The organism is Sphingomonas sp. (genome assembly GCF_017745215.1).
GTDB lineage: Bacteria > Pseudomonadota > Alphaproteobacteria > Sphingomonadales > Sphingomonadaceae > Sphingomonas.
In genome coordinates this window covers 1-54,676 of sequence record NZ_JAGHZV010000002.1, presented here as the reverse complement: position 1 = coordinate 54,676, position 54,676 = coordinate 1, and the positions used below count along the sequence as shown (strand labels likewise).

Annotated in this window: 55 protein-coding genes (1 of these 55 cut by a window edge); 24 read left to right on the top strand and 31 right to left on the bottom strand. The window is 68.8% G+C overall.

Annotation, left to right across the window (positions count from 1 at the left end; genetic code table 11):
* The 5 genes in view from J7495_RS02835 to J7495_RS02815 are tightly spaced (at most 39 nt apart) and all read right to left on the bottom strand, a layout consistent with a single transcriptional unit that may run on beyond the window.
* A protein-coding gene (locus J7495_RS02835) for an adenosylmethionine--8-amino-7-oxononanoate transaminase (RefSeq protein ID WP_294054563.1) crosses the window boundary here: on the bottom strand, positions 1-1,215 show its 5' portion. It extends 30 nt beyond the left edge of the window; the window shows 1,215 of its 1,245 coding nt (coding positions 1-1,215); it begins with the start codon at positions 1,213-1,215; its stop codon lies beyond the left edge, outside the window.
* Positions 1,212-1,829, bottom strand: a complete 618-nt coding sequence (gene bioD / locus J7495_RS02830) for a dethiobiotin synthase (protein WP_294054562.1) — start codon at positions 1,827-1,829, stop codon at positions 1,212-1,214. Before bioD ends, J7495_RS02835 begins: the two co-directional genes overlap by 4 nt.
* A complete protein-coding gene (locus J7495_RS02825) occupies positions 1,826-2,941 on the bottom strand; it encodes an 8-amino-7-oxononanoate synthase (protein ID WP_294054561.1) in 1,116 nt (371 codons plus the stop codon). Before J7495_RS02825 ends, bioD begins: the two co-directional genes overlap by 4 nt.
* Before the next feature lie 39 nt (positions 2,942-2,980).
* Positions 2,981-3,382, bottom strand: a complete 402-nt coding sequence (locus J7495_RS02820; protein WP_294054560.1) for a hypothetical protein — start codon at positions 3,380-3,382, stop codon at positions 2,981-2,983.
* Entirely contained in the window at positions 3,383-4,210 is an 828-nt protein-coding gene (locus J7495_RS02815) for a CoA ester lyase (protein ID WP_294054559.1), read from the bottom strand.
* A gap of 78 nt (positions 4,211-4,288) precedes the next feature.
* Here J7495_RS02815 and J7495_RS02810 point away from each other — a divergent pair, with 78 nt between their 5' ends.
* Genes J7495_RS02810 through J7495_RS02800 form a run of 3 tightly spaced genes read left to right on the top strand, consistent with a single transcriptional unit; the run spans position 4,289 to position 7,579 of the window.
* Entirely contained in the window at positions 4,289-5,269 is a 981-nt protein-coding gene (locus J7495_RS02810) for an SPFH domain-containing protein (RefSeq protein WP_294054558.1), read from the top strand.
* 1 nt (position 5,270) lies between these two features.
* Positions 5,271-5,717 (top strand): NfeD family protein, encoded by a 447-nt coding sequence (locus J7495_RS02805; protein ID WP_294054557.1) that lies wholly within the window; start codon positions 5,271-5,273, stop codon positions 5,715-5,717.
* A 35-nt stretch (positions 5,718-5,752) separates the two neighbouring features.
* On the top strand, positions 5,753-7,579 hold the full coding sequence (locus J7495_RS02800; protein ID WP_294054556.1) for a DUF885 family protein: 1,827 nt from the start codon (positions 5,753-5,755) through the stop codon (positions 7,577-7,579).
* A gap of 496 nt (positions 7,580-8,075) precedes the next feature.
* Here the strand turns inward: J7495_RS02800 and J7495_RS02795 are convergent, their stop codons facing one another.
* Genes J7495_RS02795 through J7495_RS02785 form a run of 3 tightly spaced genes read right to left on the bottom strand, consistent with a single transcriptional unit; the run spans position 8,076 to position 10,526 of the window.
* Complete coding sequence (locus tag J7495_RS02795; protein WP_294054555.1) at positions 8,076-8,378, bottom strand: hypothetical protein; 303 nt, start codon at positions 8,376-8,378, stop codon at positions 8,076-8,078.
* Positions 8,379-8,409: 31 nt separating this feature from the next.
* Positions 8,410-8,862, bottom strand: coding sequence for a hypothetical protein (locus J7495_RS02790; protein WP_294054554.1), 453 nt, complete (start codon positions 8,860-8,862; stop codon positions 8,410-8,412).
* 50 nt (positions 8,863-8,912) lie between these two features.
* Entirely contained in the window at positions 8,913-10,526 is a 1,614-nt protein-coding gene (locus J7495_RS02785) for a phosphoenolpyruvate carboxykinase (RefSeq protein ID WP_294054553.1), read from the bottom strand.
* 420 nt (positions 10,527-10,946) lie between these two features.
* Here J7495_RS02785 and J7495_RS02780 point away from each other — a divergent pair, with 420 nt between their 5' ends.
* The 11 genes from J7495_RS02780 to J7495_RS02730 all read left to right on the top strand — a co-directional run bounded on the left by J7495_RS02780 (position 10,947) and on the right by J7495_RS02730 (position 18,637).
* The gene (locus J7495_RS02780; protein ID WP_294054552.1) at positions 10,947-11,654 is read left to right on the top strand and encodes a response regulator transcription factor; all 708 of its coding nucleotides are present in this window, start codon (positions 10,947-10,949) and stop codon (positions 11,652-11,654) included.
* Positions 11,623-13,227, top strand: coding sequence for a stimulus-sensing domain-containing protein (locus J7495_RS02775; RefSeq protein WP_294054551.1), 1,605 nt, complete (start codon positions 11,623-11,625; stop codon positions 13,225-13,227). The genes J7495_RS02780 and J7495_RS02775 overlap by 32 nt, the downstream gene beginning before the upstream one ends.
* On the top strand, positions 13,224-13,667 hold the full coding sequence (locus J7495_RS02770) for an HPr kinase/phosphorylase (protein ID WP_294054550.1): 444 nt from the start codon (positions 13,224-13,226) through the stop codon (positions 13,665-13,667). The genes J7495_RS02775 and J7495_RS02770 overlap by 4 nt, the downstream gene beginning before the upstream one ends.
* Positions 13,664-14,587: an RNase adapter RapZ gene (gene rapZ, locus J7495_RS02765; protein WP_294054549.1), complete on the top strand. Its 924-nt coding sequence runs from the start codon at positions 13,664-13,666 to the stop codon at positions 14,585-14,587. The genes J7495_RS02770 and rapZ overlap by 4 nt, the downstream gene beginning before the upstream one ends.
* Before the next feature lie 17 nt (positions 14,588-14,604).
* The gene (locus J7495_RS02760; RefSeq protein WP_294054548.1) at positions 14,605-15,012 is read left to right on the top strand and encodes a PTS sugar transporter subunit IIA; all 408 of its coding nucleotides are present in this window, start codon (positions 14,605-14,607) and stop codon (positions 15,010-15,012) included.
* On the top strand, positions 15,009-15,281 hold the full coding sequence (locus J7495_RS02755) for an HPr family phosphocarrier protein (protein WP_294054547.1): 273 nt from the start codon (positions 15,009-15,011) through the stop codon (positions 15,279-15,281). Before J7495_RS02760 ends, J7495_RS02755 begins: the two co-directional genes overlap by 4 nt.
* 64 nt (positions 15,282-15,345) lie before the next feature.
* Entirely contained in the window at positions 15,346-15,540 is a 195-nt protein-coding gene (locus J7495_RS02750; protein WP_294054546.1) for a type II toxin-antitoxin system VapB family antitoxin, read from the top strand.
* Entirely contained in the window at positions 15,537-15,935 is a 399-nt protein-coding gene (locus tag J7495_RS02745) for a PIN domain nuclease (RefSeq protein ID WP_294054545.1), read from the top strand. The genes J7495_RS02750 and J7495_RS02745 overlap by 4 nt, the downstream gene beginning before the upstream one ends.
* The gene (locus J7495_RS02740) at positions 15,920-16,723 is read left to right on the top strand and encodes an RNA methyltransferase (RefSeq protein WP_294054544.1); all 804 of its coding nucleotides are present in this window, start codon (positions 15,920-15,922) and stop codon (positions 16,721-16,723) included. Before J7495_RS02745 ends, J7495_RS02740 begins: the two co-directional genes overlap by 16 nt.
* Positions 16,720-17,727 (top strand): proline iminopeptidase-family hydrolase, encoded by a 1,008-nt coding sequence (locus tag J7495_RS02735; RefSeq protein ID WP_294054543.1) that lies wholly within the window; start codon positions 16,720-16,722, stop codon positions 17,725-17,727. Before J7495_RS02740 ends, J7495_RS02735 begins: the two co-directional genes overlap by 4 nt.
* A 193-nt stretch (positions 17,728-17,920) precedes the next feature.
* Positions 17,921-18,637: an META domain-containing protein gene (locus J7495_RS02730; protein WP_294054542.1), complete on the top strand. Its 717-nt coding sequence runs from the start codon at positions 17,921-17,923 to the stop codon at positions 18,635-18,637.
* Between the two features lie 8 nt (positions 18,638-18,645).
* Here the strand turns inward: J7495_RS02730 and J7495_RS02725 are convergent, their stop codons facing one another.
* Together J7495_RS02725 and J7495_RS02720 are read right to left on the bottom strand one after the other, a co-directional pair.
* Complete coding sequence (locus J7495_RS02725) at positions 18,646-19,332, bottom strand: tetratricopeptide repeat protein (RefSeq protein ID WP_294054541.1); 687 nt, start codon at positions 19,330-19,332, stop codon at positions 18,646-18,648.
* Between the two features lie 43 nt (positions 19,333-19,375).
* The gene (locus tag J7495_RS02720; protein WP_294054540.1) at positions 19,376-20,653 is read right to left on the bottom strand and encodes a DNA recombination protein RmuC; all 1,278 of its coding nucleotides are present in this window, start codon (positions 20,651-20,653) and stop codon (positions 19,376-19,378) included.
* Between the two features lie 216 nt (positions 20,654-20,869).
* On the opposite strand from J7495_RS02720, the gene J7495_RS02715 reads away from it, so the two are divergent.
* The gene (locus tag J7495_RS02715) at positions 20,870-21,523 is read left to right on the top strand and encodes a class I SAM-dependent methyltransferase (RefSeq protein WP_294054539.1); all 654 of its coding nucleotides are present in this window, start codon (positions 20,870-20,872) and stop codon (positions 21,521-21,523) included.
* Between the two features lie 144 nt (positions 21,524-21,667).
* Here J7495_RS02715 and def read toward each other — a convergent pair whose 3' ends face one another.
* Together def and recR are read right to left on the bottom strand one after the other, a co-directional pair.
* Positions 21,668-22,195, bottom strand: coding sequence for a peptide deformylase (gene def / locus J7495_RS02710; protein ID WP_294054538.1), 528 nt, complete (start codon positions 22,193-22,195; stop codon positions 21,668-21,670).
* Between the two features lie 58 nt (positions 22,196-22,253).
* Positions 22,254-22,850: a recombination mediator RecR gene (gene recR, locus J7495_RS02705; protein ID WP_294054537.1), complete on the bottom strand. Its 597-nt coding sequence runs from the start codon at positions 22,848-22,850 to the stop codon at positions 22,254-22,256.
* Between the two features lie 229 nt (positions 22,851-23,079).
* Here recR and fmt point away from each other — a divergent pair, with 229 nt between their 5' ends.
* The gene (gene fmt, locus J7495_RS02700; RefSeq protein WP_294054536.1) at positions 23,080-23,988 is read left to right on the top strand and encodes a methionyl-tRNA formyltransferase; all 909 of its coding nucleotides are present in this window, start codon (positions 23,080-23,082) and stop codon (positions 23,986-23,988) included.
* Complete coding sequence (gene truA, locus J7495_RS02695; RefSeq protein ID WP_294054535.1) at positions 23,985-24,731, top strand: tRNA pseudouridine(38-40) synthase TruA; 747 nt, start codon at positions 23,985-23,987, stop codon at positions 24,729-24,731. Before fmt ends, truA begins: the two co-directional genes overlap by 4 nt.
* Here truA and J7495_RS02690 read toward each other — a convergent pair.
* The 10 genes from J7495_RS02690 to J7495_RS02645 form a co-directional block, all read right to left on the bottom strand.
* Entirely contained in the window at positions 24,721-25,917 is a 1,197-nt protein-coding gene (locus tag J7495_RS02690; protein WP_294054534.1) for a class I SAM-dependent RNA methyltransferase, read from the bottom strand. The two genes, truA and J7495_RS02690, sit on opposite strands and share 11 nt — an antisense overlap.
* Positions 25,908-27,302 carry an NAD(P)H-hydrate dehydratase gene (locus J7495_RS02685; RefSeq protein ID WP_294054533.1) on the bottom strand — a complete coding sequence of 465 codons (1,395 nt, stop codon included), beginning with the start codon at positions 27,300-27,302 and terminating at the stop codon, positions 25,908-25,910. The genes J7495_RS02690 and J7495_RS02685 overlap by 10 nt, the downstream gene beginning before the upstream one ends.
* Entirely contained in the window at positions 27,299-27,712 is a 414-nt protein-coding gene (locus tag J7495_RS02680; RefSeq protein WP_294054532.1) for a hypothetical protein, read from the bottom strand. The genes J7495_RS02685 and J7495_RS02680 overlap by 4 nt, the downstream gene beginning before the upstream one ends.
* Complete coding sequence (gene ilvD, locus J7495_RS02675; RefSeq protein ID WP_294054531.1) at positions 27,693-29,414, bottom strand: dihydroxy-acid dehydratase; 1,722 nt, start codon at positions 29,412-29,414, stop codon at positions 27,693-27,695. The genes J7495_RS02680 and ilvD overlap by 20 nt, the downstream gene beginning before the upstream one ends.
* A gap of 58 nt (positions 29,415-29,472) precedes the next feature.
* Entirely contained in the window at positions 29,473-30,180 is a 708-nt protein-coding gene (locus J7495_RS02670; RefSeq protein WP_294054530.1) for an N-formylglutamate amidohydrolase, read from the bottom strand.
* Positions 30,177-30,917: an enoyl-CoA hydratase-related protein gene (locus J7495_RS02665; protein WP_294054529.1), complete on the bottom strand. Its 741-nt coding sequence runs from the start codon at positions 30,915-30,917 to the stop codon at positions 30,177-30,179. The genes J7495_RS02670 and J7495_RS02665 overlap by 4 nt, the downstream gene beginning before the upstream one ends.
* 157 nt (positions 30,918-31,074) lie before the next feature.
* Positions 31,075-31,305, bottom strand: coding sequence for an excalibur calcium-binding domain-containing protein (locus J7495_RS02660; RefSeq protein WP_294054528.1), 231 nt, complete (start codon positions 31,303-31,305; stop codon positions 31,075-31,077).
* 183 nt (positions 31,306-31,488) lie between these two features.
* Positions 31,489-32,304, bottom strand: a complete 816-nt coding sequence (locus J7495_RS02655) for a 4-(cytidine 5'-diphospho)-2-C-methyl-D-erythritol kinase (protein ID WP_294054527.1) — start codon at positions 32,302-32,304, stop codon at positions 31,489-31,491.
* A gap of 2 nt (positions 32,305-32,306) precedes the next feature.
* A complete protein-coding gene (locus J7495_RS02650) occupies positions 32,307-33,947 on the bottom strand; it encodes a tetratricopeptide repeat protein (protein WP_294054526.1) in 1,641 nt (546 codons plus the stop codon).
* Between the two features lie 10 nt (positions 33,948-33,957).
* Positions 33,958-35,610: an electron transfer flavoprotein-ubiquinone oxidoreductase gene (locus tag J7495_RS02645; RefSeq protein WP_294054525.1), complete on the bottom strand. Its 1,653-nt coding sequence runs from the start codon at positions 35,608-35,610 to the stop codon at positions 33,958-33,960.
* A gap of 128 nt (positions 35,611-35,738) precedes the next feature.
* On the opposite strand from J7495_RS02645, the gene J7495_RS02640 reads away from it, so the two are divergent.
* The 3 genes from J7495_RS02640 to moaB are packed head-to-tail and all read left to right on the top strand — an operon-like array spanning position 35,739 to position 39,455.
* Complete coding sequence (locus tag J7495_RS02640; RefSeq protein ID WP_294054524.1) at positions 35,739-36,476, top strand: uracil-DNA glycosylase family protein; 738 nt, start codon at positions 35,739-35,741, stop codon at positions 36,474-36,476.
* The gene (locus J7495_RS02635; RefSeq protein WP_294054523.1) at positions 36,473-38,941 is read left to right on the top strand and encodes a transglycosylase SLT domain-containing protein; all 2,469 of its coding nucleotides are present in this window, start codon (positions 36,473-36,475) and stop codon (positions 38,939-38,941) included. Before J7495_RS02640 ends, J7495_RS02635 begins: the two co-directional genes overlap by 4 nt.
* Positions 38,931-39,455 carry a molybdenum cofactor biosynthesis protein B gene (gene moaB, locus J7495_RS02630; RefSeq protein ID WP_294054522.1) on the top strand — a complete coding sequence of 175 codons (525 nt, stop codon included), beginning with the start codon at positions 38,931-38,933 and terminating at the stop codon, positions 39,453-39,455. The genes J7495_RS02635 and moaB overlap by 11 nt, the downstream gene beginning before the upstream one ends.
* Here the strand turns inward: moaB and J7495_RS02625 are convergent.
* From J7495_RS02625 to J7495_RS02615, 3 genes are all read right to left on the bottom strand, one after another.
* Positions 39,445-40,281 carry a hypothetical protein gene (locus tag J7495_RS02625; protein ID WP_294054521.1) on the bottom strand — a complete coding sequence of 279 codons (837 nt, stop codon included), beginning with the start codon at positions 40,279-40,281 and terminating at the stop codon, positions 39,445-39,447. The two genes, moaB and J7495_RS02625, sit on opposite strands and share 11 nt — an antisense overlap.
* Positions 40,282-40,612: 331 nt before the next feature.
* Positions 40,613-41,938, bottom strand: coding sequence for an LLM class flavin-dependent oxidoreductase (locus J7495_RS02620; protein ID WP_294054520.1), 1,326 nt, complete (start codon positions 41,936-41,938; stop codon positions 40,613-40,615).
* A gap of 218 nt (positions 41,939-42,156) precedes the next feature.
* Positions 42,157-42,675, bottom strand: coding sequence for a flavin reductase family protein (locus J7495_RS02615; RefSeq protein WP_294054519.1), 519 nt, complete (start codon positions 42,673-42,675; stop codon positions 42,157-42,159).
* Positions 42,676-42,729: 54 nt separating this feature from the next.
* On the opposite strand from J7495_RS02615, the gene J7495_RS02610 reads away from it, so the two are divergent.
* Entirely contained in the window at positions 42,730-43,635 is a 906-nt protein-coding gene (locus J7495_RS02610) for an IclR family transcriptional regulator (RefSeq protein ID WP_366810682.1), read from the top strand.
* 125 nt (positions 43,636-43,760) lie between these two features.
* Here the strand turns inward: J7495_RS02610 and J7495_RS02605 are convergent, their stop codons facing one another.
* The 3 genes from J7495_RS02605 to J7495_RS02595 form a co-directional block, all read right to left on the bottom strand.
* Positions 43,761-44,741, bottom strand: a complete 981-nt coding sequence (locus J7495_RS02605; protein WP_294054517.1) for a VOC family protein — start codon at positions 44,739-44,741, stop codon at positions 43,761-43,763.
* A 346-nt stretch (positions 44,742-45,087) separates the two neighbouring features.
* Positions 45,088-45,609, bottom strand: a complete 522-nt coding sequence (locus J7495_RS02600; RefSeq protein ID WP_294054516.1) for a DUF1993 family protein — start codon at positions 45,607-45,609, stop codon at positions 45,088-45,090.
* A gap of 10 nt (positions 45,610-45,619) precedes the next feature.
* Positions 45,620-46,147 carry a MarR family transcriptional regulator gene (locus tag J7495_RS02595; protein WP_294054515.1) on the bottom strand — a complete coding sequence of 176 codons (528 nt, stop codon included), beginning with the start codon at positions 46,145-46,147 and terminating at the stop codon, positions 45,620-45,622.
* Between the two features lie 163 nt (positions 46,148-46,310).
* Between J7495_RS02595 and J7495_RS02590 the strand changes: the two genes are divergently transcribed.
* From J7495_RS02590 to J7495_RS02580, 3 genes are read left to right on the top strand one after another with little or no spacing between them, the layout of a single operon-like run.
* On the top strand, positions 46,311-47,666 hold the full coding sequence (locus tag J7495_RS02590; RefSeq protein ID WP_294054514.1) for an MFS transporter: 1,356 nt from the start codon (positions 46,311-46,313) through the stop codon (positions 47,664-47,666).
* Positions 47,659-48,459, top strand: a complete 801-nt coding sequence (locus tag J7495_RS02585) for an amidohydrolase family protein (RefSeq protein ID WP_294054513.1) — start codon at positions 47,659-47,661, stop codon at positions 48,457-48,459. The genes J7495_RS02590 and J7495_RS02585 overlap by 8 nt, the downstream gene beginning before the upstream one ends.
* A 10-nt stretch (positions 48,460-48,469) precedes the next feature.
* The gene (locus tag J7495_RS02580; RefSeq protein ID WP_294054512.1) at positions 48,470-48,916 is read left to right on the top strand and encodes a hypothetical protein; all 447 of its coding nucleotides are present in this window, start codon (positions 48,470-48,472) and stop codon (positions 48,914-48,916) included.
* Positions 48,917-49,071: 155 nt separating this feature from the next.
* Here J7495_RS02580 and J7495_RS02575 read toward each other — a convergent pair whose 3' ends face one another.
* From J7495_RS02575 to J7495_RS02565, 3 genes are all read right to left on the bottom strand, one after another.
* Positions 49,072-51,984: a TonB-dependent receptor gene (locus tag J7495_RS02575; RefSeq protein WP_294054511.1), complete on the bottom strand. Its 2,913-nt coding sequence runs from the start codon at positions 51,982-51,984 to the stop codon at positions 49,072-49,074.
* Between the two features lie 298 nt (positions 51,985-52,282).
* The gene (locus J7495_RS02570) at positions 52,283-53,290 is read right to left on the bottom strand and encodes an ABC transporter substrate-binding protein (protein ID WP_294054510.1); all 1,008 of its coding nucleotides are present in this window, start codon (positions 53,288-53,290) and stop codon (positions 52,283-52,285) included.
* Positions 53,291-53,320: 30 nt separating this feature from the next.
* Positions 53,321-54,349, bottom strand: a complete 1,029-nt coding sequence (locus J7495_RS02565; protein WP_294054509.1) for a 5-methyltetrahydropteroyltriglutamate--homocysteine methyltransferase — start codon at positions 54,347-54,349, stop codon at positions 53,321-53,323.
* Positions 54,350-54,676 lie beyond the last annotated feature (327 nt).

Here is a 54,676-nt window from a genome sequence, read left to right as displayed (position 1 = left end):
GCCGATCGCGGCGTAGATCGTGGCGAGATCGGCTTCGTCGATGCAATAGGGCGGCATCACGTAGAGCGTGTTGCCCAAGGGCCGGAGCAGCACATCGCGCTCGCGGAAGAAAGCGAGCAGGCGCGGGGCGAGGTCGGAGAGATAGCCGGGGCGGGCGTCCTCGAGCTCGAAGGCGGCGATGGTGCCGAGCGCGCGGGGGTTGCCGACGCCGCCGAGCGCGGCGACGTGCCGGGCCTGGCGCTCGGCGAGCGTCGCGATGCGCTCGCCGACCGGTTCCTCGCGCCAGACGGCGAGGTTGGCGCAGGCGGCGGCGCAGGCGATCGGATTGGCGGTGTAGCTCGACGAGTGGAAGAACATCCTTGCCCGGTCGTCGCTGCGGTGCGCTTCGAAGAGCGGTTCGCTCGCCAGCGTCACCGCGAGCGGCAGCGACCCACCGGTAAGGCCCTTCGACAGGCAGAGCAGGTCGGGCACAACCCCGGCCTGCTCGCAGGCGAAGCGCGTGCCGGTGCGGCCCCAGCCGGTCATCACTTCGTCGGCGATGAACAGCACGCCGTGCGCCGCGCAGATCCGCCGCATCTCGGCGAGGACGGCCGCGGGGTAGAAGCGCATGCCGCCGGCGCCGAGCACCAGCGGCTCGACGATGAAGGCGGCGGCGCCGTCGCGGCAGGCGGCGTCGAGCGCGTCGAGACAAGCCTGTTCAGCGCCGGGTTCCGGAAAGGGAATCGTACCGACGTCGAACAGCAGCGGCGCGTACTGCCGGTTGAACACCCCGCGCGCACCGACCGACATCGCCCCGATCGTGTCGCCGTGATAGCCGTGCTCGAGCACGAGGATGCGGTGGCGCGGCTCGCCGCGGTTGGCCCAATAGCCGAGTGCCATCTTGAGCGCGACTTCGACGCTGGTCGAGCCCGAGTCGGAGAAGAAGACATGGGCGAGCTCGGGCGGCGTGATCGCGACGAGGTCGCGCGCGAGCGCTTCGGCGGGCTCGTGCGTCCAGCCGGCGAAGATCAGCTGGTCGAGCCGCTGCGCCTGGTCGGCGATCGCCTGCATGATCCGCGGGTGGCAATGGCCGTGTGTGGTCACCCACCAGGACGAGATCGCGTCGATCACCCGGCGCCCGTCGGCGGTAAAGATCGCCGAGCCCTCGGCCCGCGTCACGAGCGGGATCGGCTCGCCGAGGCCGTGCTGGGTGAAGGGGTGCCAGATCGGGCTCATGCGAAGTCCGGGAAGGCATCGGCGAAGGCCGGAGCGAGGCTCGCGGCGTCGAGCGGATCGAGGCGCGGCAGCCGCCCGAGGCGGCGGACGCAGCCGAGCTCGGCGATCGTCGCTTCGCTCTCGGGCTCGGGATCGCCGACGAAGGCGATGCCGTGGACCGGCACGCCGCGGATGCGCAGCGCTTCGAGGCTGAGCAGGCTGTGGTTGATCGTTCCCAGCGCCGTCCTCGCGACGAGGATCACCGGCGCGCGCCAATGCGCGAACAGGTCGGCGTAGAGCAGCTCGCCCGCGAGCGGGACCAGCACGCCCCCTGCCCCCTCTACCACCAGCGCGCCCGACACCTCGGGCAACGCGAGTCGGGCCGGATCGATCGTCAAGCCGTCGATCGCGGCGGCGCGGTGCGGCGAGCAGGGCGTCGCGAGGCGATAGGCTTCGGGGAGGATCCGCTCGGGCGCGACGCCGAGCGCGGCAACGGTGGCGGCATCGGTGCCGTCCTCGGTCCCTGCCTGCACCGGCTTCCAGTAGAAGCCGCACAGCGCCGCGGCGAGGCCCGCGGCGAAGACGGTCTTGCCGACGCCGGTGTCGGTGCCGGTCACCACGAAAATCCGGCTCATCCGAGCACCTCGCCCAATGCTTCGCCGAGCGCGTCGATCGCCGCTTCATCGACGTTGAGCGTGATCGACAGCCGCAGCCGCGAGGTTCCCTCGGGCACCGTCGGCGGGCGGATGCCGCGCACGTCGAACCCGCGCGCCTGAAGCGCCGCCGCCGCCGCCATGGCGCGGACATCGTCGCCCAGGATCAGCGGCAGGATCTGCGATCCCGTCGCTGCCACGCCGAACGGCGCGAGCACCTCGCTCGCATGCGTCACCAGCTGGTGGAGCCGCACCTGCCGCTCCGGCTCCCCGGCAAGGATGCGCAGCGCCTCACGCACCGCCGCGGCCATCAGTGGCGAGGGCGCCGTGGTGAAGATGAAGCTCCGCGCGCGATTGACCAGGAAATCGCGCACCACGCTCGGCCCGCAGACCAACGCGCCCTCGCAGCCCAGCGCCTTGCCGCACGTATGCAGCGTCACGACCTCGCGCCGGGCATGGAGATGCTCCGCCAGCCCCGCGCCGAACGCGCCGGTCGCATGCGCCTCGTCGACAAGCAGCACGCCTTCGTGCCGTGCCGCCACCTCCGCCAGCGCAGCGAGCGGCGCACGGTCGCCATCCATGCTGTAGAGGCTTTCGACGACGATCCACGGCGTCCCCCTGCCCCCGCCCCGCCGCCAGCCGGCGATCGCCGCCTCGAACGCCCCTGGATCGTTGTGCGCCGCGGCCGCTGACGGCGCGCGCGACAGCCGCATCCCGTCGTGCGCGCTCGCATGGATCCAGGCGTCGTGGACGATCAGGTCGCCGGGCTGCGGCAGCGCCGAGAGCAGCGCGAGATTGGCCATATAGCCGTTGGCGAAGAACAGCGCCGCCTCCGCCCCGAAGAAGGCCGCCGCCTCGGCCTCGAGCGCCTCGTGCTCGCCGTCATTGCCGCGCAGCAGCCGCGACCCGCCCGAGCCGATCGCCGCGCCCCGCGCAAGCGCCGCCTCGACCGCCGCCGCCAGCCGCGGGTCGCGCGCGAGCCCGAGATAGTCGTTCGACGAAAAGTCGTGCCCCGCCCGCGGCGCCAGCGCGCGCAGCCGCCCGCGCGCCGAGAGCGCCGCAAGGTCGGCCGCGTGGAAATCGAAGGGAGGCATGCCGCGGCCCTAGGCGTTGCATGGCCCGGCCGCAATCAGTCAGCGCAACAGCGGGTACAGCGTGTCCTGGTCCGCCTTCACCAGCGCGCGGATCGCGGCGCGGACCTGGACCGAGGCGCGGCAATAGCCGGGCCAGTCGGCGGTAATCTGGCGCAGGCCCCAAGCGCCGATATGCTGGCTCGAGGCCTGGATCTGGGCGGCGTTGCGCTCGCGCAGCGCGCGGAGGCTGTCGGCCTCGGCTGAACGCACCGTATCCAGCAACTCCATCGCCGCCAGGTCCGAGAGCTTGCGGCGATGCGCACTCGCGCGGCTGAGGCGCACGCGCGCGGCGGCGACGCGCGGCTCATCAAGGACGGGATCGATCGTCAGTGCCTCGAGCGCGAGCAGCGCGGCTTCGAGCTCGGCATGGGCTTGCTTCAGTTCGGCGAGCGTGACGGGCACCTAGGCTTCGGTCTCCTCCCCCGTCCGCGCCAGCAATGCCCGCGCCTGATCGACGTGCATGACCTCAATCATCCGGTCGCGAAAGCGTTCCGCGCCGCCGGTGAATGCGGCGATCAGCTCGCGCGCCTCGGCCAGCTCCTGCTCGGTCGGGCCGAACTCCTTGGTCGCGATCGCGATCTGGTACGGGTGGATCAGCGACTTGCCGTCGAAGCCCAGCGAGCGGCCGTGGCGGCATTCCTTGGCGAAGCCCTGGCCGTCGTCGAGCGCGTTGAACACCCCGTCGATCGCCCACACCCCGCCGACGCGCGCGGCGAGCACGATCATCTGCAGCGCGAGCGCCAGCCCCGCGCGCCCCGCGACCGGCGGGATGCCGAGCTCGGCGCGCAAGTCGTTCGAGCCGGTGATCAGCCCCGCCACGCCCGGCGTCCGCGCGATATCGGTTGCGGCCACCAGCCCCACGGGAGTCTCGATCATCACGAGCAGCGGCTTGCCCGTCGCCGCGGCGATCCGGCGGGCGTCCTCGGCCGACTCGGTCTTGGGAAGCACCGCATAGTCGCACGCCGACTCGGCAACCGCGGCGACGTCGGCCTGGTGCCATGGCGTGCCGATCGCGTTGAGCCGGATCGCCGACAGGCTCGCACCGAAAGGCTCGGCCACGGCGTCGAGCGCGGCGGCGCGGGCGCTGTCCTTGGCGTCGGCGCGCACGGCGTCCTCCAGGTCGAGGATCACCAGGTCGACGTCGAGGTCGCGCGCCTTTTCGATCGCGCGCGGGTTCGACGCCGGCATGAACAGCGCCGTGCGCGGCGCCAGTCGGTTGAGCGTGCTCATCGCGCGCCTCTATGCTAGCAAGCGAGCCAGAATGCGAGGCCGGAGTATGAATGGCCGGAGTCTGCGAGGGGAATCGAAATGGACGCGTTGACGATCGTGGCTGCACTGGCGGCCGTGGTGGTGTTCCTCTACCTGTTTTCGAGCGTGAAGATCGTCACGCAAGGCTATCAATATACGATCGAACATTTCGGGCGCTTCACCAGCGTCGCCACGCCGGGGTTCAATTTCTTCCCCGCCTTCTTCTATCGCGTCGGCCGCCGCGTGAACATGATGGAGCAGGTGATCGACATCCCCGGCCAGGAGATCATCACCAAGGACAATGCGATGATCTCCACCGACGGGGTGGTGTTCTTCCAGGTGCTCGACGCGGCCAAGGCGGCCTATGAAGTGTCGGACCTCTATGTCGCGCTTCTCCAGCTCACCACGACCAATTTGCGCACCGTGATGGGGTCGATGGACCTCGACGAGACGCTGTCGAAGCGCGACGAGATCAACGCGCGGCTGCTCTCGGTGGTCGACCATGCGACGACGCCCTGGGGGGTGAAGATCACCCGCGTCGAGATCAAGGACATCCGCCCGCCCGCCGACATCGTCAACGCGATGGGCCGGCAGATGAAGGCGGAGCGCGAGAAGCGCGCCAACATCCTCGAGGCCGAAGGCACGCGCGCCAGCGAGATCCTGCGCGCCGAGGGGCAGAAGCAGGCGCGGATCCTCGAGGCCGAGGGCCGCCGCGAGTCGGCCTATCGCGATGCCGAGGCGCGCGAGCGCGCGGCGCAGGCCGAAGCAGAGGCGACGCGACTGGTCTCCGACGCGATCGAGGCGGGCTCGCAGGCCTCGCTCAACTATTTCATCGCGCAGAAATACGTCGAGGCGGTGGGCAAGTTCGCGACCTCGCCCAATGCCAAGACGATCCTCTTCCCGGTCGAGGCGACGCAGCTGATCGGCACGCTGGGCGGGATCGGCGAGCTGGCGAAGGAAGTATTGGGCAAGTCGCCCGAGGCGCCCAAGCCGCCGCAGCCGCCTCGCACTCCGCGCGTGCCGGGGCCGGACTCGCAATAGGATGGACTGGTTCGCCCACGCCTGGGTCGCCTGGCTTGCCGTGGCCGCGGTGCTTGCGGGCGTCGAGTTGATGATCCCCGGCCTCTTCCTGATCTTCATCGCCGGCGCCGCTGCGCTCACCGGCATCCTCGCCCTGCTCTTCCCCGAGCTGGGGATCGCAGGCGAGCTGATGAGCTTCGCTGCCTGGTCGGTGGTGGCAGTGGCGATCGGGCGGCGCTGGTATCATGAATATCCGGTCGACACCGCCGATCCCTTGCTCAACGATCGCACCGCGCGGCTGATCGGCGAAGTCGTCACTGTCGTCGAAGCGATCGAAGCGGGCAGCGGACGGGTCAGGGTCGGCGATGGTGAATGGATCGCCCGCGGCCCTGACACCCCGGTCGGCGCGCGCGTGCGGATCAAGGGCGCGAGCGGGACCTCGCTCGACGTCGAACCTCTTTCTACCTGATTTCCTGGCCACCTGATTTCCTGGAGTTGCCCCGAATGCGTATCAATCGTCGCGAAGTCCTGCTCGGCGCGGGTGCCGGTGCCGCGCTGACGGCCCTGCCTGCGTGCGCGCGCGGCAGCGCCGGCGCGGCCACGCCCGAAGCCGCCGCCCAGGCGCTGATCGACCGCACCGCCGAGGTGCTCCTCGCCGACAACCCCGAGGGCGCGACCGGGCTGGGCATCGACAAGGACAAGCGCGCCAAGCTCAAGGCACGGCTCACCGACAAGTCGCCCGAGGGCCAGGCGAAGATCGCCGCGCACCTCGAGGCGACGATCGCCGAGATCGGCAGGCTCGACACCGCCGCGCTGAGCCCGGTGATGAAGGTCAACGTCGACGTGGTGAAGACCTCGTTCGAATATGCGCTCGGCGGCTTCGCTTTCCCCTATGGCGACGTCGCGGTCGGCGGGTGGCGCAACTCGCCCTATGTCGTCGTCCAGAATGTCGGCGCCTTCCTCGATACGCCCAAGATGCTCGTCACCGATCACAGCGTGAAGACGCGCGATGACGCCGACGCCTATCTCGAACGGATGAAGGCCTATGCCGCGCAGCTCGACGGCGAGACCACCCGTCTCCACGCCGCCGCCGGCCAGGGCGTGATCGCGCCCGATTTCCTGCTCGACAAATGCCTCGCCCAGCTGAAGCTCGCCCGCGGCGGCAACATCGCCGGCTGGGAGATGGTCACCTCGCTCGCCAACCGCACCGCCGGGATGAGCGGCGACTATGGCCAGCGCGCCTATGACATCTGCACCGACCTGATCGCCCCCGCGCTCGACCGGCAACTCACCGAGCTCGAGCTGCACCGCACGCGCGCGACCAGCGACGCCGGCGTGTGGAAGTTCAAGGACGGCGATGCCTATTACGCCTGGGCGCTCGAGGCCGGCACGACGACGACGATGAAGCCCGAGGAAGTCCATCAGATGGGGCTCGACCAGCTCCGCGAGCTGCAGGCGCGAATGGACGTGATCCTCAAGGCCGAGGGCTATTCGCAGGGCAGCGTCGGCGAGCGGATGACCGCGCTCGGCAAGGACCCGCGCTTCATGTTCCCCGACAATGACGCGGGGCGCGCCGAGATCATGAAGCTGCTCAACGACCGCATCGCCGACATCCGCTCGCGCATGCCCCAGGCGTTCCACACGCTGGTGAAGGGCAATGTGGAGGTCAAGCGCATGTCGCCCGCCGAGGAGCCGGGCGCGCCGGGCGCCTATGGCGGCCCGGGCTCGATCGACGGCACCGTGCCGGGCAAGTTCTGGATCAACCTGCGCACCACCGACCTTCACCGCCGCTACAGCCTGCCCGATCTCGCCTATCACGAGTCGATCCCGGGTCATGTCTGGCAGGGCGAGTACACCTTCAAGCTGCCGCTGGTCCGCTCGATCCTGGCGTTCAACGCCTATTCGGAAGGCTGGGCGCTCTATGCGCAGCAGCTGGCCGACGAGCTGGGCGTGTACGACGCCAATCCGGTCGAGCGGCTCGGCTATCTCCAGGGCCTTGCCTTCCGCGCCTGCCGGCTGGTGGTCGACACCGGCCTCCACGCCAAGCGCTGGACCCGCGACCAGGCGATCGACTGGTTCGCCAGCACCAACGGCTCGGGCCGCGAGGAAGTGTCGAGCGAAGTCGACCGCTATTGCTCATGGCCGGGCCAGGCGTGCGGCTACAAGGTCGGCCACAGCGAGATCAACCGCCTGCGCGACAGGACCAAGACGGCGCTCGGCGATCGCTACGACTTCCGCGCGTTCAACGATGCGGTGGTGCTGGGCGGCAATGTGCCGATGACGGTGCTGGGCCGCGTGATCGACCGGCATATTGCGGAGCGGAAGGGGTAGTCCCCTCGGGCCCTGCCCGCTCCTTTCCTCTTTGGTCAGCAAGGATGGTCTCGGCCTGGGGTTGCAAAATAGGAGTTGAGGCGCGAGCTTGCCCCTGCTCTTTCGCATCGTCGATCCGAACCAGCGCTCAATCGAGGTCGTCGCACATCCGCTCATCCCGAACGGCATTTTCTCACATGATTGGTGTCAACCGTGTAAACTGTAGTATCTGGACACCACACCAATTTTCCGATCCGAGCGTCGCTCAACCCCCTGAAACCCCTCAACATTCGACCGCTCCGAACGCGTCGCCTTCCTCGCGGGAAAGGCGCGAAGGCGCCGGCGGTTCGAGGGCCTGCTCGAGAGCGCGGTGCTCGAAGGGGTCGCCGAGGGAGGGCTGGTCCGCATCCTGGAGGATCGGTCCCTGCCCTTCCACGGCTATCCTCTCTATTACCCCGCCGCCAGCATTCCCCGGCGTTCGCCTTGCTCGTCGAGGCGCTGGGCTGGGGGAGGAAGCTCAGCTCTTGCCCAGCAGCCCGCCCAGCGAGCCGAGCACGCCGCCCTGGCCCTGGAGCATGCCCGCGAAATGGGCGAGCGCGCCTTCGCCACCGAGGTGCGAGACGATCTCCTGGATCTTGTCGAGCGGAAGCCCCGTCGCCGCGGCGGCACCCTCGGCGGTGTCGCCGTCGGCGGTGTGGAAGTGCGCCAGCTGCGCGATCGCCTGCTGGACATGCTCGGGCGAGAGGCCGACCTTCGCCGCGAGGTTGTTCACATCGACATGCTCGCCGATCTGGCCGAGCAATCCGTCAAGCATCGACATCACGCACTCCTTCGTTGGGGACGCGTTCCGATTAACAGAGGTCAGGAAGCGGCGCGAGGTCCGGCGGCACGAATCCGCGCCGTGCGGGCACCGAAAAGAGCAACTCTTTGGAGTAATGCCGCAGCGGCCAGTCGCGCCGGCCCATCGGCGACAGCAGCAGCGCGTTCACGCGCGCCGCGAGACCCGTCTCGACGGTCTGGGCGAGGAACAGCCGCACGCCCGTAACGAAGGCATGGGTGATCGTGTCGTGATAGCCGCTCCGGTCGTCGTTCACCCCGCCGACGCTCTCGTTGAAGCGCGAGATGATCCCGGCGATCTCGGCGTCGACGTCGATGTCGGGGCGCTCGGTCAGGAGATAGAGACAGGCGGCGAGATGCGCCTCGTGCGTCCATTCCTCGCGGCGGAGGCGGCGCGCGACAAGGCCTTCGCCGAGGTGGACGACCTCGGCATCGGACGCGAACAGGCGGGGCTCATGGTCGGTCATTCGATCGGGCTTTCCTGGAAGAAGCGCCCGATCGTCTGAACCGGGCTAGGTCATTCGGCGGGGAGGCATTGCGGGGCGGCCTGGCGGACCCCTTCGTCGACATGCTCCGCGAACTGCGCGAAATTCTCATTGAACAGGTCGACGAGCTTCGCGGCGGTCATGTCATAGTCCGCCTTGTCCGCCCAGCTTTGTCGCGGATCGAGCGTCGCCGGATCGACGCCCGCCACGCTCACCGGAACCTTGAAGCCGAAGTTGGGGTCGGTGCGGAACTCGGCCGAATTGAGGCTCCCGTCGAGCGCCGCGTTGAGCAGCGCGCGGGTGAGCTTGATCGGCATGCGCTTGATGCCGGGCATCGTCGCCTTGCCGCCCGACCAGCCGGTGTTGACCAGCCAGCAATCGACTCCGCCCTTGGCGATCCGTTCCTTGAGGAGGTTGCCGTAGACCGAGGGGTGGCGCGGCATGAACGGCGCGCCGAAGCAGGTCGAGAAGGTCGCCTCGGGCTCGGTCACGCCGATCTCGGTGCCCGCGACGCGCGCGGTATAGCCCGAGAGGAAATGGTACATCGCCTGCTCGGGGGTGAGCTTGGCGATCGGCGGCAGCACGCCATAGGCGTCGGCGGTGAGGAAGATGATGTTCTTCGGCACCGGGCCGAGGTTCTTCTCCGACGTGTTCGGGATGAAGTCGATCGGATAGGAGCCGCGGCTGTTCTCGGCGAGGCTCGCATCGTCGAAGTCGAGCGCGCGCGTCACCGGGTCCATCACGACGTTCTCGAGGATCGTGCCGAAGCGCTTCGTCGTCGCGAAAATCTCAGGCTCGGCCTCGGCCGAGAGGCGGATCATCTTGGCGTAGCAGCCTCCCTCGAAGTTGAAGACCGCGGTGTCCGACCAGCCATGCTCGTCGTCGCCGATCAGCGTGCGGCTGGCGTCGGCGGACAGCGTCGTCTTGCCCGTGCCGGAGAGCCCGAAGAACACCGCGGTGTCGCCCGTGGCACCGATGTTCGCCGAACAGTGCATCGGCATGATCCCGTCGAGCGGGAGGAGGTAGTTGAGCAGCCCGAAGACGCTCTTCTTCATCTCGCCGGCATAGGCGGTGCCGCCGATCAGGATCAGCTTCTCCGAGAAGTTGACCGCGATCACCGTCTCGGTGCGCGAGCCATGGCGCGCGGGATCGGCGCGGAAGCTCGGCAGGTCGATGATCGTGTACTCGGGCTCGAAGCCGGCTAGCGCGTCGGCCTCGGGGCGCACCAGCAGCGTGCGGATGAAGGCATTGTGCCAGGCGAGCTCGTTGATCACGCGCACCTTGACGCGATGCTCGGGCTGCGAGCCGCCGTAGAGGTCCTGGACGAACAGATTGTCCCTGTCGGACAATGCAGCCAGGAAATCGGCCTTGAGCGCCGCGAAATGCGCGGGCTCCATCGGCTTGTTGACCTTGCCCCACCAGACGCTGTCCTCGGTCTCGGCGTCGCGAACGATGAACTTGTCCTGCGCCGAGCGGCCGGTGTGCTTGCCGGTCGCGACGACCAGCGGCCCATCGGCGGCGAGATGGCCTTCGCCCCGCTGGACGGCCGCTTCGATCAGCGACGGGGTAAGCAGATTCCAGTGGATGGCGGCGCGCGTCCCGATGCCCATGGCGTCGAGACCGTGGCGCGGAGCACGCTCGGTCAAAGTCCTTCTCCCTCCCGCGCGTGTGGGGATTACCGCTTTTGGCGGCATGCGCGGTCGTCGTCCTCCGCTTTGCACCGGCTGTCCCGGTGGTCAATTGCTGTAAACGTTGTCAGATAGTGGACAATTTTCGAAATCGATTGGCCCGATTCTGGATTCGATGGCCTCGCGCCTGAACAATCGCATCTCAACCATAACCGTCATCCCGGCGAAAGCCGGGACCCAGGGCAGCAAGCCGTATCGCCCGTGGCCCTGGGTCCCGGCTTTCGCCAGGATGACGACGGTGAGGGCGGTCCGCCGGTTGAATCGAGTTGCGGGAGACTCTCAGGTTGCGACGACCCGTTACAATTTGGGCAGCCGCCAACACAATTTGGGCAACCCTCGAAGGTTGAGCAGCCGCGCCCTTTGGATTACGCCCTACCCATGACGGCTACGATTGCGCTCGTCGACGACGACCGGAACATCCTCACCTCGGTCTCGATCGCGCTGCAGACCGAGGGCTTCCTCACCCGTGTCTATTCGGACGGCGAAAGCGCGCTGAAGGCGCTGGTCGAGAATCCGCCCGACCTTGCGGTGCTCGACATCAAGATGCCCAAGATGGACGGGCTCGAGTTGCTCCGGCGCCTGCGCGAGAAGAGCGGCATTCCGGTGATCTTCCTCACCAGCAAGGACGACGAGCTCGACGAGGCGCTGGGCCTCGCGATGGGCGCCGACGACTATATCGCCAAGCCGTTCAGCCAGCGGCTGCTGATCGCACGCATCCGGGCGATCCTGCGCCGCACCGAAGCCAATGTGCCGAGCACCGAGGGCGGCAACGAGGAGCCCGCCCAGCCGCTGGTCCGCGGGCGGCTGGCGATGGACCCGGCGCGCCACCGCGTGACCTGGGACGGCACCAACGTCACGCTCACCGTCACCGAATTCCTGATCCTCGAGACGCTCGCCCAGCGCCCGGGGATCGTGAAGACGCGCAACCAGCTGATGGATGCCGCCTATCAGGACGACATCTATGTCGATGACCGGACCATCGACAGCCACATCAAGCGCGTCCGCCGCAAGTTCCGCCAGGTCGATCCGGAGTTCGATGCGATCGAGACGCTCTATGGCGCCGGATACCGTTTCTCAGACGAGTGAAGAGCGCGAGCTCGCGCTCAAATGGTCCAACCGGCTCTCGCTCACGCCGCGCATCCTCGCGGTGAACATCTTCGCGCTCGCGCTGCTTGCGGGCGGCTTCTCCTACCTCGACTCGTTCCGCAGCCGGATCGTCGACAGCCGCGTCGCCCAGGCGAGCCGCGAGGCGCGGCTGGTCGCGCAGGCGATCGCTTCGGCGGGCACCCAGGCCGGCGCGACAGCGGGGCAGAAGGAGCGCCGCGACCTGCTCGTGCTCAGCCTCGCGCGCGACACCGGCACGCGCATCCGGCTGTTCGACGAGGCCGGCCACCTCATCACCGACAGCCGCGCGATGGGGCTGCACAACGTCATTCTGCGCGATCCGGACAAGGATCCCTACAACCAGACCGTCGCGCGCTTCCTGGACGCGACGATCGACGCGGTCGCGGGCGCCCAGCGCGCACCGCTCTACCGCGAGCGCGACGCCGAGCACGGGCTCGACTGGCCCGACGTCCGCACCGCGCTATCGACCCATGCCTATCCCGCGACGGTGTGGCGCGCGCCCGACCGCACGCCGGTGATCACCGCCGCCGCGCCGATCGCCGAGCTCGGCGCCGTGATGACCACGGTCAACGCGCGCGACATCACCACAACGGTGCGCGCCGAGCGCTACCGGCTGGGGATCGTGCTGCTCGTCGTCGCGCTGACCTCGATCGCGTTGTCGCTGTTCCTCGCGCGCACGATCGTGCGGCCGCTGCGCCGGCTCGCGCGCGCCGCGATCCGCGTTCGCCAGGGCCGCGCGCGCGAAGTGGTGGTGCCGCGCCTTCCGAGCCGGATGGACGAGATCGGCCTGCTCGCCCGCGCGCTCTCGGACATGAGCCAGGCGCTCCGTGCCAGGATCGACGCGACCGAGAGCTTCGCCGCCGACCTGGCGCACGAACTCAAGAACCCCCTCGCCTCGCTCCGCTCCGCGGTCGAGAGCCTGACGAGCGTGCGCAAGAAGGAGCACCGCGACCAGCTGCTCGACATCGTCCGCGAGGACGTCCACCGGCTCGACCGGCTGATCACCGATATCTCCGAGGCGTCGAGGCTCGACGCCCAGCTCAGCCGCACGACCTTCGTGCCGGTGGATTTGAGCGCGATGATCGGGGCGCTGATCGCCCAGCGCAGCGCGCGCGGCCTGCCGAACGACGTCCAGCTCCGCTTCGACCAGCGGCCTGGCGAGCCGCTCGTCGGGCTCGGCGACGGCTCGCGGCTCGAGCGCGTGTTCGAGAACCTGATCGAGAATGCGATCTCCTTCTCGCCGCCGGGTGGGCTGATTACGGTTTCTTCAGGCCGAGACGGCACGATGCTGGTCGTGCGGGTGGAGGACGAAGGACCGGGCGTGCCCGAGAATGCGCGCGAAGCGGTGTTCCGCCGCTTCCATTCGGTGCGCCCCGAGAGCGAGGCCTTCGGCCAGCACAGCGGGCTGGGGCTTGCCATCGCACGGACGATTGTCGAAGGGCATCAGGGGAGCATTTCCGTGGAGTCACGGGAGGACCGGTTGGGCGGCGCTCGCTTCGTGGTGCGGCTGCCGCTGGCTGGAGACGGGCGATGAACGAACTGCGCGTGCCGGATGTGTCGTCGGAAACGATCCATGCCTCATGCGTGGCGATCGGCGGCCGCGCCGTGCTGATCGAGGGCCGCTCGGGCGAAGGCAAGTCGGACCTGGCGCTGCGGCTGATCGATCGCGGCGCCGAGCTCGTCGCCGACGACTATACCATCTGCCAGCGCCAGGCGGGCGTGCTCCAGGCCTGCGCGCCGGCGAACATCGCGGGCAAGATCGAGGTCCGCGGCGTCGGCATCGTCGAGATGCCGCACCGTGCGCGCGCGCCGATCGCGCTGCTGATCGCGATCCTCGAATCGCCGCCGCGCTATCCCGAGGAGTTTCGCGTGCGTCGCATCGCAGGAATCGACGTCCCCGTGCTCCCGCTCGCCGCGCTCGAGCCTTCCGCGCCGATCAAGGTCGAGCTGGCGCTCAAGAAACATGGGCAATGACAAGGCGTAGGCCCAAGAACATCCTGCTCGTCACCGGCATGTCGGGGGCGGGCAAGTCGACGGTGCTGCGCACGCTCGAGGACATGGGCTGGGAGATCGCCGACAACCTGCCCGTCACCTTGCTCAACCGCCTGCTCGAGACCGCGCCGTCGGAAAGTCTCGAGGAGGACGACGACCGCCCCCTCGCCTTCGGCATCGGCAGCCAGACGCGCGGCTTCGACGCCGAGAGCATCGTCCGCCGCATCGCCAAGCTGCGCGAGGAGCGCGGCTACGACATCGGCACCTTGTTCCTCGACTGCGCCGGCTCGGAGCTCGAGCGGCGCTATTCGGAGACGCGCCGGCGCCACCCGCTCGCACAGGACCGCCCCGCCGCCGACGGCATCGCCCGCGAGCGCGAGCTGCTCACGCCGCTCAGGAGCTGGTCCAACCGGCTGATCGACACCACCGACCTCTCCTCGAACGGCCTGGCGCAGCTGATCCGCGACACCTTCGGCGGCCATGGGCTCGGCGAGACGACGCTCTCGGTCCTCTCCTTCGGCTATTCGCGCGGGCTGCCGCGCGGCGCGGACCTCGTCTTCGACATGCGTTTCCTGCGCAATCCGCATTGGGACGAAGCGCTGCGCCCCGGCACGGGACTCGATGCCGACGTCTCCGCCTATGTCATGGCCGATCCGGCCTATAATGACGCCATGGCGCAGATCGAATCGCTGCTGCTGCTGCTGATCCCCCGCTATCAGGCGGAAGGAAAGGCTTATGTTACAATCGCTTTCGGCTGCACCGGTGGGCGGCACCGGTCGGTCCATGTCGCCGAGCGGGTGGCGGCGCGGTTGCGCAGTGCGGGATTTTCGCCCACGGTGGCGCATCGGGACTTGAAGACCGCGCCACAGGACTCGCTGGAAGGGGTGCCGGTGACGATATGAGCGGGGCGGAGTTTGGTATGATCGGGTTGGTGCTGGTGACGCACGGGCGACTCGCCGAGGAGTTCGTCACCGCGATGGAGCATGTCGTCGGGAAACAGGAGCGGATCGCCACGATCTGCATCGGCCCCGAGGACGATATGGAGGAGCGGCGCGCCGACATCGCCAAGGCGATCGCGGACGTCGACTCGGGCCGTGGCGTGATCGTGCTCACCGACCTGTTCGGCGGCACGCCCTCGAACCTCGCCATCTCGCTGATGCAGGCGGGCAAGGTCGAAGTGATCGCGGGCATCAACCTGCCGATGTTGATTCGCCTGGGCGGCGCGCGCAAGGCGATGAAGGTAACCGAGGCTGTCGCCGCTGCTCGCGAGGCGGGGCGAAAATACATCACCGTCGCCTCGGAGGTACTCGGAGAGGCTGCCGCATGAGTGAGATTATCCGCGCGGTCCAGATCACCAACAAGCGCGGCCTGCACGCCCGCGCCAGCGCCAAGCTGGTCACGCTCGCCTCGTCCCAGCCGGTGCCGCTGATGGTCGAGAAGGCGGGATCGCGCGTGACCGCGACCTCGATCATGGGGCTGATGATGCTGGGCGCCGCGATGGGCGACACGATCACGATCAGCGCCGACGGCGACGGCGCCGAAACCGCGGTCCGGGCGCTGGTCGAGCTGGTCGAGGATCGTTTCGGCGAGGATTGAGGCGTGCCGTTGCGCTCACGCTCTCGCGCAACTATGTGTATCCAGAGGCGATTGGATACACATCATGCGTACCAATATCATTATCGACGACCGGTTGATGGCCGAGGCAATGCAGGCTTCCGGTCTCAAGACGAAGCGCGAGGCGGTGGAGCTTGGGTTGCGCATGCTGGTCCGGCTGCGCAAGCAAGAGGAAATCCGGAAATATCGTGGGAAGCTCGCCTGGTCCGGTGATCTCGAGGCGATGCGGACCGACGGATGATCCTCGTCGATTCGAGCGTGTGGATCGACTATTTCCGCGGCACGCCAACGCCTGAAACCGATCGGCTCGACGCCTTGCTTGGCGTCGAGCCCTTGGCGGTCGGAGATCTGATTCTCACCGAGATCCTGCAGGGATTCATCCGCGATACCGATTTCGAACGGGCACGGCGCTTGCTCGAGCCGCTCGCATCCGTCGAGATTGGCGGCTTTGAAATTGCCGAGAGAGCCGCGCAAAACTATCGGGCGCTGCGGTCGCTCGGGATCACGGTGCGCAAGACGATCGACACGCTGATCGCGACCCGCTGCATCGAAGACGGTCTCCAGCTCCTCTATTCGGATGGTGACTTCGATCCGTTCGTGACGCATCTCGGCCTGCAATCATGCCCCGCCAGATAACCGCCTTCTCCAATCCCCTGATCAAGCGCGTCCGCGGGCTTCGCGACAAGAAGCACCGGCGCGAGGAAGGGCTGTTCCTCGCCGAGGGGCTGCGCATCCTCACCGAGGCGCGCGAGGCGGGAAGGCTGCCGGCCTATCTCTTCTTCGCTGCCGAAAGCGCGAGCCATCCGCTCGTCCGGGCGCTGGTCGAGGCCACCGAGGGCGCGGGCGGCGAGGCGGTCGAGACCAACGCCGACATCCTCTCCAAGCTCTCGGGCAAGGACAATCCCGGCGCCGTCGTCGGCGTCTATCCCGAATTCGCCGTGCCGCTCGAAGCGCTCGATCGCAGCAGCGCGCGGATCTGGCTGGTCGCCGAGCGGCTGCGTGACCCGGGCAACCTCGGCACCATCCTGCGCACCGCCGACGCGGTCGGCGCGGGCGGGCTGATCCTCGTCGACGACTGCGTCGATCCCTTCTCGGTCGAAGCGGTGCGCGCGAGCATGGGGGCGCTGTTCACCGTGCCTGTCGCCAAGGCGGGTTGGGACGCGTTCCGCGACTGGCTGCGCGCCGGGCCGGGGCAGCTGGTCGGGCTCAGCCTCGATACGGACCATGGCTATCGCGAGCCTCGCTACGAAACGCCGACCTTCCTGCTCACCGGCAACGAGGCGCAGGGCATGCCCGACTTCATGGCCGCCGAATGCGACCTGCTGGTCAAGATTCCGATGCTCGGCAAGGCCGACAGCCTCAACGCCGCCGTGGCGACCGCCGTGATGGCCTATGAGGTACTCGCTCAGGGGGACAGATCATGATTCGCGCACTCGCCGCCGCCGCCTTGGCCCTGCTTGCCTTCGCCGCGCCCGCCGCCGCGCAGCCGGCCGGCTATTTCGACAACAGCGGCCGCAGCGACGTGCTGACCGGCGGCGTGCGGATGATCCCGATCACCACGTCCAAGGGGACGTTCCGCGTCTGGACCAAGCGGGTGGGCAACAATCCCAGGCTCAAGGTCCTGCTGCTCCACGGCGGCCCGGCGGTGCCGCACGACTATCTCGAAGCGTTCGACAGTTTCCTGCCCCGCGAGGGCGTCGAATATTATTACTACGACCAGCTCGGAGCCGGAAACAGCGACCGGCCCGAGGACATGTCGCTGTGGAACCTCCCGCGCTTCGTCGAGGAAGTCGAGCAGGTCCGCGTCGCGCTCGGGCTGACCCGGGACAATTTCTGCCTCTACGGCCAGAGCTGGGGCGGGCTGCTCGCGATCGAATATGCGCTGAAATACCAGGCCAACCTCAAGTGCATGATCGTCTCGAACATGATGGCGTCGGTGCCGGCATATAACGACTACGCCCAGAAGGTGCTGATGCCCGCGATGGACCCGAAGCAGCTCGCCGAAGTGAAGGCGCTCGAGGCCGCGGGCAAGACCGAGGACCCGCGCTACATGGCGCTGCTGGTCCCGATGCACTATGAGCAGCACATCCTGCGCATGCCGTTCGACCAATGGCCCGAGCCCGCGGTGCGCGCCTTCACCAAGGTCAACCAGCCGGTCTATGCCTATATGCAGGGCCCGAGCGAGCTCGGCGCCGGCGGCATCCTCAAGGACTGGGACCGGTTCGAGGACCTCGCGAAGATCCAGACCCCCACGCTGGTGATGGCTGCGCGCTACGACACCATGGACCCGGCCTATATGGAGAAGATGGCCAGGAAGCTGCCCCACGGCAGCTACGCGTTCATGCCCAACGGCAGCCACCTTGCCCTCTATGACGACCAGGCGAATTATTTCGCTGCGCTGACGGGGTTTCTGAAGAAGTTCGACTGACTCCAACGACCGTCATCCCGGCGAAAGCCGGGACCCAGGGTCACGAGCCTCGCCCTGCTTGACGCTGGGTCCCGGCTTTCGCCGGGATGACGGAAAAAGGGTTCGCCCGCAAAGCTGAACGAAAGCCGATCGTTGCGGACATGGATCGTTCAGCCGGCTCCGAGCATTGGGGCGGGCAGAAGGAGCCAAGACGATGCGTTTTTCGACTGCCGCCGCGATCGGCCTGCTCGCGCTCTGCGCCTGCATGCCCAGCGATGCCAACGCCCAGACGCGCGCCGAGCCCTATCGCGCGCAGGGCACCGAGCCCTTCTGGTCGCTGACGATCGACGGTCAGACGATGCGCTTCGAATCCGCCTTCGGCCGCCCGGTGAGCGTGCCGCAGCCGCGCGTGATCCACGGCTTCGCGGGCGAGATCTACCAGACCCGCCAGATGAACGTGAACGTGGTCCACACGCCCTGCAGCGACGGGATGAGCGACCGCAGCTATCGCGACACCGTCCAGGTCACGCTCGGCGGGCGCCAGTACAAGGGCTGCGGCGGCGCATTCACCGTGAAGCCCCAGCCCGCGCCGCTGGCGGGCAGCTGGCGGATCGAAGCGATCGGCGGCAACCCGGCCTGGGCGCCGCGCCCCGCGACGATCCGCTTCGAGGGCGATCGGCTGAGCGGCAATACCGGCTGCAACGCCTTCTCGGGCAGCTACCGCTTCGAGCGCGGTCGCCTCACCGCCGGTCCGGTCGCCTCAACGCGGCGCTTCTGTGCCGAGCGCGGGGCGAACACGCAGGAGAGCAACATCCTCGGCCTGCTCGGAAAGCCGCTGAGCGTCTCGACCAACCGGAGCGGCAAGCTGGTACTCACCGCTCCGGGCGGTGCGACGATGACGCTGGCGCGCGAGGGCGGCCCGCGCCGCTGATCGCAGGCCTATTGCTGCTTCACCTTGCCGCCGTCGCCCTTGAGGCCGGCGATGTAATCGAGCTCGTTCTGTGCCTTCTCATAGGTCGGATCGAGCTCGAGGCATTTGCGGAACATCGCCTTCGCCTCCTCGATCCGGCCGAGCTCGATCAACGAATAGCCCTGCCCCCACCAGGCCCGGAGCTGCCCGCGCTTGCGCTTGTCGGGGTCGGTCTGGAGCTCGGCGGCCGAGGCGGCGCGGGCATAAGTGCCCACCGACGCTTCCCACTGGTTCCGCGACTGCTGGACATAGCCCAGCTCGGCGAGGAACTGCTCATAATCGGGCGCCATCGTGGTCGCGCGCTGGAGGAAGGTCGCGGCGCCGGGAAAGTCCTTGCGGTCGGCGAGGACATAGCCCTTGCCCCAGAGGGCGAAGCAATAACCCGAGTCGATCACCAGCGCGGGCTGCTTGCGGCGCGAGGCAGCGACTTCGTAGCGGGCCTCGTCGCCGTCGTTGATCGCGCAGAACAGCGCGCGCTTCTCGGGGGCGTATTTGCGCTCATATTCGCCGATCAGCGCGTTGAAGTCGGCGAAGGCGCCGTCGAGGTCGCCCCCGCTGATCTTGGCGACCGCGGCGCTCACCCGCTCCGAGCGCGCCGCATCGGCGTCCTGTACCGGTGCCACCGCGGCGACCAGCGCCATTCCCGCAATCCACATCGGCTCGCCCTCCCCCTTTTGCCTCCCGGGAAGGCTAGCAGCTTCACTCGGCCGCGTCTTCAGCCTCGGTGGTCGCGGCGACGAGCTTGGTCAGCGGGCGCGGGCTGGTCTCGACCATCGGCAGCGGCTCGATCTCCTTTGTGCCGCTCGAAACTTCCAATGCCTCGAAGCGCTTGGCCTGGGTCATCACCTGGCTTTCCAAGCTTCCCACCATCGCATTGTACGCGCTCGACGCCGCTTCGAGGTTACGCCCCATCCGCGCGACATGGCTGCCCATCGTCGCCAGCCGCGAGTGCAGCTCCTTGCCCAGCCGCGCGATCTCGGCGGCTTCCTCGGCGAGCCGCTCCTGCCGCCAGACGCTCGCCACCGTCCGCGCGATCGCGACGAGATTGGTCGGCGTCGCGAGCAGCACGCGGCGCTCGAACGCCCATTCCCACAGCGCCTCGTCCTGCTCCATCGCCGCGGTCAGGAACTGCTCGCCGGGGATGTAGAGGATCACATAGTCGGCCGCGTCGCCGAACTGGGCCCAATAGCTTTTCGAGCCGAGCTGTTCGGCGTGACGGCGGATCGCCTGCGCATGCGTCTTGAGGTGCGCGATCCGCGTCGCTTCGTCGACTTCGTCCGAGGCGTCGAGATAGGCGTTGAGCGAGCATTTGGCGTCGATGATCAGCTTGCGACCGCCGGGCAGCCGCACGATCACATCGGGGCGCAGCCGCCCCTCGCCGGTATCCACCGACACTTCGGTCTCGAAGTCGGCGAATTGCGAGAGACCCGCCTGTTCGAGCACGTTCTTCAGGCTCTGCTCGCCCCAGCGCCCGCGCGCCTTGGGGCTCGCCCGCAGCGCATTGACCAGCTTGGCGGTCTCGTCGCGCACCTGGCCGTGGCTGGTATGGAGCAAGGTCACCGCCTCGCGCAACGCCTGGTAGCTCCCCACCCGTTCCTTCTCGACGAGGTTGAGCCCCTCCTGATAGCGTTTGAGCGTGGCCTCGACCGGCTGGAGCAGTGCCTTCAGCTGCGCCTCGCTCTTCTCGCCGGCCTGGTGGAAACGCTGGTCGGCGCGTTCGAGGAAGTTGCGCTGGGCATCGCCGAGGACGCGGTTGGCGAGATCGGCGAAGCGCGCCTCCATCCCCGAGGTCTCGCCCTGGAGCCGCGCGAGATCGGCGTCCTTGCGCGCGAGGTCGGCGATCGCTGCCTTGAAGTCAGCTTCGCGCGCGTCGCGCTCGCCGCGCATCTGCGCCGCCCCGCGTCCGCCGAGAAACCAGCCGATCCCCAGCCCGGCGAGCAGCGCCACGATCACCAGAAGCAGCCCCACCGAATCCACGCCGAAATCCTCCAAAAGTCACAAGAGTCGCAACCCGTCGCCGCGCCGCAGTCCCGAAAAGTCACAAGAGTCACGACCCGTCGCCGCGATCCGACCTCGCCGCCGGCTTTCGGCAGGATCGGACACGAAACAACGCCACCATGGAACATAGCTTGAACATCGCAGGTAGGACAGCCCCTATTGAGTGTAACATTGTATCATAAAAAGGGAGCAGCTATGAGCGAGTCAGTCAGAGACGGGAGCGGCGTGATGGAAGGCAAGACCTATGGCCAGGACCATTGGGACCTGCGCTATGCCGAGGACGGCTATATCTTCGGCGAGGGCCCGAACCGCTTCCTCGAGCGGCAGGCGCCGCTGCTGAAGCCGGGGATGCGCGCGCTCGCGGTTGCCGACGGCGAGGGACGCAACAGCGTCTGGCTCGCCGAACAGGGGCTCGAGGTGGTCGCGACCGACATCTCGCCCGTGGGGATCGAGAAGGCGCGCCAGCTGGCGGCGTCGCGCGGCGTGACGATCGACCATCGCCAGGCCGACATGGTAAGCTGGGACTATCCCGAAGCGGCGTTCGACGTGGTGGTGGCGATCTTCATCCAGGTCGTCGGCCCGGCGGATCGGGCGAAGGTGTTCCAAGGCCTCCGGCGCGCGCTCAGGCCGGGCGGGCTGCTGTTGCTTGAAGGCTATACCCCCGACCAACTCCAGCACGGCACCGGCGGGCCGAGCGCGGTCGAGAACCTCTACACCGAGGCGCTGCTGCGCGAGGCATTCGCCGGGCTCGCGATCGAGCGGCTGGAGGCCTATGAAGCCGAACTCGACGAAGGGCCGCGCCACCGGGGGCTGTCGGCGGTCATCGATCTGGTGGCGAGGAAGGCCTGAAACCCTCACCCGTCACCCCGGCCTTGTGCCGGGGTCCACCGTGAGGCACGCGATGGAAAAGCGGTCGGAGGCCATCGAGCGATGGCTGCGTGGGCCCCGGCACAAGGCCGGGGTGAAAACGTAATAGCGTTTACGATGAGGCTCTTAAGCCGCAGTTTTGCGGGCCTTTGCGAGCTTCTTGAGGATCATGTCGCGCTTCAGCCGCGAGAGGTGGTCGATGAACACGATCCCCTGGAGGTGGTCCATCTCGTGCTGGATGCAGGTGGCGAGCAGCCCCTCGAAGATCTCGTCGTGCGCCTTGCCATCCTCGTCGAGCCATTTCACGCGGCACTGCGCGGGGCGCTCGACATCGGCGTACTGGTCGGGGACCGACAGGCAGCCCTCGGTATAGACCGACTGGTCGTCCGACGGATCGAGGATCTCGGGGTTGATGAAGACGCGCGGCTCGCGGATCGCCTTGCCGTCCTCGTCTTCCTTCTCCTGCAGGTCCATCACGATGACGCGCTTGGGCACGCCGACCTGGATCGCCGCCAAGCCGATGCCAGGGGCGTCGTACATCGTGTCGAACATGTCGGCGATCAGCGCGCGCAACGCGTCGTCGACGCTCTCCACCGGGGTGGAGATGGTGCGCAGCCGCGGATCGGGGACTTCGAGGATCGGAAGAAGAGCCATCGCCCAAATTTAAGCCGAACCCCCGCGCGCCGCAAGGGAGGGCGTTTCCCTAGGCGCGTCAGGCGACCGGCCGCCGCGCGCGCAGCGCCTGGGCGAGCGTCCCTTCGTCGAGATAGTCGAGCTCGCCACCCACCGGCAGCCCGTGCGCGAGCTGGGTGACGCGCACCGGATAGGCCTCGATCCGCTCGGCGATATAATGCGCGGTGGTCTGTCCCTCGAGCGTGGCGTTCATCGCGAGCACCACTTCGTCGATTCCCCCCGCGGCGATGCGGCGGACGAGCGCTTCGATCGACAGATCCTCGGGCCGCACGCCGTCGAGCGCCGAGAGCCGGCCGCCGAGCACATGGAAGCGGCCGGGGAAGAGCCGCGACCGCTCGAGCGCCCAGAGGTCGGCGACTTCCTCGACCACGCACAGCGAGCGCGCGTCGCGGCGCGGATCGGCGCAGATCGCGCACGGGTCGCTGGTGTCGACATTGCCGCAAATCGAGCACGTCGCGAGCCGCTGGCTGACCGCGCCGAGCGCGGCGAGCAGCGGATCGAGCGCGGTCTCGCGCTTCTTGAGCAGGTGGAGCACGGCGCGACGGGCGGAGCGCGGGCCGAGCCCGGGAAGCCGGGAGAGCGCCTGGGTCAGCGCTTCGATTTCGGGCGATGCCATGGCGGCGGAGATAGCGATGGGGGAACAGAAAGGAAACTCCCCCCGCCCTTTCCCCACAGGGGAGAACTCACGCGGCTTTTCCCTTTTACGTCATCCCGGCGAAAGCCGGGACCCAGGGTAGGAGAGGACGTCGCCCGTGGCCCTGGGTCCCGGCTTTCGCCGGGATGACGGATATCCGAAAAGGCGATGTCGATTTACCACCACGGTAAATCGGCTAAAGGCCGCCGCCATGCGTGTGATCTTCATGGGAACCCCCGAATTCGCGGTGCCGGTGCTCAAGGCACTGGTCGAGGCCGGGCACGAGGTGGTGGCCGCCTACAGCCAGCCGCCGCGGGCGGGCGGGCGGCGCGGCAAGGCGCTGACGCCCTCGCCGGTGCAGGCTCGCGCCGAAGCCTTGGGGATCGAAGTCCGTACACCGACCAGCCTCAAGAGCGCCGAGGAACAGGCAGCGTTCGCAGCGCTCGGCGCCGACGTAGCGGTAGTCGCGGCCTATGGCCTGATCCTGCCGCGCCCGATCCTCGAGGCGCCGCGGCTGGGGTGCCTCAACGTCCATGGCTCGCTGCTCCCGCGCTGGCGCGGCGCGGCGCCGATCCAGCGTGCGATCCTCGCCGGCGACGACGAGACCGGCGTCGGGATCATGCAGATGGAGGCCGGGCTCGACACCGGCCCGGTGCGGCTGGAGGGGCGCACGCCGGTTGACGCCAAGACGTCGGGCCAGCTCATCGAGGAACTGAGCGCGATGGGCGCGCGGCTGATGGTCGAGGTTCTCGACGATCCCGATGCCTATCCGCCGGTCCCCCAGCCCGAGGAGGGTGTGACCTACGCCGCCAAGATCGACAAGGCCGAGCTGAAGCTCGACTTCTCGCGGAGCGCTGCGGAAGTCGAGCGTGCGATCCGGGCGTTCAATCCGCCGGGCGCCTTCTTCGAGCATCAGGGCGAACGAATCCGCGTCCTCGCTGCCCAAGTCCATCACCCCGGCGGAGGCCGGGATCCGGGTCAGGTGCTGGATGGCGCACTGACGATCGCCTGTGGCGAAGGGGAAATCACGCCCCTCCTCGTCCAGCGCGCGGGTCGCGGCGTCATGACCACCGAGGAGCTGCTGCGCGGTTTCCCGATCCCCGCGGGCACCCGGCTTTGACGCGTTTCGCGCTAACGCTGGAGTGGGACGGCCGGCCCTTCATGGGCTGGCAGCGACAGGAGCACGGTCCCAGCGTCCAGCAGGCGCTCGAGGAGGCGGCGCTCGCGGTGACCGGCGAGACCGTCGTCGCGCATGCCGCGGGGCGCACCGACGCCGGCGTCCATGCTCTGGCGATGCGCGCGCACCTCGACATCGAGCGCCGGATCACGCCCTTCCGGCTGATGGAAGCGCTCAACGCGCGCCTCCGCCCGCATCCGGTCGCCGTCAACGCCTGCGAGGTCGTACCCGAAGACTGGCACGCGCGCTTCTCCTGCACCGGGCGGCGCTACGAATATCGCATCGTCAACCGCCGCGCGCCGCTGACCTGGGAGCTCGGCTTCGCCTGGCGGATCGCGCACGCGCTCGACGCCGAGGCGATGCACGACGCCGCGCAATGCCTGGTCGGGCGGCATGACTTCACCACCTTCCGCGCTGTGCAATGCCAGGCGGACTCGCCGGTCAAGACGCTGAGGGAGATCGAGGTGGTCCGCGAAGGCGACCATGTGCTGGTCCGCGCGGCGGCACGCTCGTTCCTCCACCACCAGGTCCGCTCGATCGTGGGCGCGCTGTCGTTCGTCGGCCTGGGCCGCTGGAGCAGCGACGACCTGCGCGAGGCGCTCGAAGCGCGCGATCGCCAGCGCCTGCCGATCAACGCGCCGCCCGACGGGCTGTTCTTCGTGGCGGCGGATTATCCTAGCGGCTGAACTTCGCCGCCAGCTCGACATGCGTCGACCAGCGGAACTGCCCCACCGGCTGGATCCACTCCAGCCGATAGCCGCCTTCGCACAGCATCTCCGCATCGCGCGCGAAGGTGCTGGGATTGCAGGAAACATAGGCCACCGCTGGCACGCTCGACTCGGCGATCGCCGCGGCCTGCTCCTTCGCACCCGCACGCGGCGGGTCGATCACCACGGCGCCGAAGTGGTTCAAGTCGCTCGGCACCACCGGCCGGCGGAACAAGTCGCGGTGGTCGGCGAAGACCGGCCGCCGCGCCGCGCCCGCCGCTGCCTTGAGCGAGAGGATCGCGTCGCGCGCTGCCTCTGCCGCATAGACCTTGGCCCCCGGGAACGCGAAGGTGAACGTACCCAGCCCGGCGAACAGGTCCGCCACCGCCTCGGCGCCGCCCGCCGCCTCGCGCACCGCGGCAACCAGCGCGGCCTCGCCCTCGGCCGTGGCCTGGAGGAAGCTGCCGCCGGGAAAGGGCACCGGCACGCCGCCGAGCGTCACCGTCACCGGATCGGGCTCCCAGCGCGGCTGCGGCCCCAGCCCCTCGTCGATCGAGAAGCGCGCGAGGCCGTGGCGATGTGCGAAGGCCGTGATCGCCTCGGCCGCCGCCAGCCCCTCGGCCTCGAGTCCGTCGACCAGCACGTCGCGGCCCTGGTCGGTCATCGCGAGATGGACGTTGGCGCGGCGGTTGCCCGGCAGCAGCGCCGCGAGCAGGCCTCTCAGCGGCGCGATCAGCTGGAACAGCTCGGGCGCGAGCACCCAGCATTCGGCGAGGTCGATGAGCTTGTGGCTCGCCTTCTCGGTGAAGCCGAGGTGGACCTGCCGCCCGCGCCGCTCGGCATGGAGCGTCGCTCGGCGGCGGGTGCGTGGCGGCGAAAGCAGCGGCGCGCGGATCTCGGTCTCGAGCTTGTGGGCCTGGAGCGCGCTGGTCACGCGATCGACGATGAACTTGCTCCACGCCGCATCGTCGAGGTGCTGGAGCTGGCAGCCGCCGCATTCGGGATAGTGGCGGCATGGCGGCGGCTGGTGGTTCGGCCCGGGCGCGACGCTGCCGTCGGCCCGGAGTCGATCGCCGGGGGCGGCGAGCGCGACGTGGCGCCCATCGGCAGTGACGCCTTCGCCGCGCGCGGCAACGCGGACGATCTCGTCAGGATTCAGAGGCATTCGGCGATCGCTTGCGGGACATGGTCGATCAGCCTGTCGGCGATGAACGCAGGTCCTGCAAGCCCTGCCGCGCGGCCATGAAGCCAGACCGCCGCTTCGGCCGCCTCGATCTCGCCCAGCCCCGCCTGCGCGGCGACGAGGCCCGCGAGCACATCGCCCGTGCCCGCGGTCGAGAGCCAGGAGCTCGCGCGGGAGAGTACACGCATCTCGCCGTTCGGTGCGGCGATCACCGTGTCGGCGCCCTTGTGGATCACCGTGGCGTTGGTCTCGGCGGCGGCGGCGAGCGTGCGGTCGAGCTTGCTGCCCTGCGCCTCGGGGAACATCCGCTCGAACTCGCCGGCGTGCGGGGTGAGCCATGACGGCGCCGACCGGCCCGAGAGCCAGCGGCCGGCGGTGCGGCCCATCAGGGTCAGCGCGTCGCCGTCCACCACCAGCGGGTGCGGGCAATCGAGCGCGGCCTTGAGCAGCAGCTCGGCGCGGCGGTCGCGGCCCAGGCCCGGGCCGATCACCACTGCCGAGAGCCGGTCGTCGGCGAGCCAAGCGCCCAGGTCCTCGGGATGGCCGACCGGATGGCGGACCAGCGCATCGGGTCCGCCGCCGCCGACGTCGGGGCCCGCGAGCACGACATAGCCCGCTCCGCCCGCCATCGCCGCGCGCGCCGCGAGCCGCGCCGCGCCGGGCATCGCGCCTTCGATCACCGCGACGAGGCCGCGGGTATATTTGTGCGCCTGCGTGCCCGGCGCGCTCAGCCGCGGCCGCGCGACGACGCGGCGGCGCATCGGCACGGGGACGCCGATGTCGGCGAGGATCACTTCGCCGCAGCAGTCGAGCCCCGCGCCGGTCAGGTGCGCGGGCTTGAGCGCCCCCAGCGCGACCGTCACATCCACGCGCGGAGCGCCGAGATGCGCGCCGCTGTCGGTGTCGAGCCCCGAGGGCAGGTCGATCGCGACGACGAGGTCGGCGTCATGGCAGAGGTGGTTGAAGATCGCCTGGACGCTGCGCTCGAGCGGGCGGGTCATCCCGGTGCCGAACAGCCCGTCGACGATCACCGGCCGCGCGCGCGCCTCGTAGAGCGAGGCGACGGGACCGGTCCAGCGATAGGCCATTTCGGCGGCCGAACCCGGCTTGGGATCCCCCAGCGCCGCCACCGCCACGTCGAGCCCCGCCGTCTGGAGCAGCCGCGCGCAGACATAGGCGTCGCCGCCGTTGTTGCCCGGCCCGGCGAGCACCAGCACCGGCCGTCCGAGCGCGAACCGCACGACTTCGCGCGCCACCGCCGCGCCGGCGCGCTCCATGACGTCGTCCTGACGCTGGCGGAGGAAGGCCTCTTCCTCGGCCGCGCGCATCTCCTCGGCAGTGACGATCGGGGCGCCGGGCGGGATCATGTGGCCTTGGGTTCCTTCCAGTGGCGCACCGTCGCCGGCAGCCGGTAGCGCGCGCCGCCAAGCGCGACTTCGATCAGGTCGCTGGCGAGCGGCGTCACCTGCGCCTTCTCCGCGCCGTCGGCCGCGACCACGCCGCGTCCGTCGCGCGTGACGAGCAGCCGGCGGAAGCCGCCGTCGGGGTGGCGCAGCGTGAGGTAGAGCCCGTCCTGCGTCTGCGTCCGGTCGATCCCGCAGACGAAGGCGAAGCCCGCCGCACCGGGCGGCGAGCATTCGATCCGCCCCTCGGCCGCGGCGAGTGCGCGCCTGCCGGCGTCGGCCTTGGCCGTCGCGACCTTGTCCTGGAGCTTGCCGTCGCACCCGCCCGCGAGCAGCGCGACGGCGATCGTCAGGCTAGATATCCGCGTACACATGGCGTTCGGCGCTGGCTCCGGGGTGCGTCACCGCCCCCTTATAGGCAGGGCCGACATTCTGCGCATAGCGCCACAGCGCACCGGACTGGTAATCGTTGACGCGCGGCTGCCACTTCGCCCGCCGCTCGGCGAGCACGTCCTCGGGCACTTCGAGGTCGATCGTTCCCGCCTCGGCGTCGATCTTGATGAGGTCGCCGTTCTCGACCAGCGCGATCGGGCCGCCGTCGGCCGCCTCGGGCCCGACGTGGCCGATGCAGAAGCCGCGCGTCGCGCCCGAGAAGCGGCCGTCGGTGATCAGCGCCACCTTCTCGCCCATCCCCAGCCCGTAGAGCGCCGCGGTGGTCGAGAGCATCTCGCGCATGCCGGGGCCGCCCTTGGGGCCCTCGTAGCGGATGACGATCACTTCGCCGTCGTTGATCCGGCGATGCTCGACCGCGTCGAAGGCTTCCTCCTCGCAGTCGAACACGCGCGCGGGGCCTTCGAACTGCAGCCGCTTCATCCCCGCGACCTTCACGATCGCGCCCTCGGGCGCCAGGCTGCCGCGCAGCCCGACCACGCCGCCCGTGGGGGTGATCGGCGTCTTGACGTCGTAGATCACCTTCTGGTCGGGGTTCCAGGTGACTTCGTCGATGTTCTCGCCCAGCGTCTTGCCGGTGACGGTCAGGCAATTGCCGTCGAGGAAGCCGCCGGCGAGCATCGTCTTCATCAGCATGTAGACGCCGCCCGCCTCGTGCATGTCCTTGGCGACATACTTCCCACCCGGCTTGAGGTCCGCGATATAAGGCGTCGACTTGAAAGCCTCGGCTACGTCGTGGAGGTCGAACTCGATCCCGGCTTCGTTCGCCATCGCGGGCAGATGCAGCGCGCCGTTGGTCGAGCCGCCGGTCGCCGCGACGACGCGGGCGGCGTTGATGAAGGCCTCGCGCGTACAGATGTCGCGCGGGCGGATGTTGCGCTCGAGCAGTTCCATCACCTGGCGACCCGCCGCGACTGCGATCTCCTCGCGGCTGCGATAGGGCGCCGGGACCATGTTCGAATTGGGCAGCGACAACCCGATCGCTTCGCCGACGCACGCCATGGTGTTGGCAGTGAACTGGCCGCCGCACGCGCCGTGCCCCGGGCAGGCGACCTTCTCGAGCGCGATCAGCTCGTGGAGCGGGCAATTGCCGGCGGCATATTGCCCCACCGCCTCGAACACGTCGACGACGGTGACGTCCCTGTCGTGGAAGCGGCCCGGCAGGATCGACCCGCCATAGACGAAGATCGACGGCACGTTGAGGCGGAGCATCGCCATCATCATGCCGGGGAGCGACTTGTCGCAGCCCGCGAAGCCGACCAGCGCGTCGTAGCAATGGCCGCGCACGCTAAGCTCGACCGAATCGGCGATGACTTCGCGGCTGACCAGCGAGGACTTCATCCCCTGGTGACCCATCGCGATGCCGTCGGTGACGGTGATGGTGTTGAAGCGCCGCGGCATGCCACCGTTCGCGATCACGCCCTCGCGGCAGGCATCGGCCTGCATGTCGAGCGTGGTGTTGCACGGCGCGCTGTCGTTGCCGGCGCTCGCCACGGCGACGAAGGGCTTGGCGATATCCTCCTCGGAAATCCCCATGGCATAATAGTAGCTGCGGTGCGGCGCGCGCTCCGGGCCGACCGAGACATGGCGGCTGGGGAGCTTGGACTTGTCAAAGCGTTGGGTCATGGCGCGCACGCCTATGTCGTAGAAGAGCGGATTCGCGCAAGAGAATTGCGCGAACTTTTTACGGAAGCTTGGCCCGGAGCTCCGCCGTCAGCCCGATCAGAATCTCCGTCCACTGCGCCACCCCCGCTTCGTCGCGGATCAGGTCGTTGCGCACTTCGATCGCGATCGAGGGAATGCCGTGCGCCTCCGCGTGGCGGTTGAGCGTCGCGTTGAGCAGCTTGCCCGAATAGGGCTCGTTGTCGCCCGTCGGCAGGCCCTGCGCCTCGAGCCAGCGAATCGCGATCCGCGCGGCGCGCTCGTCCTGGTTGTAGAGGATGCCGACATGCCAGGGCCGGTCCACGCCGCCCTGCTCGAGCTTCGGCGTGAAGCTGTGGATCGAGAGGATCATCCTCGGGCGATGCGCGGCGATCCAGCCTTCGATCGCATCGTGGTAAGGCACGTGGAAGCGTTGGAACCGTTCCTCACGATCGATCTGAATATTGCCCGCTATCGCATGGCCATCGCTCGATTCGGGGACGAGGTTCGGATGGTCGGGCTCGCGGTGCAGGTCCAGCACAAGCCGCGAGACGCCGCCGAGGAACGCCGGCGCGTCGAGCGCCGCCGCCAGCGCGCGGGTGAGCGGCCCCGCACCGATGTCGATCGCGATGTGGAGGTCGAGCAGCCGCGCCTCCACGCCCAGGTCAATGTCGCCGGGAACCTGGTTGGAGGCATGGTCGCACAACAGCAGCACGTCGCGCGCGGCGCCGTCGAGGAATTCGGTGGTCATGCGAAGTCGGGCCTCCGGCGCGCGCGGAAGGCGGCGAGGCCCTCGGCGAACTCCTTGCCGAGGAACGCCGCGTCGAAATCGGCATCGTGCTCGGCCGCCAGCGGATCGGCCAGCGTCCGCTTGAGCAGCCGCACCGCACCCGGCGCGTTGGCGGCGATCCGGTCGGCAAAGGCGCGGGCGAGCCCCTCGGCCTCTTCCCAATGCAGTTCGGCGAGCCCGATGCGGTGCGCGTCGCCGACGTCGAGGATCTCGCCCGAATAGAGCATCCGCGCGGCATTGCCCTTGCCGATCTGGGCGGACAGCCGCGCGACGTCTTCGCGCGGATAGCCGATGCCGAGCTTGGCGGGCGTCGCGGCGAACTGCGCTCCTTCGCCCGCCACGCGCAGGTCGCAAGCGAGCGCCAGCGCTACACCCGCGCCGAAGCAGCCGCCGTCGATCACGGCGATCACCGGCATCGGCAGCGCCGCGACCGCCTCGATCCCCGCGCGCATCGCGAGGCGGAAGCGCGTCGCGGCACCGGGATCGCCGGCGAAGCTCGCGAATTCGGTGATGTCGGCGCCGGCCGAGAAGATCAGCGGAACCTCGGAGCGCAGCAGCACGACGCGAGCGTCGCTCCCGGCGACTTCGGCGGCGAGTTCGGATAGGCGCCGCCAGCCGGCGACGGGAAGCGCGTTGCGGGCCTCGGGGCGGTCGAGCGTGAGCGTGGCGATCGCGCCATCGCGCGCGAGATGGATCATGGGCCGCCTCTGCCCGATCGCCGCATCGCTGTGAAGGGGTGGATGGCGCGGGCACGAAGGCCCGGACCACCGACGGACGTCCCACCCTCCTGGAGCGTCTGATCCGCTTGGGCCCCGACATAGCGGCGAATGGCGAAGAGCCGGTTTGCGAGGGTGGTTAATAGCCGCGATGGGGTTCGCAGGCGATGCCGTCACCGTCGCCGTCCATTTCCTCGCGATAGCCGGGCTGGCCGCGGTAGATCGGCGCTGCGCCATCCGCACGCGCTTCGTTGCAGCCCGAATAATGGACGGATTGTTCGCGCTCGGCGACCTGCTCGGCAGTCAACGGCTTGTAGTTCCAGACCGATTCGATGACTGGCGCCGTGTACCATGCGATCGCCGCCGTCATCGTGCAGCCGATGATCAGGATCGCGCCGAAGCCCGACTCCTCTTCCTCCTCCCGATCGCGTCTTCGGGGACTGCGAGGCGACTCTCTGCCGCGTCGCGCTCGCCCGTGGTGGGGATGGTGTCGTCCCATGGAACCACTATCCCACCGTCGACTTTCATGGGCGTTAAAGAACCGGAATGGCGATTATTCAGCCAGCGTGGTCACCAGAGCCCACCAATTCGGATGCACCGCCCGGATCGCCTCGTCGGCGGCCGCGCAGGCCTCGACGGTGTCGAACAGTCCGAAGCAGGTCGCGCCGGAGCCGGACATGCGGACCAGCCCAGTCCCCGGCTGCGCGGCGAGCAGGTCGAGCACCTCGCCGATCGCCGGGGCGATCGCGCGCGCCGGCGCTTCGAGGTCGTTGCGTCCCTCCGCAGGGTCGGCCGGCAAGGGCCCGCGGTCGACGCCGTCCCAGCGGCGGAACACGTCGGCGGTCGATACCGCGACGCCCGGGTTCACCAGCAGCGCCGGCGTGCCCGGCAGCCCCGGGACCGGCTCGAGCGCCTCGCCCCTGCCCCGCCCGATCGCGGTTCGCCCGAGCAGGCAGGCGGGGACATCCGAGCCCAGCGTCGCAGCGATCGCGAACAGCCGCGGATCCCCCACATCGAGGTCATGCAGCCGCGCCAACGCCCGCAGCGTCGCCGCCGCGTCCGCAGAACCCCCGCCGATCCCCGAGGCGACGGGCAGCTTCTTCGCCAGCGAGATCGACCAGGGCCCGCCGCCGAATTGGGCCGCGAACGCCGCCGCTGCGCGCGTGACGAGATTGTCGCCCTCCCCCGCCAGCGCTCCGGCAAAGGGCCCCGTGACCTCGAACGACGCAACCGCCGCCGGCTCGGCGCGCACCCGATCGCCGTCCGCGACGAAGGCGAAGAACGTCTCCAATTCGTGATAGCCGTCCGCGCGCCGCCCGCGCACGTGCAGCGCAAGGTTGAGCTTGGCCTTCGCGACTTCCTCGACCATCGTCAGTTCGCGCCGGTCGGCCCGCCCTCGAGCTTGCCGGCGATCCGCGTCGCGGCGCCGGCATCGGCGTAGATCGCCGCCGCCCGCCAGGCGTAGCGCGCCTCGTAGCGCCGGCCGAGCTGCCAATAGACGTCGCCGAGGTGCTCGTTGACCTGGCTCCCGCCGGGATCGGACTTGGCCGCCGCTTCGAGCAGGGGCAGCGCCTTCGCGGTGTCGCCGCCGAGATAATAGGCCCAGGCGAGCGAATCGGCGATCGCCGAATCATTGGGCCGAAGCTTCTTTGCCCGCTCGAGCAGCGCCTGCGCTTCGGGCAGGTTCTCGCGATGCTCGACCTGCGCCGCGCCGAGATAGCTCAGCGGCTCGACCCGGTCGGGCGCGAGTTCGACCGCGCGGCGAAGCACCGGCAGCGCCTCGCGCCAGCGGCCCGCACGGTCCAGCGCCGTCCCGCGCAGCAGGTTGAGCTGCCACCCGCCGTCGCCGCCGTCGCGCCGGATCGCGCCAGCATAGGCATCGGCCGCAGCAGCGAACTGGCCCGCGCCCGAGAGCAGGTCGCCATAGCTCTGCAGGTCGGCGGCGGTGGCGCCGCGGTCGCGCGCGAAGACCTTCGCCTTGGCGATCGCTTCGTCCATCTGGCCGGCGCGGCGCAGCGCCGCGATCCGCCCCGCCTCGGCGCCGCGGGCATAGGGGCTGGTCGGCTTCACTTGCGCCAGCACGTCGAGCGCGAGCCTGTCGGCGCCGCTGCGCGACAGCGCCTCGGCCAGGAACAGCCGCGCGCGGTCGTCCTCGGGATCGAGCAGCAGCGCGCAGCGGGTGAGCAGGATCGAGAGCGGCGAGGCGTCTTCCTGCGCGATGTCGGCGGCGAGGCTCAGCAGCAGCCGCGCGGTGCCGAAGGCGGCGCTCGGCGTCGTGCCCTTGCCGAGCTTGTCGCGCAGCGGCGCCAGCCCCGGCGCACCACCGAGCAGCCCGCGCGCAGCGTCGCGCTTGCCGGTGCCGGCGAGCAGCAGCGCCGCGTCGATGCGAAGGTCCTGGCGCTCGTCGCCGTCGAGCGCGAGCAGCGGGCCGAGCGCCGCCAGCCCTTCGTTGGCGCGCCCCAGCGCGATCAGCAGCAGCGCCCGGTGCTCGGCGGCATAGCGCCGCGCCAGCGCGCCGCCGCTCCGGCCCTCGAGCCCGGCGAGCGGATCGGCGCCGCGGTCGAGCGCGAGCCAGGCCGTCAGCACGGGGACCATGAAGTCCAGCGGCCCCCGGCGCAGCCGCGAGAGCGCCGCTTCGATCGCGCGCCCGTCGTTGGCGTGGAGCGCGACCGCGAAGTCCAGGATGCCTGCGTCGGGCGGCGCGGCGCCGGCACGCGCAAGCACGTCGCTCGCTTTGCTCGCCAGCGCGAAGTCGCCCGCGGCCATCGCCTGGCGATAGGCGAGCCGCGCGACGTCGGCGTCGTCGGGCACGTCGCGCAGCGCCAGCGCATAGCCGGCCGCCGCAGTATCGGCCGCGCCCCTCGCATCGGCGGCACGGGCGCGGACATAGGCGGTCAGGTCGTCCGGATCGATCGCCGGCCCCTCGGCCGCGGCGGGCGTCGGCGACGCGGCGGGAGCGGGCTTCTGCTGGGCGTACGCGGGCGCGGCGGCGACGATCGCCGCCGCGCCCATCACCCAGAGGCTACATGTTCGGGTAATTGGGTCCTCCGCCGCCTTCGGGCACCACCCAGGTGATGTTCTGGCTGGGGTCCTTGATGTCGCATGTCTTGCAGTGGACGCAGTTCTGGGCGTTGATCTGGAAGCGCAGATCGCTCCCTTCGCCCACCACTTCGTACACGCCGGCGGGACAGTAACGCTGCGCGGGCTCGGCGTACAACGGCAGATTGACGCGAATCGGAATCGTCGGGTCGGCGAGCTTGAGATGGACCGGCTGGTCCTCCTCGTGGTTGGTGTTCGAGAGGAACACCGAGGAGAGCCGGTCGAACATCAGCACATTGTCGGGCTTGGGGTAGTCGATCGGCCTGGCATAGGCGGCGTGGGTCATGCCTTCGTAATCGGCATGGTGCTTCATCGTGAACGGCCAGCGGAGCCCCAAGTGCTCGCTCCACATCGCCACGCCGGCGAGGAAGGTCCCCCAGGTCGCGCCGAACTTCTTGACCAGCGGCGCGACGTTGCGGACGCCGCGCAACTCCTTGTAGACCCAGCTGTCCTCATAGGCCTGCGGATAGGCGGCGAGCTCGTCGCCCTCGCGGCCCGATTGGATCGCGGCGAAGGCGGCCTCGGCGGCCATCATGCCGGTCTTCATCGCGGTGTGGCTGCCCTTGATCCGCGGCACGTTGAGGAAGCCCGCGGTGCAGCCGATCAGCGCGGCGCCGGGCATCACCAGCTTGGGCACCGCCTGCCACCCGCCGTCGCTGATCGCGCGTGCGCCGTAGGAGACGCGCTTGGCGCCCTGGAGGATGTCGGCGATCGCCGGATGGGTCTTCCAGCGCTGCATCTCGTGGAAGGGCGAGATGAAAGGGTTCCTATAGTCCAGCCACACCACGAAGCCGAGCGCGACCTGCCCATCGGCCTGGTGGTAGAGGAAGCCGCCGCCCTGCGTCGCATCGTCGAGCGGCCACCCCTGGGTGTGGATCACCTTGCCCGGGACGTGCTTCTCGGGCGCGATGTCCCAGAGTTCCTTGATCCCGATCCCGTAGATCTGCGGCGACACCCCGTCGCGCAGCCCGAACTTCGAAACGAGCTGCTTGGTCAGGTGCCCGCGCGCGCCCTCGGCGAAGAAGGTGTATTTCGCATGGAGCTCGAGCCCGGGCTGATAGTCGGGCTTGTGGCTGCCGTCCCTCGCGACGCCCATGTCGCCGGTGGCGACGCCCTTCACCACGCCCTTGTCGTCGTAGAGGATCTCGGCCGCGGCGAAGCCCGGGAATATCTCGACGCCCAGCTCGCCTGCCCTGTCGGCCAGCCAGCGGCAGAGGTTGCCGAGGCTGCCGGTATAGGTGCCCTTGTTGTGCATGAAGGGCGGGGTCATGAACTCGGGGATCGCCGAGCGGCTGGTCTTGCCCAGCCACCAGTGATGGTTCTCGGTCACCGGCGTCGCGGCGAGCGGGCAGCCCTGCTCGCGCCAGTCGGGGATCAGCTCGTCGAGCGCCTTGGGATCGACCACCGCCCCCGAGAGGATGTGCGCGCCGACCTCCGAGCCCTTTTCGAGGATGCACACCGAGATCTCGGCGCCCGCGTCGGCCGCGAGCTGCTTCAGCCGAATCGCCGCCGCCAGCCCCGCCGGCCCCGCCCCGACGATCACCACGTCGTAAGGCATCGACTCCCGCTCGCTCATCTCCCGCTCCTGTTCCTCGTTTCCTTTCGGGACGGGCTCCGCCCCTGTCGTCGCGCTTGCGCAACGCCTCGTCCCTTGGGCGATGGGGCCAGATTGACCGCCACGTCAAGGCGCGACTCTATGCGACCATGGGGCGGGAATATGGTCATTCATGGTCGCAAGAGCTTGCGGCCGCACTGGAATGGTGGCGCGACGCGGGCGTTGACTCGTTCGTCGAGGAAGCGCCGCGTGACTGGCTCGCGGCCCCCGCGCCACGCGTCGAGCCCGCGCCCGAGGCGCCGCCCGCCGTTACGGAAGCCCCGCTTCCCGACACGATCGAGGGCTTCGTCGCATGGCGGCTGAGCGACGCCGCGCCCGAGGCCGACTGGCACAGCGCGATCCTGGGCCCGACCGGCCCGGCGAGCGCCGCGACGATGGTGCTGACCGACATGCCCGAGCCCGACGATTCGAACGCGGGGACGCTGCTGGGCGGCGCCGCGGGACGGCTGTTCGACCGAATCCTCGCCGCGATCGGCGAGACTCGCGACTCGGTGCACCTCGTGCCCCTCGCCTATGCCCGCCCGATCACCGGCCGCCTGCCGCCCGAACAGGCCGAGCAGCTCGCTCGTCTCGCACGCCACCACGCGGGCCTGGCCAAGCCCAAACGCCTCCTCCTGCTGGGCGAAGCGGCGAAGCGTGTCTGGCCGGCGGCGAGCGGTTCAGCTCCGGGCAATCGTAGCAGTGACATTAACCTTCCTGCCGCAGAAGAGCTGACGGACACGAACGTGGCTGCCATCCGCCACCCGCGCTTCCTGCTGGAGCACCCGGCCGCCAAGGCCGAGGCTTGGAAACAACTGATCGAATGGAGCGGGGGGACTTGCCCGTGAGTCTGCGTCTGATCCTTGCTGCCCTGCTGCTCGCCGCATCGCCCGCGGCGCTCTCGGCCGCGCCGGTCGCGCAGAAGGCGACCCAGAAGAAGGCCGCCACGCCGCCCAAGAAGGAAGCCGCCAAGCCCGCCGCCAAGGGCAAGACCCAGACTGCCGCCAAGAAGGGCGGCAAGGACGACGACGACACGCCGGTCAGGAAGGGCAAGACCCAGATCGCGTCGAAGAAGGCCGACCGCGACGCGCCCGCGCCCAAGAAAGGTGCCAAGGGCAAGACGCAGGCCGCGTCGAAGAAGGACGATGACGACACGCCCGTGAAGAAGGGCGCCAAGGGCAAGACCCAGTCCGCGAAGAAGGACGACGACGACACGCCCGCGAAGAAGGGCGCGAAGGGCAAGACCCAGACGGCGTCGAAAAAGGGCGGCAAGGATGAGCCGGCACCGAAGAAGGGCAAGGGTAAGACCGAGACTGCCGACGAGAAGCGCAGCCCTGCCAAGCCCGGCGCCAAGCCCACCGCCACTGCCGCGAAGGACCGCGACGAGGACAAGCCCGCGCCCAGGCCCCAAGCCAAGCCGAAACCCACCGCCACCGAAGCCGCGCGCGCCGACCGGCCCAAGCCCCAGTCGGTGCTGTCGCGCCCGGTGCTGGTCGTCCCCGAGCCCGTCGAAGTCGCTGAGGCGCCGCGCGTCCTCGCGCCCGCGATCACCCGCGCCTCGGGCAGCTCGCTCCGCAAGGACGACGGCATCCCCGACCAGCTCACCCCCGAGCAGCGTGCCGGCTATCGCCTCGCCTTCTCGGCGATCCGCCGCGGCCGCTGGAGCGACGCCAGGGCCGAGCTCGACCTGATGGGCACCGGCCCGCTCCACCCGCTCGCGCTCGCCGAGCTCTACACCGCGAAGAATTCGCCGCGCGTCGAGGTCGGTCAGATCGTCGGCCTGCTCGCGAGCGCGCCCGACCTGCCCCAGGCCGACCAGCTCAGCCGCATGGCGCAGAACCGCGGCGCGGTGTCGCTTCCCAGCCTGCCCGTGATCCGCACGCTCGCCTGGTACGATCCGCCGCCCGTCCGCCGCCGCCAGCGCTCGGTACGCAGCGACGCCGCCGCCACCGAGATCGCGCTCGCCACCCAGCGCTACATCAAGGCCGACGACGGCGCCTCGGCCGAAGGCGTGCTCAACCGCTACGCCCCCGACCTCACCACCGACGCGCTGACCGAATGGCAGCAGAAGGTCGCCTGGATCTATTATGTCGCCGGCGACGACGCCAACGCGCGCCGCGTCGCGACGATGGGCCAGCAGGGCAGCGGCGACTGGGCGCCCCAGGCCGATTGGGTCGCCGGGCTCGCCGCCTGGCGCCAGGGCGATTGCCAGGCCGCCGGCGCGGCGTTCGAGAGCGTTGCCGCGCGCGCCTCGGACATCGAGATGCGCTCGGCGGGGCTCTACTGGGCCTCGCGCGCCGACATGGCCTGCGACCGGCCCGAGAAGGTCCAGCCGCACCTGCGCGCCGCCGCGCAATATGGCGAGACCTTCTACGGCCTGCTCGCGCGCCAGGCGCTGGGCATCGAGGACAAGGGCATCGACGATACCGCCTTCGTCGGGCAGGACTGGCAGGCGATCGGGCGCAACTACAATGTCCGCGCCGCCGCCGCGCTCGCCGAGATCGGCGAGAACGACCTCGCCGACGAGATGCTGCGCTTCCAGGCGACGATCGAGGACCCGCGCGACCATGAGCCGCTGACCCGCATCGCCGGCCGGCTCAACCTGCCCTCGACCCAGCTCTGGCTCTCGAATCACCTCCCCGCCGGCGCGCAGCCGCTGATCGAGGCGCGCTATCCGGCGCCCAACTGGACCCCGGCGGGCGGCTGGCGTGTCGACAAGGCGCTGGTGTTCGCGCACACGCTCCAGGAATCGCGCTTCAACGCCGAGATCCGCAGCGCCGCCAACGCGATCGGCCTGATGCAGGTCAAGCTCGGCGCCGCGACCGACGTCGGCCGGCGCCACGGCGTCACCTATGTCAGCTCGGACCTCACCAAGCCCGCGGTCAACATGGAGATCGGCCAGAGCTACCTCGAGCAGCTCCGCGACTCGGCGCAGACCCAGGGCCTGCTGCCCAAGGTCATCGCGTCGTACAACGCCGGGCCGCTGCCGGTGCAGAACTGGAATACGATGATCCGCGACAACGGCGACCCGCTGCTCTACATCGAGAGCATCCCCTATTGGGAGACGCGCGCCTACGTCATGATCGTGCTGCGCAACTATTGGATGTACGAGCTGCAGGAGGGCCGCCGCTCGCCGAGCCGCGAGGCGCTGGTCCAGGGGCTGTGGCCGCGCTTCCCGGGGCTGCCGGGCGCGACTGCGGTGAAGATCACCCCGCCGCCGCGGCCGGTCCAGCTCGACCCGAGCAAGGCGATCGTCCAGCCGCTGCCGCAGGGCGACATCCATTTCGAGCCGACGGGCGCGGATGCCAATTGACGAGAGCCTGACGTTCCGCCCCGTGCGGATCGCGGTGCTCACGGTCTCGGACAGCCGCACGATCGAGACCGACCGCTCCGGCACGACGCTGGTCGAGCGGCTGACCGCGGCGGGGCACCAACTCGCCGACCGCGCGATCGTGGCGGACGAGCCCGATCCGATCGTCGCGCAGCTGGAGGGCTGGATCGCCGACCCTTCGGTCGACGTGGTGATCTCGACCGGCGGGACCGGCGTCACCGGCCGCGACGTCACCCCCGAAGCGTTCGCGCGGGTGTGGGAGAAGGAGATCGCCGGCTTCGGCGAGCTGTTCCGCTGGCTGAGCTACGCCAAGATCGGCACCTCGACGATCCAGTCGCGCGCCTGCGCGGGGGTGGCGGGCGGAACCTATCTCTTCGCCCTCCCCGGCTCGACCGGCGCGGTGATCGACGGCTGGGAGGGCATCCTCAGGGACCAGCTCGACAGCCGCCACAAGCCCTGCAACTTCGTCGAGCTGATGCCGCGGCTCAGGGAATGACGCCGCGATAGACGGGCGCCATGTCCATGCCGAGCGGAACGGCGATGGTTCGCGCGAGGCTCGCGTCCCGGGCAAAACCCTTCGCTCCCCAATAGCTGACGTCCTGTGCGATGGTCTGCCGGGCGCATTCGGGACAGCCGAACACGATGGTCGTGAGCTTGTACGCCCCCGATCGAAGGCGAGTCGTCGGCCTGTGGCGCTTGGCGACGTGCCCGGCGAATTCGCGGCTCGCCAGCGGATGGTCGAATTCATGGTCGTAATGGGCCGCGAACCCTTCCTCGTCGAGAAAGCTGTCGCGCTTCACGGCCAGCTTGCGCAGATAGGTGCGGCAGTCGGCACATCGCGCCTGCATGTTGAGCACGGCGAAGGTCCAGCCACCGCCGATGAGCATTCCGACGAATTGCGCCGCGGCGACCAGATAGCCGAGCTCCCCCATCGGCCGCGCCAGGAAGAAATAGCTCGATTGAGTCATCAGCCGGTCGGTGAACACCGCGAACGTCATCAGGCTCGAGGCGGGGACTCCGTCGATCAGGGCGAGCCGATATTTGGCATAGTAGATCAGCAGCTGGGTGACTGCGGCGATGGTGACCATTTCGGCGAGCACCACCCATCCGGGCGGAACGTGCAGCCGCTTGGCGGCGAGATAATAGCCCGAAGCGGAAAACGCGCCGCAGATTATCGCGCCGAACGGCACGATGAACCAGACGAACAAGCCGAACACGTCCATCCCCGTCAGTGCGTCGACCAGGATCAACAGCACGACGGTGGCGAGCGACGAGGCAATGCCGCTCAACGCGAATGCCGCCGCTGTTATCGTTCCACGCACCCTGATCTCCCCATTTGAATCGACGAGCCGTATCGAATGCAGCTCTCAGAATCTGTTTCGAAACTCGCGGAAGAGCGAGTTTCGAGGCGGTACCGGCCCGCTCCCCCTCCCGGCCACCCATCGGTAGTATCTTGTGGGTGGCCGGGAGGGGGAGCGGGCCGGTACCGCCTCGAAACTCGCTCTTCCGCGAGTTTCGAAACAGACGCTTAGCCACGGCACTCCCGCCCTCTGAATCGTCATCCCGGCGAAAGCCGGGACCCAGGGTTGCGGAGAACGTCGCTCGCGGCCCTGGGTCCCGGCTTTCGCCGGGATGACGGTTGGGGATGGGATGTCAGCCCTTCGCTTCCACTGCCTCCGCAGCCGTCTCCGCCTGCCCCGACACCAGCGCCAGCGGATCGTCCGCCACCACCGCGAGGCCGCCGCCGCGGTCCGAGCGGGTGTTCTCGAACGTTCCCGCTTCCTTCTTGCGCAACCCATAGGAGCGCACCGGCTCGATGTCCGCCTCGGCGAGCGGCGCCATCCGCGGCTTCCGTGCCAGCGCCGCCTCGATGTGCGGCGCCAGCTCGGCTTGCTTCTTCGCGAGGCGCACTTCCTCCCCTTCCTTCAGCCGCGGCATCGCGGTCTCGGCGAAGAGCTCGAGCGATTCGCAGATGTGGTCGTGGTTCGCCGGCCCCGTCTGCTGGACGAAGATGATCTGGTCGACGCCGACGTCCGCATAGGCCTTGCAATGCGCATAGACCTGCTCGGGCGTGCCGATGCCGCCGTTGCCATGATTGTCCTCGATCGAGGACTCCGCCTTCTTGAAATCCTCCCACACCGTCGAATGGCCCGGCTTGCCCTTGCCGAACGACGCGTAGAACCCCAGCGAATAGCCGAAATATTTGAACCCCTCGGTGCCGCGGCGGATCGCTTCCTCCTCCTCCTGGTGCACCGACAGCGCCGTGACGATCGCGAAGTTGGCGTTCACCGCATGCCCGATCGGCACGCACTCCTCGGACTTGATGATGCTGTAATATTCGTCGACCCACTTGCCCGCCTGCTCGGGCGCGGCGAAGCCGAAGACCAGCGCCCCCATGCCGTTGCGCGCGGCGTAGAGGATCGTGTCGCGACGCGAGCACGCCACCCAGAGCGGCGGATGCGGCGCCTGCACCGGCTTGGGCACCACATTGCGCGTCGGCATCGAGAAATGCTCGCCCTGGAAGCCCGGATAGGGCGTCATCGTCATCATGTTGGCGCATTGCTCGGTCGCTTCGCGCCACATGCCCTTCTTGAGCTCGGGATCGACGCCGAAGCCTTCGAGCTCCATCGCGGTGCCGCTCTCGCCGGTACCCCATTCGACGCGGCCGTTGGAGAGGAGGTCGAGCGTCGCGATCCGCTCGGCGACGCGCGCAGGATGGTTGATCCGCGGCGGCATCACGCAGATGCCATGGCCCAGCCGCATCCGCTTGGTGCGCTGGCTGAGCGCGCCGAGGAACACTTCCGGCGCCGAGCTGTGCGAATATTCCTCGAGGAAATGATGCTCGACCAGCCAGGCATAGTCATAGCCGAGCTTGTCGGCGAGCTCGAGCTCGTCGAGCGCATTATGGTAGATTTGCCGGTCCTTCTCCGCCGTGAAGGGCGCGGGCGACTGATGCTCGTAGAATAGGCCGAACTGCATGGGGATTGCCTCGCTTTCCTCTCCCGGCACTGCGTCCGGCGCTTAATAACAGCTAGGCTTATAACAGCGTTGCTGATGCATGGGAAGCGTCAGAATCAGCCAGGCTGATAAACTCGACGGCCGTCATCCCGGCGAAAGCCGGGACCCAGGGCAGCAAGCCGTGTCGCTCGTGGCCCTGGGTCCCGGCTTTCGTCGGGATGACGTTGGAAAGGAGGATGCTAGCCCAGCCGCGCCGCGCGGGCGTAGCCGCCGTCGACATAGATCAGCGGGTCGACGTCGCCCCACCAGTCGACTTCGCGCACCGCACCGATCACGATCGCGTGGGTGCCGTATTCAAGCATCGTCTCGTGCTCGCAGAAGATGTTCGCCTGCGCCTCGCAGAGGTAGGGCGTGCCGCACGCGCCCGAGCCCCAGCGCCCCTCGGCGAAGCGCGCCTCGCCCTTCACTGCGCCGCTGCACGCCTTCGAGACCGCAAGCTGGTCGGCATGCAGGATGTTCACGCAGAAGTTCGCCCCGGCCGAGAGCGGCCCGTAGAGGCTCGCGGTGCGGTTGACGCAGACGAGCAGCGAGGGCGGGTCCATGCTGAGCTCGCTCACCGCAGTCGCGGTCATCGCCCAGCGCTGCTCGCCGTCCCAGGCGGTGATCACCACCACGGCCTTGCCGAGCCGGCGCAGCCCGTTGCGCAATTGCTCCGCGACGCTGAGCGGCGCCGATCCCGCGGTTTCCAGCTCGATCATCCTCGCCCTGCCTCGTTCTTGATTGGCCCTCAAAGACTGGGTCGCACGCGGCGGATGCGTCCAATTCTTTGTTCCGCGGGCTCCGATGCCGGCCAAGCATCGATTTCGCTGCGCCAACACAGGCTTGGATGGACAGACGCGAAAGCGGACGGCAGGAAGAAGCCGAGAAACTTAGACAAGAAAGGCCCAGGGAGCATGGCGGACGCGGAACAATCCCGCAGGCGAGTCCAGTCGATCGAAGTGGGGTTCCGCGTGTTGCGCGTCCTGCGAATGGCCGAAGGGCCGCTGCCGCTGCGCGAGATCGCCGCGCGGGCGAGCATGCCCCCTAGCAAGGTCCATCTTTACCTTGTCAGCTTCGTGCGCGAGGAGATGGCCTATCAGGATCCGCAGACGGGCTATTACGGCCTCGGCACCTTCGCGATCCAGCTCGGCCTCGCCGCGATCCGCCAGCTCGACGTGGTGACGCTCGCCGCCGACACGCTGGCCGAGCTGCGCGATAGGACCGACTGCGCGATCTACCTCTCGCTGTGGGGCGACCGCGGCCCGTGCATCGTCGCCAAGGCCGACGGGACGCTGCAGGGCGCCTTCTCGGTGCGGCTCGGTTATATCCTGCCGGTGACGACCACCGCGACGGGCCTCGTCTTCCTCGCGCATCTGCCGCGCTACGAGACCGAGCGCGCCGTCAACGCGCAGACGGTGCAGGAAATGGGGGAGAGCCTCGACCAGGTGCGCCGCGACGGCTACAGTTCGACGGTCGGCATGCTCAACCGCAACTTCGCGGCGATCGCGGCGCCGGTGTTCGACTACAGCAACCGCGTCGCCGCGGCGATCACCCTGCTCGGCCCTGCCGACTTCATGAACCGCACGCGGCAGAAGGAGCTGTGCAAGCTGCTGCTTACCGCGACGCAGGGCGTGTCGCAGCGGATGGGCGCACTCGCGACGGGGCAGCAGGGGAAGTAGCGCTTCCCCTCCCCTCACTCCAACCCGTCACCCCGGCGAAAGCCGGGGCCCAGGGCCGCGAGCAACGTCCTCAGTAACCCTGGGTCCCGGCTTTCGCCGGGATGACGGTTGCAGGTTGGGCCGTGTCAGTCCCTGCTCCGCACGAAGTCCGGCGCCCGATACCCCCGCGCCGCGGCGTCGAGCCGGAGCTGGCGCGCTTCGGCGCGCTTGGCGTCGTCGAGCCAGGCGCGCTCATGCCCCCAGAGGCTGGGGCCATGGTCGCATTCGAACGGCTCCCAGCGCGCCGGGTCTATCGAGCGCCCGCCCCAACCATACTCGATCATGAAGCCCGAGGGCGTGCGCGCGTAGAAGGAGGTCATGAAGTCGTTGCTGTGGCGCCCGAGCGTCACGCCGATGCGGCCCTCGTCGAGCTGAGCGAGGTCATAGGCCTGGCCGACGTCGTCGAGCGAATTGAGCTCGACCATCAGGTGATGGAAGCCGTCGACGCCGGTCTCGATCGCCGCGAAGCTGTGGTGGCGACTGTTCAGGTGGAAGAAGAACGCCTTGAACGGCCTCAGCGCATAATCGCTCAGCCGGAAGCCGAGCAGTTCGGTGTAGAAGGGCAGCACCGCGTCGAGCGACTTCGCCGTGAGCACGACATGGCCGAGCCCGAGCGGCCCGGTGCGGAAACCGGTGATCGCGCGGCTCGGCTGGAAAGGCGTGGGCGCGGCGGCGGCGGCGTGGAAGAATTCGAGGCGGTTGCCGGTCGGGTCGTGCGCGATCAGCAGCTCGGCGACGCGGCGCTGCTCGGTTTGGGCGGGCGTGCCGGGCGTGACGGCATGGCCTGCATCCGAAAGCTTGGCGGCGAGCCGGGCGAGCGCTTCGGCATCGGCGACTTCCCAGCCCATCGCGCTCACCCGTTCCTGCCCGCCGCGCTCGACGAAAAGACGGCCGGCGCGCTCGTCGGTGCGCAGCGAAAAGCCGGTCGCGGCGCGATCGGCGACCTGCATGCCGAGCAGGTTCGTGGCGAACATCGTCCACGCATCGGCCTCGGCGGTGGTGACGGCGACATAGCCCAGGGATTCCAGCATGGCGCTCAGATAGCAGCCGCGCTGATATTCGGCCATGGCGAATCGCATTTGATTGAATGGTCGCCATCAAATCCCGACCCCTCCCCTGGAAGGGGAGGTGGCAGCCCGAAGGGCTGACGGAGGGGTAGCCATCCACGGGCGACATGCCCGCGGGCATCTACCCCTCCACCACCGCCTTCGGCGGCGGTGCCCCTACCCTCCGGGGAAGGATTTGCCGGATGCCGATCCGTCGACACCCGATTGCAATGTAGGAATCCGCCTGCGAGCGTTGGGGGCGCTCTTTCTCACCGTCGATCTCTGCCACGCGCCGTTTCGATCACCCTCGCCGATCGGGGATTTTTCGACATGATTGGTGTCAACCGTGTCAACCTTCCAACATCGATCAGGCGGATGTCCGCAACCGTCCCTCATAATCCCGCTTGCCGATCGGCACGCCGCGCGAGCGGAGGATGTCGTAGGCGGTCACCGCGTGGAAATGGAAATTGGGCAGCGAGAAGGAGAGGATGAAGGTCTCCGCCGTGAACGCGAGCCGCCGCGGGCCGATCTGCATGTCGAGCGCTTTCCCCGCGCATGCGTCGATCTCGTCGCGGGTGAACGCCGCCAGCGCCGCCTCCCCGCTCGCGATCATCGCGCGCAGCTCGGCGAAGGGGACCGGGCCGACCAGCCCGGGCGGGGCGAAGGCGCCGGTCTTGAGCGCCTCGACCGCCCACACGCCATGGTGCCACGCAGCTTCGATCTGGAAGTGGAAGGGCGCCATGTCGTCGAACAGCCGCGCGTTGACGACCGCCTCGGGATCCTCGCCGGTCTCCGCCCAATGCGCCGCCGCGCGATCGAGGAAGCCGCCGATCGCGCGCATCGTCTGGAGGAAGGTCGGCACGCTAAGATCATAGAGCGATGCCGACATGCCCCTGCCCCTAAAGCCGCTGGACGCCCGGGCGGCGATATTCCTGGGTGAACTCCTCGGCGTCGTCATGCTCTTCCGCGTCGACGACCACCGCGCTCAGCGATTCGAGCAGCCGCGCAAGATACCCCCGCAGCGCCTCCTGCTCGCGCTCGCCCAGCGGCTGGAGCAGCTCGGCCTCGAGCGCCTGCGTGTCGGTCTGCAGCTGCTCGAGCGCGGTCCGGCCGGCTTTGGTGAGGCTCAGCTCGAGCAGCCGCTTGTTCTCGCGGCTCACCTGGCGGTCGATCAGCCCCTTGGCCTCGAGCAGCGCGATCTGCTTGATCATCGTCTGCGGCTTGACGTCGTAGAGCCGCGCGAGCTCGGCCGAGGAGACGTTGGGCCGCGTCGACAAGGTCGTCAGGATGCGGAACTGCACCGCAGTGACGCCCAGGGGCTGGAGCACCGACTCCAGCCGCACATAGGCCTTGTACTGGACCTGCTTGACCAGGTGCAGGATCGAAGGCGCCTTGCGCTCCGACGTTGTTTCGTCCGTATTCCCCACACGCCCCTAGTGTCCGATCCCGCCAACGCTGTCCAGAGCCGCCGACATACCCCCGGGCCGAACGATCGTTTGTATATAGCGAATTACATGTGATAGTGACGACTCCGAGCCAGAGATCGGCGAGCGGAAGACCGCCGCCCGAGTGCGTGTGTGGAGGGGATAAATGAACGAGTCGCAAGCCCGGCCAGTCGATGTCGACAGCTTTCTCGACGGCCTGAAGTTCAATCGCTTCCACCTGATGGTGCTGATCCTCTGCACGCTTCTCACCGCGATCGACGGCTATGAGCTCTATGTCGTCGGCTGGGTGCTCCCCGATCTCGCCAAGGACCTCGGCGTGCCGCCGACCGCGATCACGTCGGCGATGGTCGCGCAGCAGGTGGGGATGCTGGTCGGCGCCTTCTTCATCCCGCCGCTCGCCGACCGGATCGGGCGCCCCCGCGCGCTGCTGCTCTGCTACGCGGGCATGATGCTGAGCGCGCTGGCGATCCTCTTCACCCACTCGCTCTCCTATTTCATGGCCTGCCGCTTCCTAGCGGGCTTCTGCGGCACCGCGATGGTGCCGATCCTGGTGAGCATCGCCTCCGAGACTGCGCCCCGGCGGCTGCGCTCGACGATGAGCACGGTGACCGTCAGCGGCACGATGATCGGCGCGATGCTCGGCGCGCTGATGCAGGGCTTCATCCTCGAGCCCTATGGCTGGCGCGGCGCCTTCTGGATCGCCTTTGCGATGCCGGCGATGCTGCTGCCCTTCATCTGGTTCATGCCCGAATCGCTCCGCGCGCTCGCCGCACGCAACCCCGAGGATCCGCGCATCCCGGCGCTCGCACGGCGGATGCAGCCCGAGGGCGAGGTGCCCGTCGCGCTGGTCGCCAAGCCCAGGCCCGACAAGCCGCCGCTCGCGGTGCTGCTCAACGACATCCTCGGCCGCGAGCAGATCGGCAAGACGCTGCTGATGTGGGCGATCGCGATCTCGAGCTTCGTCTTCATCACTGCCGGCGTGTGGAAGACGACGATCTACAAGGAAGTGATGGAGCTCAACTACCAGCAGATCGCCTGGCTCAACGGCGCCAACACCGTGGCGGGGTTCATCGGCATGCTCTCGATCGGCTTCTTCATCGACCGGCTGGGGTTCAAGCGCGTGATGGTCGCGACCTTCCTGCTCGCCGCGGTAGGCTGCGCGATGATCGGCGTGCTCGCGGGCGGGCCGTACATCCTCGTCGCGGTGGTCGCGATGGCGGTGTTCCAGCACGGTGGCCAGGCGAGCATCGCCGCGCTCGCCGCCTCGCTCTACCCCGCCAACAGCCGCGCGACCGGCGTGGGCTGGGCCTATGGCGCAGGGCGCGTCGCCTCGATCTTCGCGCCGCTGTTCGGAACGTTCGTGCTCGGCGAAGGGCTGGGGCCCGTGGGCATCTTCGCGATGCTGGCGATCCCGCTGGCGTGCGGCGGCATCTTCACCTTCTGGCTGATGAGCCTGAAGGGCGCGCCGACGATCCAGCGCACCGCGCTCGCGCATGGGTGACGTTGGGGCGCCGACAGTCGATGCCCATGCCCATGTCTTCACGCGAGCGATGCCCTTCGCCGCGGATGCGCATTCGCGACCGGCGTACGACTATCCGGTCGAGACCTGGCTGGCCGACATGGGCGCACACGGCATCACACACGGGGTGATCGCGGCGGCGAGCCTGTTCGACGACGGGAACGCCTATACGCTCGCGGTGCTCGACGCGCATCCGCAGCTGCGGGGGACGGTGCTGCTGCCGCCTGAGACCGGCGTGGCCGAGTTGCAGGCGCTGGCGGACGGCGGCGTGGCCGGCGTGCGGCTGACCTGGCGGCGGCTCGCCGAGCTGCCCGACCTGGCGAGCGAGCCCTGGCGCGGCTTCCTGCGCCGGCTCGCGGATGCCGGGCTGCACGTCGAGCTGCTCGCAGGCGGGGCGAGCCTCCCTGCCCTGCTCCCGCCATTGCTGAGTTCGGGCGTACGGCTCGTGGTCGATCACTTCGGCGTCCCCTCGCGCGATCCCGCCGAGCGAGCCGCGGGCGCCGAGGCGCTGCTCCATGCAATCGACGGCGGGCGGACCTGGGCGAAGCTCTCCGCCGGCTTCCGCCTGCCCTGGGACCTAGCCGAGGAAGTCGCTGCGCGCCTGCTCGCAGACGCCGGCCCCGAGCGCCTGCTCTGGGGCAGCGACGCGCCCTTCGTGAACCACGAGGGCACCACCGACTATGCCGCAGCGCTCGCGCTCTACGCGCGGCTCGTCCCCGATCCCGCCACGCGCCGCGCGATCGATGCGACTGCGCTCCAGCTCTATTTCACATGAGGACCCAGCCATGAACCGCCGCGAACGCGCGATCGCCACTGCCGAGCTCGAGATGGGCCTCGCCGACTTCTGGCACGACGTCGACACCAATTGGGGCCGCGACGCCGGCAGCTATTATGCGCCCGAAGCCGTCTATGCCTCGGGCCGGCTGCACCTGGAGGGGCGAGACAAGATCCAGGACTTCTACAGCTGGCGCGAGGGCCGCGGCGCGCGCGTGGCGGTGCACGCATTCAGCAACTTCCGCGCCGAGTTCGACGATGCCGGCGGCGCGACCGCGCATTGGTACATGCTGCTCTGGGCCGCCGACGGCGAAGCCCCGCTCGAGAGCCGCGTGCCCACGCGGATCAGCCGCGCGACCGAGACCTTCCGCTGGGACGAGGGCGAGCAGCGCTGGTTGTGCACCCGGCGCGAGCTGGTCAACCTGTTCAAGGGTGGGGATCAGCTGAACTTCAGCTAGTTCCTCTCCCCAACCCCATAACCGTCATCCCGGCGAAAGCCGGGACCCAGGGCCAAGAGCGACGTCGCCTGCTGCCCTGGGTCCCCGCTTTCGCCGGGATGACGGTTGAAGGAAGAAGGGGCGCGCCCCCCATCTCGGAGCGCCCTTCCCCGCCATCAGAACTTCACGCGCACCCCCGCCATGAACGCGCGGCCGACCTTGTCGTAATACTGCCCGTTTACCGGCCCGTTGAGGATGATGTACGGCGTCGGCGGCGGATCCTTGTCGAGCAGGTTGTTGATCGCCCAGAAGAACTCGTACTTCTTGTCCGTGCCGGCGAAGATCTTCCCGTAGAGGTTGAAATAGACCACCGCGGGAACCTGGTTGTCGTTGATCGTCGTCGTCGGCGAAGTGTCGTAGGTGACGTCCTGCTTGCCGCGGCTGATATAGATCGTCTGCAGCGTCAGCTCCCAGTCCGATCCGCCCACCGTCTGCGAGAGGTTGCCGCGGAAGCGCGGGATCGAGCCGAGGTTGGCCCAGCCGTTCTCGCCCGCGCGGTCGATCACCGAATTGGACTGGCCGGTGCCCGAATCCACCAGCGCGTGGAAGATATAGGTGCCGCTTGCCGAAAGGTTGTAGTGACCGCCCTCGCCGAGGAAGCCGAGGCGCGTACGGTAGCTCAGCGTCATGTCGAGCCCTTCCTGCTGGAAGGCGCCGACGTTGAGCGCGCCCGCGACCAGCCCCGTCTGGATCCGGTCGTTTGGATCGGCGGTGCTGGCATCCGGGCCATAGGTGAACAGGTTGCAGAAATAGGTCTGCCCCTGGCCGCACAGCGTCGCGATGTTCGCGGTCGAGAGGTTGGTGATCGCGTCCTCGATCTTGATCTTGTAGTAATCGACCGAGACGCCGAACCCGCTCAGGAAGCCGCGCCCGCGATAGGCCGCGCCCACCGTGAAGGTCTTGCCATATTCGGGCCCGACGGTGGGGCTGCCGGCGCTGGTGTTCTGCGGGATCACCGCATTCTTGGTGACGCCGTCGACCACCAGGGTGACGTTGTTGCTGACGTTGCTGCCCGGGCTGTAGAGTTCGTTGATCGCAGGCGCGCGGATGTCGCGCGAGCGGGCGACGCGGAAGTTGAGCCCCTCGATCGGCTCCCACACCCCGCCCAGCTTCCACGCGGTCTGGCCGCCGACGGTGCTGTAGTCGGCGTAGCGGATCGCGCCGTTGACATCGAGCGTCTCGAGGAACGGCGTGCCCTTGGCGAGCGGGACGGTGACCTCGGCATAGGCCTCCTTCACGTCGAACCGGCCCGAATAGGGCACCGCATTGCCCGCGGTGAGGAAGCCGTTGGCCGAACCGATCGAATCCGCCCTGAGGCTTTCGGTCTCGCGGCGATACTCGGCGCCGACCGCGACCGCCACCGGCGCCGCCCAGGTCGAGAAGGGCTCGCCGACCAGGTTGATGCCCGCGGCGAGCTGGTCGTACTTCACTTCGGCGAGGCCCTCGCCCCAGATATACTCGCGCGCGGCGGCCGAGCTGTTGCCTTCGCCGAACAGGTTGAGCGGCTGGCAGCCCGCCGCTGCCGGATTGCCCTGGAGCACCGCGCGGCAGACGATGTTGCCCGTCGCGGGATCGCGCACCGCGTCGATCGCGAAGGCGAGGTTGGCAGTCACCGGGTTCTGATAGGTGAAGGACTGGTAGTAGTTGGCTCCGTACGACACATGGCCGTCGAGCTTCCACGAGCCGCCCAGCTTGGCATCGAAGCCGACCACGCCGTGCGGCGTCTCGTTGATCACCTTATAGTGGTTGTTGCTCATGTCGTAGGCGATACGACTGATGTTGAAGCTCGCGACGTTCGCCGGGAGCAGCGCGAGCGTCGCCGCCGGGATGTACGGGTTGTCGCGCTTGATGATCTGGCTCGACAGGCGCATCGGCACGCCGTCGAGGAAGCCGCGCGACCAGGAATAGCCGCCCTCGACATAGGCGGTCACCGAGTCCGAGATGTCGTAGTAGAGGCTGCTGTAGGCGGTGAAGCGCCGCACGTCGGGGACCAGCGCGGTGCCCTTGATGATCGAGGCGCCCTCGCCGCCGATCATCGTCGAGCCGCCGGAGATCGTGCCCTTCTGGTAGGGGCGCAGCGAGCCGTCCCGGTTGAAGGTCATGTTGGTGAGGCCGGTCAGCCCCGTCGTGATGATCAGGCCGCCCGAGCTCAGATTGTTGTGGACGTTCGGCGCGAGGATGAAGGCCGGCTGGCCGAAGCCCGGCGTGTTCGGCGTGGTGCGCTGGCCGTTGCTGACGATCATCCACTCCTGGCGACCCCAGTCGCGCGAGTAGATGTCGTCGGCGCCGTTGTTGTCCGAATAGTCGACGCTGACGACGAAATGGCCGCGGTCGTCGCTGAAGTTGGTGCCCGCGATGAAGCCGGTGCGGATCGTGCGATAGTCGCCCTGTTGCGAGATGCCCGCCTGCGCGGTGACGTCGATCCCCTGATATTCCTTCTTCATGATGATGTTGACGACGCCCGAGACGGCGTCCGAGCCGTAGAGCGCCGAGGCGCCGGCGGTGACCACGTCGACGCGGTCGATCATCATCGTCGGGAAGAGGTTGAGGTCGGTCGTGGTCGGCACGCCGAGGTTGCTCGCCGGCGCGAAGGGCACGACGCGCGACTGGTTGACCAGCACCAGCGTGCGCTGGCCGCCGAGCGCGCGCAGGTCCGCGGTCGCCTGGGCGGGGCTCGAGGTGTTGGTCGCGTTGGCGCCCGGCGAGCGCGTCGCCTTGAACACGGGGTTCTGGTTGAGCACTTCCATGACGGTCGGCGCCGCCTGGGTCTTGATGATCTCGTCGCCGATCACCTGGGTCGGCGTCGGCGCCTGCAGGCCATTCTGCGCCGTGCGCGAGGCCGTGACGATGATCTCCTTGGTCTGGTCCCCGCCCTGATCCTGGGGACCGTCGTCCGCGGCGGCGGGCTGCTCGGCCGGCGCGTCCTGCGCCTGCGCGGTGGTGCCGGCCAACGCGGCGGCGGTCAGTGCAGTCGTCGCCAGCGCGCGGCGCAGCCACGGCGCGAAACGGCGGTTCGTCGAATATGCCATCAGGCCCTCCCTCTCCCGGCAACCCTGGGTCCGGCATGCCTGCCGTGTCTTCCTCAGGTGAACGCCCGTCATCCTCGAGCGCCCGCCGCTTATGTCAGATAGGCTGATAAAGACAAGCGGAAAATAGGACAATAGCAAACAGCGTTGGATATTATCGAAGGGCCGACGTCTCGTTTCAGGGCGATGGGCGCGATTTGCCCCAGCCCTCATCCCCCGCGAAAGCCGGGGCCCACCGCAGCAGACGACTTCGCTCGTGACCCTGGGTCCCGGCTTTCGCCGGGATGACGATTCGGGTTGCTCAGCGTGAGCCGAGCGCCTCGTCGAGCACGCTGGCATCGATCAGCCGGGCAAGCCGGGCGCGCGAACGCGGCGCGCGCTTGTCCTGCATCGCGAGCCATCGCTCCTCATCGACGAGCACATCGAGCAGGTCCGCGGGCAGCGCGGCTGGAAAGCTGAGGTTTGGCCAGGAAGCGGCGACCTCCTCCGGTCCGAAGCTCGAGCCCCACAGGACCTGCTTCTGCGCCGGCGCAGGATCCCGGCGAATCGCTTCGCTCGCCTCGATGATCGCACGGACAAAGGCGACGATCCGCGTGCGCTGGCGCGGATCGGCCAGGTTGGCGGCGGTCGTGTTCAGGTTGAAGCGCTCGCGATAGACGCCATCGCCCGGGAACTCGATCGCGTCGCTGCCCAGCATCTTTGCTGCGCTTGTCGAATACGGATCCCAGATCGCAATGGCGTCCACGTCGCCCCGCGCGAGCGCGCCGGCCATATCCTCGATCGGCGAGATGCGCACCGGCTGGATGTCGGCGAAGCTCAGCCGGACCTGCCCCAGCATTCGCGCCAGGAAATAGCCCGCGGAAGTTGTCGCGAGCGTCGCGATGCGCTTGCCCTTGAGATCGGCGAGCCGAGCGATCCCCGACGAGCGCCGCGCAACGATGCGGTAGCGCGCCTCGGTGACGGTCAGGATGATCCGCAGCTCGGGATGCGTCACCGAATAGCGCAGCGCCTGGGTCTCGGCGTGCGTTGCGATGACGGCGGGGCCGGCCGTCGAGGGCGCGCCGATCAGATTGGGGATACCCCCGTCCTGCAGCGTCAGCTCGCCTTCATAATGGTCCCGCGCCGCGACGAGAATCGGGGCGATCTCGAGCGTCTTCATGCTGCCGTAGATCGCGAACTCGTTCGGAACCGCGCGAAGCGTGGCTACGGGACCAAGCGCTGCGGGCGGCGGCGCGTCTTGCACCGCGTGCCCGCCGCAGCCGGCAAGCAGCACCGCAACGACAATGGAGAGAAAGCGACGTCGAATCATCACCGGGAAATACCCTGCCGCAAGGTCGCCTCAAAGGCTCTCGCGCACCAGCGTCGCGCCTTCCACCATCGCGCGCATCTTGCCGTAAGCGCGGTCGCGCGGGAGGTATTTGAAGCCGCAGTCGGGCGCGACGATGATGTTCTCCACCGGCACTTCGGTCATCGCGCGGCGGATGCGCTCGGCCACCACCTCCGGCGTCTCCACCTCGGGATCGTTGAGGTCGAGCACGCCGACCATGATCTTCTTATCCTTGAGCGGCCTCAGCTCGGCGGGGTCGAGGCTGGGCTGGGCGGTCTCGACCGACACCTGGTCGACGTGCGTCCCTGCCAGTTCGGCGAGGAAGTCGTAGCCCTTGGGCCGGTCGCCGTGGATGATCGCGGCATAGCCGAAGCAGAGGTGCAGCGCGGTCGTTCCCGTCACGCCATCGAGCGCGCGCTCGATCGCCTTGGGACCATAGACGCGCGCCTTCTCGGGCCGCGCCTGGAGATAGGGCTCGTCGATCTGGACGATGTCGGCGCCCGCGGCGAACAGGTCCTTGATCTCCGCATTGACCGCCGCGGCATAGTCGAGCGCCATCTCCTCCTCGCTCGCGTAGAAGTCGTTCTGCGCCTGCTGGGTCATGGTGAAGGGGCCGGGGACGGTGATCTTGATCATCCGACCGGTGTGGCGGCGAAGGAACTCGACGTCGCCGACCTGCACCGCATGCTTGCGGCGGATCCTGCCGGTGACGCGCGGCACCGGATTGGGGTGACCGCTGCGATCGAGCGCGGTGCCGGGATTGTCGAGGTCGACGCCTTCCAGCGCAGTGGCGAAGCGGTTCGAATAGCTTTCGCGGCGCATCTCGCCGTCGGTGATGATGTCGAGCCCGGCCATCTCCTGCATGTGGATGGCCATGATCGTCGCGTCTTCCTGCGCTTCGTCGAGAAACTCGGACGCCGGGCGCCACAGCTCGCGCGCGCGCACCCGCGGCGGGAAGCGCCCCGCGAGCCGCGCGCGGTCGATCAGCCACTCGGGCATCGCATAGGAACCCACCAGGGTGGTGGGGAGCAGCTTCGACATCCTCTCGTCTCCCTTTCGCACCGGCGTGCATATCAGCCAGGCGAATAGGTCCTAGCGGGGGCGAAACGGCTCCGCAATCGAATCGTATCCGTTATTGGCGAATGCACTCCATGGCCGTCACCCCGGCGAAAGCGAGGTCTCTGCGAAACGGGTTGGTGTGTGAGGATTTGAGGTTTGGTCAGGGGATGAGACGCGTTTGAACGCGGCCTGGTTGGTGCGGTGGCGGGGTATTGGGGGTTGAAGGGCGCTCAGGCGGCGACGCGTCGCAGGTTATAGGCGATGGCGGCGAGATCGAGGTGGAGGCGGCATCGTGCGAGCGATCGGTAT

What these genes read in the sequence shown, in the direction of transcription:
- bioD (WP_294054562.1), bottom strand. Translation starts at nt 1,829, where the DNA reads ATGAGCCGGATTTTCGTGGTGACCGGCACCGACACCGGCGTCGGCAAG.
- J7495_RS02825 (WP_294054561.1), bottom strand. Translation starts at nt 2,941, where the DNA reads ATGCCTCCCTTCGATTTCCACGCGGCCGACCTTGCGGCGCTCTCGGCG.
- J7495_RS02815 (WP_294054559.1), bottom strand. Translation starts at nt 4,210, where the DNA reads ATGAGCACGCTCAACCGACTGGCGCCGCGCACGGCGCTGTTCATGCCG.
- J7495_RS02810 (WP_294054558.1), top strand. Translation starts at nt 4,289, where the DNA reads ATGGACGCGTTGACGATCGTGGCTGCACTGGCGGCCGTGGTGGTGTTC.
- J7495_RS02805 (WP_294054557.1), top strand. Translation starts at nt 5,271, where the DNA reads ATGGACTGGTTCGCCCACGCCTGGGTCGCCTGGCTTGCCGTGGCCGCG.
- J7495_RS02800 (WP_294054556.1), top strand. Translation starts at nt 5,753, where the DNA reads ATGCGTATCAATCGTCGCGAAGTCCTGCTCGGCGCGGGTGCCGGTGCC.
- J7495_RS02795 (WP_294054555.1), bottom strand. Translation starts at nt 8,378, where the DNA reads ATGTCGATGCTTGACGGATTGCTCGGCCAGATCGGCGAGCATGTCGAT.
- J7495_RS02790 (WP_294054554.1), bottom strand. Translation starts at nt 8,862, where the DNA reads ATGACCGACCATGAGCCCCGCCTGTTCGCGTCCGATGCCGAGGTCGTC.
- J7495_RS02780 (WP_294054552.1), top strand. Translation starts at nt 10,947, where the DNA reads ATGACGGCTACGATTGCGCTCGTCGACGACGACCGGAACATCCTCACC.
- J7495_RS02775 (WP_294054551.1), top strand. Translation starts at nt 11,623, where the DNA reads ATGGCGCCGGATACCGTTTCTCAGACGAGTGAAGAGCGCGAGCTCGCG.
- J7495_RS02770 (WP_294054550.1), top strand. Translation starts at nt 13,224, where the DNA reads ATGAACGAACTGCGCGTGCCGGATGTGTCGTCGGAAACGATCCATGCC.
- rapZ (WP_294054549.1), top strand. Translation starts at nt 13,664, where the DNA reads ATGACAAGGCGTAGGCCCAAGAACATCCTGCTCGTCACCGGCATGTCG.
- J7495_RS02760 (WP_294054548.1), top strand. Translation starts at nt 14,605, where the DNA reads ATGATCGGGTTGGTGCTGGTGACGCACGGGCGACTCGCCGAGGAGTTC.
- J7495_RS02755 (WP_294054547.1), top strand. Translation starts at nt 15,009, where the DNA reads ATGAGTGAGATTATCCGCGCGGTCCAGATCACCAACAAGCGCGGCCTG.
- J7495_RS02750 (WP_294054546.1), top strand. Translation starts at nt 15,346, where the DNA reads ATGCGTACCAATATCATTATCGACGACCGGTTGATGGCCGAGGCAATG.
- J7495_RS02745 (WP_294054545.1), top strand. Translation starts at nt 15,537, where the DNA reads ATGATCCTCGTCGATTCGAGCGTGTGGATCGACTATTTCCGCGGCACG.
- J7495_RS02740 (WP_294054544.1), top strand. Translation starts at nt 15,920, where the DNA reads ATGCCCCGCCAGATAACCGCCTTCTCCAATCCCCTGATCAAGCGCGTC.
- J7495_RS02735 (WP_294054543.1), top strand. Translation starts at nt 16,720, where the DNA reads ATGATTCGCGCACTCGCCGCCGCCGCCTTGGCCCTGCTTGCCTTCGCC.
- J7495_RS02730 (WP_294054542.1), top strand. Translation starts at nt 17,921, where the DNA reads ATGCGTTTTTCGACTGCCGCCGCGATCGGCCTGCTCGCGCTCTGCGCC.
- J7495_RS02725 (WP_294054541.1), bottom strand. Translation starts at nt 19,332, where the DNA reads ATGTGGATTGCGGGAATGGCGCTGGTCGCCGCGGTGGCACCGGTACAG.
- J7495_RS02715 (WP_294054539.1), top strand. Translation starts at nt 20,870, where the DNA reads ATGAGCGAGTCAGTCAGAGACGGGAGCGGCGTGATGGAAGGCAAGACC.
- def (WP_294054538.1), bottom strand. Translation starts at nt 22,195, where the DNA reads ATGGCTCTTCTTCCGATCCTCGAAGTCCCCGATCCGCGGCTGCGCACC.
- recR (WP_294054537.1), bottom strand. Translation starts at nt 22,850, where the DNA reads ATGGCATCGCCCGAAATCGAAGCGCTGACCCAGGCGCTCTCCCGGCTT.
- fmt (WP_294054536.1), top strand. Translation starts at nt 23,080, where the DNA reads ATGCGTGTGATCTTCATGGGAACCCCCGAATTCGCGGTGCCGGTGCTC.
- J7495_RS02690 (WP_294054534.1), bottom strand. Translation starts at nt 25,917, where the DNA reads ATGCCTCTGAATCCTGACGAGATCGTCCGCGTTGCCGCGCGCGGCGAA.
- J7495_RS02685 (WP_294054533.1), bottom strand. Translation starts at nt 27,302, where the DNA reads ATGATCCCGCCCGGCGCCCCGATCGTCACTGCCGAGGAGATGCGCGCG.
- J7495_RS02680 (WP_294054532.1), bottom strand. Translation starts at nt 27,712, where the DNA reads ATGTGTACGCGGATATCTAGCCTGACGATCGCCGTCGCGCTGCTCGCG.
- ilvD (WP_294054531.1), bottom strand. Translation starts at nt 29,414, where the DNA reads ATGACCCAACGCTTTGACAAGTCCAAGCTCCCCAGCCGCCATGTCTCG.
- J7495_RS02670 (WP_294054530.1), bottom strand. Translation starts at nt 30,180, where the DNA reads ATGACCACCGAATTCCTCGACGGCGCCGCGCGCGACGTGCTGCTGTTG.
- J7495_RS02665 (WP_294054529.1), bottom strand. Translation starts at nt 30,917, where the DNA reads ATGATCCATCTCGCGCGCGATGGCGCGATCGCCACGCTCACGCTCGAC.
- J7495_RS02660 (WP_294054528.1), bottom strand. Translation starts at nt 31,305, where the DNA reads ATGACGGCGGCGATCGCATGGTACACGGCGCCAGTCATCGAATCGGTC.
- J7495_RS02655 (WP_294054527.1), bottom strand. Translation starts at nt 32,304, where the DNA reads ATGGTCGAGGAAGTCGCGAAGGCCAAGCTCAACCTTGCGCTGCACGTG.
- J7495_RS02650 (WP_294054526.1), bottom strand. Translation starts at nt 33,947, where the DNA reads ATGGGCGCGGCGGCGATCGTCGCCGCCGCGCCCGCGTACGCCCAGCAG.
- J7495_RS02645 (WP_294054525.1), bottom strand. Translation starts at nt 35,610, where the DNA reads ATGAGCGAGCGGGAGTCGATGCCTTACGACGTGGTGATCGTCGGGGCG.
- J7495_RS02640 (WP_294054524.1), top strand. Translation starts at nt 35,739, where the DNA reads ATGGGGCGGGAATATGGTCATTCATGGTCGCAAGAGCTTGCGGCCGCA.
- moaB (WP_294054522.1), top strand. Translation starts at nt 38,931, where the DNA reads ATGCCAATTGACGAGAGCCTGACGTTCCGCCCCGTGCGGATCGCGGTG.
- J7495_RS02620 (WP_294054520.1), bottom strand. Translation starts at nt 41,938, where the DNA reads ATGCAGTTCGGCCTATTCTACGAGCATCAGTCGCCCGCGCCCTTCACG.
- J7495_RS02615 (WP_294054519.1), bottom strand. Translation starts at nt 42,675, where the DNA reads ATGATCGAGCTGGAAACCGCGGGATCGGCGCCGCTCAGCGTCGCGGAG.
- J7495_RS02610 (WP_366810682.1), top strand. Translation starts at nt 42,730, where the DNA reads ATGCGTCCAATTCTTTGTTCCGCGGGCTCCGATGCCGGCCAAGCATCG.
- J7495_RS02605 (WP_294054517.1), bottom strand. Translation starts at nt 44,741, where the DNA reads ATGGCCGAATATCAGCGCGGCTGCTATCTGAGCGCCATGCTGGAATCC.
- J7495_RS02600 (WP_294054516.1), bottom strand. Translation starts at nt 45,609, where the DNA reads ATGTCGGCATCGCTCTATGATCTTAGCGTGCCGACCTTCCTCCAGACG.
- J7495_RS02590 (WP_294054514.1), top strand. Translation starts at nt 46,311, where the DNA reads ATGAACGAGTCGCAAGCCCGGCCAGTCGATGTCGACAGCTTTCTCGAC.
- J7495_RS02585 (WP_294054513.1), top strand. Translation starts at nt 47,659, where the DNA reads ATGGGTGACGTTGGGGCGCCGACAGTCGATGCCCATGCCCATGTCTTC.
- J7495_RS02580 (WP_294054512.1), top strand. Translation starts at nt 48,470, where the DNA reads ATGAACCGCCGCGAACGCGCGATCGCCACTGCCGAGCTCGAGATGGGC.
- J7495_RS02575 (WP_294054511.1), bottom strand. Translation starts at nt 51,984, where the DNA reads ATGGCATATTCGACGAACCGCCGTTTCGCGCCGTGGCTGCGCCGCGCG.
- J7495_RS02570 (WP_294054510.1), bottom strand. Translation starts at nt 53,290, where the DNA reads ATGATTCGACGTCGCTTTCTCTCCATTGTCGTTGCGGTGCTGCTTGCC.
- J7495_RS02565 (WP_294054509.1), bottom strand. Translation starts at nt 54,349, where the DNA reads ATGTCGAAGCTGCTCCCCACCACCCTGGTGGGTTCCTATGCGATGCCC.